Below are 56,080 nucleotides of genomic sequence, written 5' to 3' on the forward strand. Positions count from 1 at the left end.
CAGGACGAGCCCCCAGAGGCGGGGGGCGCACCCGCCTCCCGCTGACCGCGGCACCCGCTGAGCGGCGCACCGGCCGACGGACCCCCCCGGTCACTGGGTGCGCCCGTCGGCCGGAGCCCCCGCACGGCTTTCCGGCCGGCCCCTACGACCCGTGCGGTTCGGCGACGGCCGGGAGCGTGAACTCGTAGACCAGTGCGTCCTGCTGGGCGTTCACCACCAGATCGGTGATCTCCAGGGGGCGGGCGTACTGGTCGTGCACCTGCCGCGTCACCCGCACCGAGTCGGCGTCAGCGGGCCCGGTGATGGAGTCGCGGTGGTGCAGGGTCAGCCCCGCCCGGCGCATCCAGTCGTACACGCGCCGCAGCTGGGCCGACGACGTACCGCCGGCGCGGTCGCGGTAGCGGGCGAGCTCCTCGACCTCGGCGAGCGCGACCGCCGAGAACGACGTCACCGCGGTCCGCCGCCCGTGCCCGTCCGGTGCGGCGGACTCGTAGCGGTGCACCAGCGTCGGCCGCCACGGGGCCAGTCCCAGCGCCGCCGCGTGCTCCGGCGGGGGAGTCTCCCAGGTCACGGTGGCCCGGTCGACGGCGCGGGACGGGGTCGTGTCGGCGCCGAGCGGAAAGCCGAGCGACGGGAGGTGCCCGACCGGCAGGCCGGGCAGCTTCGCATGGGTGCCGCGCCGGTCGGTGGAGACCAGGCCGTCCCGGCGAAGGATGTCCAGGGCCTGCCGGACCGTCTCCCGGCTCGCTCCGAACCGTGCGGCCAACTGCCGCTCGCCCGGAAGCCGTTCGCCGGGCGGAACGGATCCGTCGCGCAGGGCCCCGAGCAACTCCGAGGCGATCCGCGAGTACAGCGGCTGAGGGTCATCGTGCGTGGTGCTGCGGGCCATGTCCGCGCTCCCCTTGTGACAAGACGTAGCCGTGCGGTCGGTGGACCCGCGCTCCCGCGGCCTTGGTCATGGGGCCGGAGGACGCGGTTCCTCGTGAGCGACCATCTCTAGCATTGGTCTAAACCATGCTGGAAGTGCGCCCCGGCGGATCGGCCGGTTTCAGCCCGTCCGGCACCGCCCTCGGAGCGCGCCGTAGAGGGCGTCGACGAGCGCGGTCTTCCGTGGGTCGTCGGCGATGTGCGGACCCATCCGGTTCATGACGTACCCCAGGGATGCACCTGCCTCCGGGTCGGCCAGACCGCAGGAACCACCGAAGCCGTCGTGCCCGACAGCCCGGGGGTTGGGGCCGTAGGACTGGTGGGGGCCGCTGAGCCAGAGGCCCAGGCCGATCTCCGTCTCGCTCTCGAAACCGGCGCCCAGCACCAGGTCACGGCAGGCGCCCTGTCCCTCACGGACCCGCTCGGCGGCCTCGGGGGACAGAATGCGGTGCGCCCCGTACGAGCCCCGGCCGGCGAAGATCCCGTACAGCGCGGCGATCGCCCGGGCTGTGCCGTGGCCGTTGGCGGCCGGGAGTTCGGCGGCCCGCCACGCCGCCGTGTTGGCCTCGGGCGCGCCCGCCACCGGGTTCGTCAGCGTGGCCAGCGCCACCGGCGCCAACTGGCTGAAGATCGCCGCCCGCTCGCTGGGCTCGGCGGTCGGCGGATGCACCAGTTCGGCCGCGCGCCCGGCCTCCTCCTCCGGCAGCCCGATGCCGAAGTCGATGCCGAGGGGGCCGGTCACCTCGCGCCGCAGGAACGCGCCCGGCAGCAACCCCGAGACACGACGCACCACTTCACCCACCAGGAAGCCGTACGTCAGCGCGTGATAGCCCGACACCGTGCCGGGTTCCCACCAGGGCTCCGTCGCCGCGAGCCGCTTCGTGGTGAGCTCCCAGTCGTAGAGCTGCTCCAGCGAGTGCGGTTCGCGCAGCCCGGCGAGCCCCGCCCGGTGGGACAGCAGATGCCGTACGAGTACGGACTCCTTGCCCGCCGCGGCGAACTCCGGCCAGTACGCGGCCACCGGGGCGTCCAGGTCGAGCAGCCCGCGGTCGGCGAGGATGTGCGCGCACAGTGCGGTCGGTCCTTTGGAGGTGGACCACACGTTGACGAGGGTGTCCCGCCCCCAGGCCCGCGTCCTGGCCGCGTCGGCCCAGCCACCCCACAGATCCACGACGAGCTCACCACCCACGGTGACGGCCACCGCCGCGCCGAGTTCACCCCGGTCACGAAAGTTCTCTTCGAACGCACGCCGCACACCCACGAAACGATCCGCGCAGTACCCCTGGACCTGAACCATGACGCCTCCGTCCTCGAAACCCCGAAACCAGAGCCCCCCAAGGGGCGCGGGGAACGGCGCGCCGAGCCACGACGAACCCGCACCTACAAGCCCACCCTCACCCCCACCCCCCAAGGGGCGCGGGGAACGGCGCGACCAGCCACAGCCGACCCGCAGACACCCGACACCGACACCCGACACCCCTACAACAACAACCCGCTCAGAAATACCCCGGCAGCCAGGCCAACTTGGCCGCCTCCTGGTACGGCCCCCCACCCTCGTGGTCGTTGAAGTCGTACACCTCGATCCCCTTGTCGACATGCCCCCACGCATTGAACGCGGCGAACACCGTCGACGGCGGACACGTCTGATCCTCCAGCGCCGCGGAGAACAACGCAGGCGCCCGCCCCCGCCCAGCGAAGTGCACCCCGTCGAAGTACGACAACGTGCGCAGCACCGACTCGGTCCGCCCCCGATGCGTCTTCAGGTAGTTCCCGATCTCCCGATACGGATCCCGATCCGTCAGCCTCGTCGCACGCGGGTAGTCGCACAGGAACGGAACATCGGGCGCGACCGCCACAAGGTCCGGCACCAGCCCGCCCACCGCGATCGAGATACCGCCCCCCTGACTCGTACCGACGACCGCGGTCCGCGAGGCATCGACCAGCGGATGCGAACGCGCGGCCTCCACGGCCCGTACCCCGTCGGTGAACACCCGCCGGTAGTAGTAGTTCTCGGGAGCGTCGATACCCCGCGTCATGAACCCGGGGTACGCGGGCACGCTGCCCACCGGGTCGGGCGTGTCACCGCCACCGCCCCACGCACCGCCCTGCCCCCGCGTGTCCATCACGAAGTGCGCGAACCCGGCCGAGGCCCACAGCAGATGCGTGTGCGAGAGACCGCGTCCGCCGCCGTACCCGATGAACTCCACGACCGCGGGCAGCGGCCCGTCCGCCCCGGCGGGAAGGACCAGCCAGCCCCGCACCGGGTGACCGCCGAACCCGGCGAACGTGACGTCGTACACCGTGACGTTCCGCAGATGCGTCTCGACCGGCTCGAAGCGGGCGTCCAGGTCGTGCTCGCGTGCCTCCTCCAGCGTCTTTCCCCAGAAGGCGTCGAAGTCCTCGGGCTCCACGGACGCGCTGCGATAGTCCCGCAGCTGATCGAGGGGAAGGTCGAACAAGGCCATGGAGGACCGCCTTTGCTACGAATGAGGGTGCGGATGATCCACACCGTACGGGTGGTGCCCGAAGGCCGCCAGGCCATGCCGGCGGGCCCCGGCACGAGTGGCCCGACTCCACGATGCCACCGCCGCGTTCACCGGTTACGGTGAGAGACCGGGGGATGGCGTCTCGTCGGCTCCCGATGTGGAGGGGCCCATGGCCGGGGGCGGATACGGAAGCGGTGGGAGCGGCCACGGTGAAGTCGACCGTGGAGAAGTGGACCGTGGAGAAGACGGTCGTGGGGAGAACTGCGGTGGAGAGGGCCGTCGTGGAGCAGACGGCCGCGGCACCCGGGAGCAGGTGCCGAAGCTGCGGCTCGACGAACTGCTCGACGAGCTCCAGGGGCGTATCGAAACCGTCCGCGGCACCCGGGACCGGCTCCAGGGACTCCTGGAAGCCGTCCTGTCGGTGGGCCGCGAACTGGACCTCGCGCAGGTGCTGCGCCGGATCGTCGAGTCCGCGATCGTGCTGGTCGACGCGGAGTACGGCGCCCTGGGCGTCATCGGTCAGCAGCGACAGCTCGACCAGTTCGTGCCGGTGGGCATCAGCGACGAGAAACGGGCGCTGATCGGCGAACTGCCCTCAGGACACGGGCTGCTCGGCGAACTCATCCGGCACCCCGAGCCGCTGCGCCTCGCCGAACTCTCCGACCACCCGGCGTCCGCCGGCTTCCCGCCCCACCACCCGCCGATGCACACCTTCCTCGGCGTTCCGATCAGCGTCCGCGACACGATCTTCGGCAATCTCTACCTCACCGAGAAGCGCGGCGGCGGGGAGTTCGACCCGGAGGACGAGGCCGTCCTGTCGACGCTGGCCGTGGCGGCCGGCGTGGCCATCGAGAACGCCCGCCTCTACGAACAGGTCAGACTGCGGGAACGCTGGCTGGCGGCCGGCGCGGAGATCACCAGCGAACTCCTCTCGAACGTGCCCCAGGAACAGGTCCTGGAAGTGATGCTGGACCGTGCCCGGGAGATCACCGCGGCCGACCTCGGCGTCGTCGACCTGATCGTGGAGGGCACCGGCGATCTGCGCGGAGCGCTGGCGCGCGGCCGGCAGGCCGAGATGCATCTGGGCCTGCTGCTGCCCCGGGAGGGGACCTTCGCGGGCGCGGCGCTCACGGCGGGCACACTCGTCACCACGACGGACGTACGCAAGGACACGAGGATCACCTACGGACCCGACCGCTGGGACGGACTCGGTCCCGCCGTGGCCGTGCCCCTGGGGACGAACGACGGGCTGCGCGGCGTCCTGATGCTGGCCCGTGGCGCGGGCCGCCCGCCGTTCAACGAGCGGGAGACCATGTCGCTCCTCAACTTCGCGGGACAGGCCGCGCTCGTCATGGAGCTGGCGGACCGGCGGCGTGACGCCGAGCAGCTGAGCCTGCTGGAGGACCGCGACCGCATCGCCCGTGACCTGCACGACCTCGCGATCCAGCGGCTGTTCGCGACGGGCATGACCCTGCAGAGCGCACAGCGCTTCGTCCAGCATCCGCAGGCCGCCGACCGGCTGGGCCGGGCCGTCGACGACCTCGACGACACCATCAAGATCATCAGGTCCACCATCTTCGGCCTGCGCGCCCACGAGACGGCGGCCGAGGGGCTGCGGGTCCGGGTCGTGCGCGCCCTGGAGGAAGCGGCGGCGGTCCTGGGCTTCACCCCGTCCCTGCGCATGGAGGGGCTGCTCGACGTCGGCGTACCCGGTGATGTCGCCGAGGACGCCGTGGCCGTGGTGGGCGAGGCACTCACCAACGTCGCCCGGCACGCGAAGGCCACCGCGGTGGACGTCGCCCTCGTCGTGCGCGACGGCCACCTCACGCTCACCGTCACCGACGACGGCACCGGAATGCCGACCGGTGGCGACGGCCGCCGCAGCGGCCTGCGCAACCTCGCGGAACGAGCCCGACGCCGGTGCGGAGAACTGCTGCTGACGAATAGTCAGGCGTGTGAGGAGCGCGTCGACGGCGGGGGCGAGAGCGACGACAGAAGGGACAGCGGAGGCAGTGGTACGAGGCTGACGTGGCGGGTGCCGCTGGAAACCCACCGAACGCCGGAAACCCCGTGAGCGCCCGAAACGCCATGAACGACCGACCCGCCGTGAACGACCGGCGAGCCGCGAGAGCCTGACCCGTCGTGAACGACCGGCGAGCCGCCGGAGCCCGACGCGTCGTGAGCGGTGGGCGCCACTCGGCGCGCACGCGCTCCGACCTCACCGTTCGCCCTTCCGGCGAGGAGGCGGCAGCCGCGCCGCGAGCACCGCTGCCTGGATGCGCCGTTCCACGCCCAGTTTGGCCAGCAGCCGGGAGATGCCGTTCTTGACGGTCTTCTCGGAGAGGTAGAGCCGTTGGCCGATCTGCCGGTTGGTGAGCCCCTCGCCGATCAGGACGAGAAATTCGCGCTCGCGCTCCGTGAGGCCCGCCGGCCGTGCGTCGTCGGGGGCCGGGGCGTCGCCCGCCGGGGCCCGCAGCGTGTTCATGAGCCGTCCGGTGGTCGCCGGATCGAGCATCGACTGCCCTGCCCCGACCGTGCGGACCGCCGAGATCAGGTCGGAGCCCTTGATCTGCTTGAGGACGTAGCCGGCCGCCCCCGCCATGATCGCGTCCAGCAACGCGTCGTCGTCATCGAAGGACGTCAGCATCAGACAGGCCAACTCGGGCAGCCGCGAGCGCAGTTCACGGCAGACGGTGATGCCGTCGCTGTCGGGGAGCCGGACGTCCAGGATCGCCACGTCGGGCCGCAGCGCCGGTCCGCGTACCAGCGCCTGTGCGCCGGTGGCGGCCTCCCCGACGACCTCCATGTCGGGCTCGGCGTCCAGCAGGTCGTGCAGTCCCCGGCGCACGACCTCGTGGTCGTCGAGAAGGAAGATCCGGACCGGTGCGCCGCCGGGCGCGTTCTGACGGTCGGCCATGACCACGACTTCCTGGGGCTGGACTGGGCTGGACTGGACTGGGTTGGGCTGAGCAGAGCTGTGCCGTCCCGATCGAGCGTCGCGCACCGGGCGGGAGACCCGACAGGGCCGAACGGCCCCCTTCGGAGGCTCAGCGGGGAGCACCGCTGCTGTTGGCGGCGTACAGGTCGAGCAGCCGTGTGCGGGCGGCGTGCAGGCGCCGGGAGAGCACCCGTCCCACCCACTGCCCGACCGCAGTGCCGAGGGCGAGGTCGGACTGGCACATCAGACGTACGGTCGACGCGTCCAGCTCGTACGCCTCGACCGCGGACACGGCCTCCGCGCCCAGCTGCCACACATAGGGCGGGAACAGCCAGGACCAGCCGACGAGTTCACCGTGGCCGAGAGTGTCGATGACGGGGGAGCTGCGGCCGGGAACGCGCAGGTCGAGGGCTACGGTTCCGGTGCGCACGATCCAGAAGTGGTCCGCCCGCCCTCCTTCCTCGAAGATGCGTGTGCCCGGTGCGAACGACACCTCCCGTGCGAGCCGCATCAGGCGGTGCGTCTGCTCGGCGGGCAAGGCCTCGGACAGTCGGGGAGTGGAGGGTGCGAGCATGCGGGTCCCCTTTCTGGAGTGCCGCGAACACCGCGTCGGGACACCTCCAGGGTCCCGGGCGCCGCCCTCCGGGGACAGGGACCAACCGGTCCCGACAGGGGCCTTTAGGTCCCGTTCCAGGGCTGGTCGGCCCGCTCGTCATGGACGGACGGACCACTTTCGTCGCCGCCCGGCTCGTCGTCCTCACCGGCGCCCGGTCAGTTGCCTCCGTCTGCCTCCGTCGCCGTTCGGCCCGTCCCGCCCCGGCCGTCAGGTCCGGTCCCGCGCCCATTCGGGCCCGAAACGGGCCCACTCCCGCTCCCACTCGGCCAGCCGCCGACGCGCGGCGACCCGGCGTACCAGGGCGTGCAGGGCCAGTACGCCGGCCGCGGCCACCCCCGCGGCACAGGCGCCCACCGCCAGCGTGTGCTGCCGGACCACCGTGTCGCTGGTCGGCGCCGGGACGATCCGGTCCTGGCGGTCCAGCCAGATGTACGTGTGGTCGCCGACCCCGGCTCCGGCGTGCACCCGGGTCTCACCCGTACGCGCCCGCTCGCCCGGCTCCGACCAGCGGACGTTCACCCGTTTGACCGGCCGCCGGTCCCCCTCGCCGGTGGGCACGGAGGCGTACGACCCCTCGACGATCTCCGCCAGGACCCGGTGACGTTCGGCCCGCTGCTCCGCCGCCGTGGACCGCGCCCCCTCGTACGCCCACCAGCCCACCGCCAGCCCGGCCAGCGGCGCACCGGCCCACAGCACGACGGAGACGACCAGTGCGGTCCACGCCTCCACCACGTCCGTACGACGGCACAGCGGATTGTGGCGCCAACGCCGCCCGATCACCCGCGCCCGCTTCTCGCTCGCCCGCTGTTCCCGCGTCCGCATGTCCCGCCTCCTCAGCACCCGCGACCGTGTCGCGCCGCCCGAGCCACTGCCGTACACCGTGCGTGTGCCCCGTGTAGGCCGAACGGACCCTCCCAGGGGCCGGTTTGCCACTCCCGCCCGCTCGCCGGTCGGTGCGAACGTCACGAGGGTGCTCGTAGCAGGGCCCACCACCGGACATGACGGCCACCGCGCGGAGCGGGGGCCACCGACACGAACGGCCGAACAACCCGTCCTTCCACGACTGATCGGCGCCCCGTGTGGAACCCGCGTCCCACCCCCTCCGAACCATCGCAACTGCCGGAACCCCAGTAGTCCCAGTAGTCCCTGTAACCCCCGTAACCCTCGGAACAGGAGTCCCTCACCATGGCCAAGGACCGCATGGCGGCGCTCGACGCGCACTGGCGTGCCGCGAACTACCTGGCCGTCGGTCAGATCTACCTCCTCGGCAACCCGCTGCTGACCGAGCCGCTCACGGCCGCACACCTCAAGCCGCGGCTGCTCGGACACTGGGGCACCTCGCCCGGCCTCAACCTGGTGCACACCCATCTCAACCGTGTCATCGCCGAGCGCGACCTCGACGCGATCTGTGTGTGGGGACCCGGCCACGGCGGCCCCGCGGTCCTCGCCAACTCCTGGCTCGAAGGCAGCTACACCCAGACGTACCCGGACGTCACCCGGGACGCCGCCGGCATGGAACGCCTCTTCCGGCAGTTCTCCTTTCCCGGCGGAGTCCCCAGCCATGTCGCCCCCGAGACCCCGGGCTCCCTGCACGAGGGCGGCGAGCTGGGCTACTCACTCACCCACGCCTACGGGGCCGCCTTCGACAACCCGGACCTCCTGGTCACGTGTGTGATCGGGGACGGTGAGGCCGAGACGGGACCGCTCGCCGGTTCCTGGCACTCCAACAAGTTCCTCGACCCGGTGCACGACGGCGCCGTCCTGCCGGTCCTGCACCTCAACGGCTACAAGATCGCCAACCCCACCGTGCTCGCCCGGCTGCCGCGCGCCGAACTCGACGACCTCATGCGGGGTTACGGACACGACCCCATCCATGTGTCCGGCGACGACCCCCGTCGCGTCCACCGGGAGCTCGCGAAGGCGATGGACCAGGCGCTGGACCGCATCGCCGAGATCCAGCAGGGGGCCCGCGGCGGGAAGAGCGGGGGGTCGGCCGGCGGGCGGCCACGCTGGCCCATGATCGTCCTGCGGACGCCCAAGGGCTGGACCGGCCCGGCCGAGGTCGACGGGGAGCCGGTCGAGGGCACCTGGCGCTCCCACCAGGTCCCGCTGGCCGGCGTCCGCGAGAACCCCGAGCACCTGCGGCAGCTGGAGGCCTGGCTGCGCTCGTACCGCCCCGAGGAACTCTTCGACGCCGAGGGACGGCCCACCCGCCTCGTCCTCGACGCCGTGCCCGAGGGCTCCCGCCGCCTCGGCGCGAACCCGCACACGAACGGCGGTCTGCTGCTGAGTTCACTGCCCCTGCCGGACCTGGACGACTTCGCCGTGCCCGTGGACAAGCCCGGCGCGAGCACCCACGAGCCCACCCGGGTCCTCGGCGGCATGCTCGCCCGCATCATGGCCGACACGTCCGAGCGGCGGAACTTCCGGGTCGTGGGCCCCGACGAGACCGAGTCGAACCGCCTGGGCGCGCTGTACGAGGCGACCGGCAAGGCCTGGCAGGCCGAGACCCTCGACACCGACGAACACCTCGCCCGCGACGGCCGCGTGGTGGAGGTCCTCTCCGAACACCTCTGCCAGGGCTGGCTGGAGGGCTATCTCCTCACCGGCCGGCACGGTCTGTTCTCGTCGTACGAGGCGTTCGTGCACATCGTCGACTCCATGGTCAACCAGCACATCAAGTGGCTCAAGACCTCGCGGGAGCTGCCGTGGCGGGCACCGCTCGCCTCCCTCAACTACCTGCTGACCTCGCACGTCTGGCGCCAGGACCACAACGGCTTCTCGCACCAGGACCCGGGCTTCGTCGACCACGTCCTCAACAAGAGCCCGGAGGTCGTACGGGTCTATCTGCCGCCGGACGCCAACACGCTGCTGTCGGTCACCGACCACGCGCTGCGCAGCCGGGACTACGTGAACGTGATCGTCGCGGGCAAGCAGCCCTGCTTCGACTGGCTGTCCATGGAGCAGGCACGCGCCCACTGCGCCCGGGGCGCGGGCATCTGGGAGTGGGCCGGCACGGAGAACGGCAACCGCGAACCGGACGTGGTGCTGGCCTGCGCCGGAGACGTACCCACCCAGGAAGTCCTCGCCGCCGCCGCGCTGTTGCGCACCTATCTGCCCGACTTGGCGGTCCGTGTCGTCAACGTCGTCGACATCGCCCGGCTGATGCCGCAGGGCGAACACCCGCACGGGATGGCCGACTCCGAGTACGACGCCCTCTTCACCGCCGACAAGCCGGTGATCTTCGCCTACCACGGCTATCCCTGGCTGATCCACCGGCTGGCCTACCGGCGCACCGGCCACGCCAACCTCCATGTGCGCGGCTACAAGGAGTCGGGCACCACCACGACCCCCTTCGACATGGTCGTCCGCAACAGCCTCGACCGGTACCGCCTCGTCATGGACGTCATCGACCGCGTCCCGGGCCTCGCCGTGCGCGCCGCCGCCGTACGCCAGCGGATGACCGACGTGCACACCCGCCACGAGGCCTGGATCCGCGAGCACGGCACGGACCTGCCGGAAGTCGCCGAGTGGACCTGGTCCGGCTGACGGCGACCAACGACGAAGAGCGACGGCGACCAACGACGAAGAGCGACGGCGATCAACGACGACGAGAAGACGCAAAGACGCGCGTGACGAACCGGGAAGGGCCCGCACCATGAGAAAGGACATCCGAACCGTCACCGTGGGCGTCGACGGCTCCCGCGCCGGTCTCGACGCCGCCGACTGGGCGGCCCGCGAGGCCGAGCGCCGCCGTCTCACCCTGCGGCTGCTGCACGCGGGCGGCGAACCCACCGCGTCCGCGTCAGGGGCCGCGCCCGGATCCGTACCCCGTCCCCGCCGCTCCCGGGTACGCGTCCGGCCGGGCCCCGAGCTGTCGGCAGCCGCCGACAGCGAGCTCCAGCGGGGCATCCTCGACCGGGCCGCCGTGCAACTCTCCTACGCGCACCCGACGTTGCAGATCGCCGCCCGCCGAACGGACACGCCTGCCCTTCCGGCGCTGCTCGAAGCCGCCACGGAGTCCGAGACGGTGGTTCTCGGCTCACACGGCTTCGGCGGGTTCAGCGGATTCCTGGTCGGCTCGGTCGCACTCGCCGTCGCCGCGGGCGCCGCGTGTCCCGTGGTGCTCGTCCGCGCGGGCGAACTCCCCGTGGACGAGCGCGTACCGGCAGACACGGGCGACGACACCACCTCGCCCACCCGGACCCCGTACCTGCTGCCGGTCGTCCTGGGACTCGACCTGGAAGAACCGGCCGACGAACTCATCGGCTACGCCTTCGGCGCGGCCGGTGTCAGGGCCGCGCCCCTGCACGTCGTGCACACCTGGACTCTGCCGCCGCTGTCGCCGCCGTCGCCCCTGCGCGATGGTTCGGGCGGTGCGGGAGCGCCCGGCGACACGGCCGCGCGGCAGGACGCCAGGGAACAGTCCCTGGCGGCGGTCCTGGGACCGTGGCGGCACAAGTTCCCGGAGACCGAGGTCTCGGAGGAGGTCGTGTACGGGCATGCCGGCCACCATCTCCTGAAGGCGTCGACCAGGGCGGGGCTGCTCGTGGTCGGCCGGTCCGTGGCGGGCGACGGCCTCGGCCGGACTGCGCACTCCATGGTCCACCACTCCGCGTGCCCGGTCGCCGTGGTGCCGCACGACTGACGGCACCGGGTTCGGGGTGGGGTCACGGGCAGGCCCGCACTCTGGGCCGGGCTCGCGCTCGGGATTCGGAGCGGTCAGCCGAAGCGTTCGATCCGGATGCGGTCCACCGGCTGGCCCGCGTCCACCAGCAGCCGCGAGGCATGCTCGGCGAACCCGTTCGAGCCGCACACATAGGCTTCCCACCCACCATCGGGCCCGTCGGCCAGGAGCCGCGCCACATGTGCGGCCGCCACACGGCCCACGGCCACACCCTCAGGGGCGCTGCGCGTGAACACCGGGGTGGTCTCGGCGCCGTACTCCGACGCGTAGATCAGTTCCTCGGGACCGCGGGCCGACACCAGCAGCCGCAGGGGCACCGTCAGGTTCCGCGCACGGTGGTGGCGGAGCATCGACATCAGCGGTACGACACCGGAGCCCGCGCCGATCAGCAGGGCGGGCCGGTCGCCGGGCCAGGCGAAGAACCCGCTGAGCGGTCCACGCAGCTCTACCTCGTCGCCGGGCTTGGCGACCGTGTGGAACCAGCCGGACACCTCACCGCCGTCGACGTGGTCGAGGGTGAGTTCGACGTGTCCGTCGTCCTCGGGGGGCGAGGCGATGGAGTAGTGCCGCTGGGCGACGTAACCGTCCTCGGCCCGCAGCCGGAGCATCAGATGCTGGCCGGGCAGATGACCCGTCCACTCGGGCACGGCGAACCGGAAGGTCGCCGCGTGCGGGGTCTCCCTGCGGATCTCGGTGAGGGTGGCGCGCTGCCAGGTGGCCGCGGCGCGGTTGCTCACGGCGATCCGGCCGGGCACCGCGAACCGCGTCGAGGGCACGGAGGCCGCCGAGGACAGAGGGGTCGTCGAGACCAGGGAGGCCAGGGAGGCCGTGGAGGACGCGGAGGATATCGAGGACATGGAGGTCGTCTCAGTCACCGGAGTAGCGCTGCTCTTCCCAGGGGTTGCCGCGGTGGTGGTAGCCGTTCTGCTCCCAGAAACCCGGCTCGTCGTGGTCCAGGAGCCGGATGCCGGCGATCCACTTGGCGCTCTTCCAGAAGTACAGGTGCGGCACGATCAGCCGTGCCGGGCCGCCGTGCTCGGCGGGCAGCGGCTGGTTCCCGTACTCCCAGACGATCCAGGCCCGTCCGCCGGTCAGATCGGCGAGCGGCAGGTTCGTGGTGTAGCCCGTGTGCGAGTAGGCGACCGCGTGGGTGGCCTCGGCGGTCGGGCGGGCGAGATCGAGGAACGCGTCGAGCGACACGCCCGCGAACCGCACCCCGAACTTCGACCAGCTCGTCACGCAGTGGATGTCGCCCTCGTAGGCGGACGGCGGCAGCGCGTGCGCCTCGTCCCAGGACCAGGTGCGTTCCTCGGCGACGAGCCCGTCGACGGTGAACGTCCACTGCGAGGTCGCCAGCTCCGGCGTGACCTCCGCGGACAGGACGGGCCAGTCGTCGCGGGCGTCGTACTGGCCGGGCGGCAGTCCGTCGTTGCGGACGCGCGGGCGCCCGGCGAAGCCCCGGGTGACGTTCATCGGGTCACGTTCATGCGAGTGGTGCCTCCAGGCCGGCCGGACGGCGGCCCTTGATCGTTGCGTACGCCCTCCACGGTACCGGGCCCGCCGGGGGCACCCCACCGGGGATCATTGCCGCCGTATGAACACTCGCCGGGTCCGGACGCTTCCGGGAATAGCCGCACCCGCGATCTTCCTTGCCGATAGTGCCCAGCCAGTAGCCGGCCGGCTTCCGGCCGGTGCCCCCATCGGCGTGAAGGAGAGTGACGGAGCAGATGCCCAAGGCGTACGTCTTCACCCAGTACGGCGGTCCGGAGACCGAGGCCCTCGTCGAACAGGACCGGCCGAGCCCCGGACCCGGCCAGTTGCTGGTCGCCGTCCGGGCGGCGGGCGTCAACCCGGTCGACTGGAAGCAGCGCACCGGCTACCAGCGGCCGGGGCAGCAGCGGCGTGAGCTGCCCGCCGTCCTCGGCAACGAGGCCGCAGGTGTCGTCGAGGAGGTCGGCGAGTCGGTCACGGGCTTCGCGGTCGGCGACGAGGTCTTCGGCAACCCCGTGGCCGGCGGCTACGCCCAGTACGCGCTGTTCCCCGTGGCCGTGACCGCGCACAAGCCCGCCGGTGTCTCCTTCACCGACGCGGCCGCCCTGCCCGTCGCGGCGGCCACCGCCTACGACGGGGTACGCCAGCTGGCCCTGCCGACGGGCGCGACCCTGCTGGTCACGGGCGTGGGCGGCGGTGTGGGTGTCGCGGTCGCGCAGATCGCCCGCGCCGACGGACTGAACGTCATCGGAGTGGCGAGCGCCGGCAAGAAGGACCTGGTCGAGTCGCTGGGCGCCGCGCACGTGCCGTCCGGCCCGGACTTCGCCGAGGGCGTGCGGGCCCTGGCGCCCGACGGCGTGGACGCGGTGTACGACCTGGTCGGCGGCGAGGTCCTGGAGGCCGCGGCCGAACTGGTGAAGGACCGCGCCAAGCTGATCACCGCGGGTGGCAAGGACATCGTGGAGGGACTGGGCGGCTCACCCGTCGTACGGGCCCGTACCGCCGCGGTGCTCGACGAGGTGGTCCGGCTCGTCGTCGACGGCAGGCTCGACCCCCTGGTGACGCGGACGTTCCCCCTCGAAGAGGCCGCCGACGCACTGCGTACCGTCGAGGAGGGCCACGCCCGCGGCAAGGTCGTGATCGAGGTCGCGGGATGAGCGGCACGCCCCACATCCTGGACAACCCCGCGCGGGCCTCGCTGACCGGTCCGCACGCCCACTTCGCCGAACGCCGCGGCCGGGTGTTGCGCTACCCCGCCGACGTGTCGCCCTGGCTGGCGCTGCCCGACGACCCCGGCGCCGACGACTGGGCCGACGTCGCGGCGCTCGCCGGGCCCGGCAACGAGATCGCGCTGCCCGGCTTCCGCGGGGAGATCCCGGAGGGCTGGGAGATCACGTTCCGCGGGGAGGGCGTCCAATTCGTCGACGACGGCCTGGCCGCCGCGCCGGACCCCGAGGCCGTACGGCTGGGCCCCGCCGACGTACCGGAGATGCTGGCCCTCGTGGAGCGGACCAGACCGGGCCCGTTCCTGCCGCGCACGGTCGAACTCGGCACCTATCTCGGCATACGCCGGGACGGGGCCCTGGTCGCCATGGCGGGGGAGCGGCTGCATCCGCCCGGCTGGACGGAGATCAGCGCGGTCTGCACCGACGCCGCCGTCCGCGGCCAGGGCCTGGCGACCCGGCTGACGCTTGCGGTCGCACACGTCATACGCGCCCGGGGCGAGACCCCGTTCCTGCACACGGGCGCGGACAACACCACTGCCGTCCGCCTCTACGAGTCACTGGGCTTCCGGCTGCGACGCAGGACGAAGTTCCTGGCGGCGCGGGTACCGGAGCGGCCGGACCGGCTGGAGGACGGGCGGGTGGTGGCGGTCGGCTGAGGGGCGGGGAGCCCACCGGGGTCGGGGGCCCTGGGCCGCGTGCTCGGGCGCCGCTCAGCCGCTCGGGGGCGGGCCGTCCGGACGCGCGGTCACACCTGGGCCCGGACCCGGACCCGGACGTGAGTCTGGGCTCGGGCCTGTGTGCGGGTCGATGCCGGGTCCCGCCGCGTTGTACCGCAGCAGATAGCCCGCGAACCGTCGCAGATCCTCCTCGGGCCAGCCCGCCAGCCGCTCACGGAAGGCCACCCGGCGGCTCGCGGTCACCTGCGCGAGGATCTCCGTCCCGGCCGCCGTGAGATGCAGTACCTGGACACGCTGGTCCTGCGGATCGGACCGCCGCTCGATCAGCCCGGCGCCTTCGAGGGCCGACACCTGGCGGCTGACCGTGGACTTGTCGAGGGCGTAGTGCGCGGCGAGATCGGTGGCACGGCAGCCGCCGCGCTCCTCCAGATGACCGAGCAGCGTGTACGAGACCAGGGACAGCTCCGGGTGCAGACGGCCGGCCGAGGCCCGAGCGCGGCGGGCGAAGGCCGTCATCTCGTGGTGGATGGTCTCGATGGCGACGTCGGCTGCGGACACGGATGCGTTCACGGGGCTGCCCTTTCACTGATGGTTGCACGCTACAACCATCAATTGCATGAGGCAATCAGAAGGCCGGCGTGTAATGTTGCCGTCCGGCTGGGAACTGCCCCTGCCATGTCGGACCAAGGAGGTGAGCCCCATTACCGCTGTGTCAGCTCGGGTGCTCCCGCCTCGTGGCCTCGTCGGCATCAGGTGACCTAGGCCCTGTCGGCCTCGGAGAGCGCCCTTCGGTTTCCCGAAAGGCTCCTCGGCTTCCATGCCACCTTCTTACGTCCATGTCGTCACCGCGCTCCGCTCCGCGGGCTGTGTCTTCGCGGAGGACGAGGCACGACTCATCCTCTCCGCCGCCCGTACTCCGGCCGAACTCACCGCCATGGTGGACCGCCGTGCGGCGGGCCGGCCTCTTGAACACGTCCTGGGGTGGGCCGAGTTCAGCGGTCTGCGGATCGCGGTGGAACCCGGCGTCTTCGTGCCGCGCCGCCGTACGGAGTTCCTGGTCGGGCAGGCCGTCCGGCTCGCCCGCGCTCTACCCTCCGAGGCACCGGTCGTGGTGGACCTGTGCTGCGGCTCGGGGGCGGTGGGCGCGGCGCTCGTGGCGTCGCTTCCCGGCGCGGAGCTGCATGCCGCCGACATCGACCCCGTGGCCGTACGCTGCGCGCGCCGCAACGTCGGCGGACGCGGCCGGGTCTACGAGGGCGACCTCTTCGGGCCGTTGCCGCGCGGTCTGCGCGGGCGGGTCGGGGTCCTGGCCGCGAACGTGCCGTACGTGCCCACGGGCGAGGTGGGGCTCCTGCCGCCGGAGGCCCGCGACCACGAACCGCTCGTCGCGCTCGACGGGGGAGGGGACGGGCTCGACGTCCTGCGCCGCGTGGCCGCGGAGGCGCCGGCGTGGCTGGCGCCCGGGGGGAGCCTGCTCGTCGAGACGAGCGAACGGCAGGTCGGGCGGGCTGTCGAGATCTTCGAGGCGGCGGGCCTGGTACCGCGAGTGAAAACCTCGGAGGAGCGAGGCGCCAACGTCATAGTCGGCCAACGCCCACACGGAGGGGTCGCGGACTGACCGCGCCGGCAAAAAACCTGGGGGCGCACCGGCGGTCTGTCGGCTGCGGTCCGGCGGGGGCTGGCAGCGCAGTTCCCCGCGTCCCTAAAAGACAACACCACCCCTGAGCCCCGCACCTCCTCAGGGGCGCGAGGAACGGCGCGTGCAACGACAACGCTCCCGCAGGTCAGATCCCACCCGGGCCCCCACCCTCCAAGGGGCGCGGGGAACGGCGCGACCAGCCCCCACGGACCCGCACCCGCAAGCAACCCCCAACACGCCCCGCCGAGAGTCCCTCGTCACAAAGACCCCCCACCCTTTTGCAACTAGTTGCATAAACCCCCGGGCGTCGTCTACAACCATGGGGACGACGCCGCGCACGGAGGGGCCAATGACCCACTACCCACACCTGCTGAACCCGCTGAACCTCGGCTTCACCACCCTGCCGAACCGCGTACTCATGGGCTCCATGCACATAGGCCTGGAAGAGGCAGAACACGGCTTCACCCGCATGGCCGAGTTCTACGCGGCCAGAGCCCGCGGCGGCGTAGGCCTCATCGTCACCGGCGGCATCGCCCCCAACGAAGCGGGCCGCCCCTACGAAGGCGGCGCCAAACTCACCACCGAGGCAGAAGCGGAACAGCACGCCGAGATCACCGCCGCGGTACACCGCGAAGGCGGAAGGATCGCGATGCAGATCCTCCACTTCGGCCGCTACGCCTACCACCAGGACCTGGTCGCCCCCAGCGCACTCCAGGCCCCCATCAGCCCCCACGCCCCCCGCGCCCTGACGGACGACGAGGTCGAGCAGACCATCGACGACTACGCCAGGACGGCCCGCCTCGCCAGGAGCGCGGGTTACGACGGCGTGGAGATCATGGGGTCCGAGGGCTACCTGATCAACGAGTTCATCGCCGCCCGGACCAACGAGCGCGACGACCGCTGGGGCGGCAGCTACGAGAACCGCACGCGGTTCCCCCTCGAAATCGTCCGCCGCGTGCGCGAAGCCGTCGGCGACGACTTCATCATCGTCTACCGTCTGTCGATGCTGGACCTGGTCACGGGCGGCTCCTCCCTCGACGAGGTGATCTCCCTCGCCAAGGCCGTGGAGGCTGCGGGCGCGACCATCATCAACACCGGCATCGGCTGGCACGAGGCACGCATCCCCACCATCGCGACCTCGGTGCCGCGAGGCGCGTACGCCTGGGTCACCAAGAAGGTCATGGGCGCCGTGTCGATCCCGCTCGTGACGACGAACCGCATCAACACCCCGGAACTGGCGGAGCAGTTGCTCGCGGACGGCCACGCGGACATGGTGTCGATGGCCCGCCCGATGCTCGCCGACCCCGACTTCGTCAGCAAGGCGAAGGCCGGCCGCCCCGAGGCCATCAACACCTGCATCGGCTGCAACCAGGCCTGCCTCGACCACACCTTCGGCGGCAAGATCACCTCCTGTCTGGTGAACCCGAGGGCCTGCCACGAGACGGAACTGGTCCTGGCCCCGACCCGTACCCGTAAGCGCATCGCCGTCGTGGGCGCGGGCCCGGCCGGACTGGCCTGCGCGGTCAGTGCCGCCGAACGCGGTCACGACGTCACCCTGTACGACGCCGCGGCCGAGATCGGCGGCCAGCTCAACGTGGCCCGCAAGGTCCCCGGCAAGCAGGAGTTCGACGAGACGATCCGCTACTTCCGTACGCAGCTCGAACTGCACGGCGTGGACGTCCGGTTGAGCACCCCGGTGTCCGACGGCGACCTCGCCGCGTACGAGGAGGTCGTCGTCGCCACGGGCGTCGGCCCGCGCACGCCCGACTTCCCCGGCGTGGACCACCCCAGCGTCGTCGGTTACCTCGACGTGCTGCGCGACGGCGCCCCCGTCGGCGACCGGGTCGCGATCCTCGGCGCGGGCGGCATCGGCTTCGACGTCGCCGAGTACCTGACCGACAGCGGCGACAAGGCGAGCGAGGACCCGGCGACGTACTTCCGGCACTGGGGCGTCGACATGGACTACCGGACACCCGGCGGCCTCGGCGCCCCCGAGCGGCCCGCCCCGCCGCGCAGCGTCCACCTCCTGCAGCGCAAGGCGTCCAAGGTCGGCGCCGGGCTCGGCAGGACCACGGGCTGGATCCACCGCGCGGAGCTCAAGCACCGCGGAGTCACCATGGTCCCCGGCGTCCGGTACGACCGTATCGACGACGCCGGACTGCATGTCACCGTCGACGGCGAGAGTTCCGTCCTGCCGGTCGACACCATCGTGCTCTGCACGGGCCAGGAACCACGCCGCGACCTGTACGAGGCACTGCGCGCCGCGGGTCGCAGCGTGCACCTCATCGGCGGCGCCGACGTGGCGGCCGAACTGGACGCCAAGCGGGCCATCAAGCAGGGCACCGAGCTGGCGGCGGCGCTGTAGGCCGCCGGACCCCGCCCGGACCCGTCCCTAGGATGACCCCATGTCACTCCCGCACGCGATCCTCACTGCCCTGCTTGAGAAGCCGTCGTCGGGGCTGGAGCTGACCCGCCGCTTCGACAAGTCGATCGGCTACTTCTGGTCGGCGACGCATCAGCAGATCTATCGCGAGCTGGGAAAGCTGGAGGCCGAGGGCTCCATCAGGGCCCTCGCCTCGCAGCAGCCGGCCCGCGGGCAGAAGAAGCGGTACGAGGTCCTGCCGGCGGGCCGCGCCGAACTGGCCCGCTGGACCGCCGCGTCCCAGGACCCCAAGCCGCTGCGCGACACACTGCTGCTGCGGCTGCGCGCGGCGGCGGTGGTCGGCACCGCGGGCATCGGGGAGGATCTGCGCCGCCATCTCGACCTGCACCGGCGGCAGTTGGCGGAGTACGAGGAGATCCAGGAGCGCGACTTCCCGCCCGGCAAGGACGCTCCCGCGGACCGGCTCCAGCACCTCGTCCTGCGGGCCGGGATCGACCTGGAGACCTTCTGGACGGGCTGGCTCACGCACGCGCTGGAGGAGTTCGACCGCATCCCGGCCGAGGGCTCCACACCCTGACCGGCCCGGTCACAGTCGGCCCGGTCACAGCCGACGAGGTCGAAGGTGCGCCCCTGTCACAGGCGGTTCGGCTTGGAGCGCCGGCGCAGGACCCAGACGGTGGCCCCGACCCCGGCGGCCACCAGGACCCCGCCCGCCGCGTAGGTGACGGTGCTGTAGTCCTGACTGGTGCTGCCCATACCGCCCATCACCCCGCGCGACGGTGACGCCGTGGCCGTTGCCGTCCTCGTCGCCGAGATCGTGGGGGTCGAGACCGGCGAGACGGTGACGGACTGCGTGCCCGCCGTCGACCCGTCGGCGCACACCACGATGACGGTGTACGTACCGGAGGTGACGCTCGACCAGGCGGCGGACTGACTCCCGCTGGTCCCGGACAGGGTCACCTGGCGCCCCTGCGCGAAGTTCGCCTGACCGCTGGAGAGCAGCGAGGCGTTCCCCATCGATCCGTTGGACCTGGTGACGCACGCGGCCGTGGTCACCTGCACCGTCCCGCCACTGGTGGTCACGTTGATCCCCGTGGCCGCCGCGGCGGCCACGCCGGGCATGCCTGCGGTGAGGGCCAGCGGCAACGCGGCGACCGCCACGGCCTGCCCGGAGCGGACGAGTGTCTGAGTGATACGCATAGGACTGCCCTCCAGCGGCACGGTGGCGGTACATCCCATGAGCCGCCGAGGGTCGGGAACGACCGTGCTGCCTTCGGACCGAGCCAATGCGACGGCCACCGTTTCCGCATGTGGGCCGGGACCGTACAGGTGAACAATTGCCGTGGTGTGCGGCTCTTCCTCACGACTTCCCGGTCGTCACCGTCCGCTCCGCAGAGAAGGCGCCCCACGTGCCGTCCGGCAGCTTCGCCCGGATCCGTACCCGCTGGGTGAGCCCGGCCTCCCGGCCCACGTAGAAGCTGTACGTCGCCCTGCCGGGCGGAGGGGCCGCGCCCCAGACGAGCGAGGTGACCGGCTTCCGGTCGAGCTGGATCTGGTACTCCGTGATCACCCCGTCCACCTTCGGCTGGGTCCATGACAGGTCGAGGTAGTACGCCCCGTCCTTGCGATGCGTGGCGGCACGGAACGCGGCGGGCGCCATGCCCGTCCCGGTGCCCGCGCCCTTCGCGTCGTCGGGGCCCGCAGCGGTGGTGATCCGGACGGCCGCGCTCGCGGGCGAGACGTTGTCCGCCGCGTCGCGCGCCCGGACCGTGAAGGAGTAGCGCGTCCCCGGCCGCAGCCCGGTGACCACGGTCGCCGTCTGGGCACCGCCCACACTGTGGATCTTCGTGTCGCCCTGATAGACGTCGTACGAGGCCACGCCCACGGCGTCCGTGGACCGGGTCCAGGACAGTTGCGCGGCCCGGCTCCCGACCGCCTTCCCGCCGGGGCGCTCCGGGCGGCTCGGCGCCCGCTCGTCGGCGGCGGTCGCGGCGGGCGTGGTGGCCCGGACCCGCTCGCTCGGCGGCCCCAGCCTGCCGTCGGCGTCCCGGGCCCGCACGGAGAAGGCGTACCGGGTCGACGGCTTGAGCATGGTGATGTCCACCATGTACTCGGAACCGGGCACTTCCTTCACCTTTGTGGTGCCGCGATACACCTCATAGCGGGTTACCGCCGGTTTCCCCGAGGCTCGGTTCCACATGACATGGACGCTGGTCGCACTGCCCGCCGCCGCCGTGACCCCGGCCGGGGCGCCCGGAGGCCGGTCGTCCTCGCCCGGGCCCTGCCCGGTCCGACCGCAGGACACCATCGTGAGCAGCGCGCCGCAGACCACGGCGGCTCGCAGGAGTACGCGTCGCACAGCCCTGCCCTCCCTCGACGTTTCCGCAACGAGATTGGTCCGGACCAATATGGCGTCCCCTGTGGGGCCACAACAAGAGGGCCGCCGTTCGCGATTTCGGCCGTACGTTACGTATGCTGATCCTCTGAACGGCTGAACTCGCCCATGTCGCAGGGAAGTTCATGCCGACGGTGCGGAACGCTGTCGTCGCTGATCCCGCGCCGGCGAGGGCGGCCGGGTGGCCGTAGTCGTCGACGAATCCGGCCACCCGGCCCCCGACGACACGTCACTCGGCACGTCCCCGGCACGTCACCCTGTGCACCCCTCTGTACGTCCCGACGTGTCACCGGACGTGCACCGTACGGCCCCCCAGCAGTGGCCGCCCGGGCGGACCCCCACCAGATTGGGCTGAGTGTTCGTCAGCGCCCGCTCAGGAGAGGGTCTCTTATCGTGCGTGTCCGGTCACTGATGCTGGCCGCGGCCGGTGCCGCCCTGATCGCCCCCACGGCGCTCGCCGGCGCCGCGCCGAGGCCCGACGCCGCGCACGAGCGCGCCGGACACGGCGGCCCGGGTGCGGAGAACGTCCCACGGGCGGGTGGCGCCGCGGACGCACGGAAGGCACCGCGTCGTAAGGCGCCGCGTCCGGGGAACGTGCGGGCCACGGAACTCCTGGCCGCCGTACGGGACTGCGCCCCCGTCTCGGACGACCGCTTCAGCAGCGACGACGGCGAGCCCGCGGACATCGAGGTCTGCGGCAGGAAGGAAGCCGTCTTCTGGAAGGCCGACCTGGACATCGACTGCGACGGCAGACCGGGCCGGCACTGCAACGAACGCACCGACCCGCTCTTCTGCGACACCACCGCCTTCCAGCAGTCCGACGGACGCCAGCTGAGCGCCGAGCGACTGCCGTACGTGGTCGTGCCCGGGCCGAGCCACCGCTGGAACCACAAGGAGCACGACGTCCGGCGCGGGACGGTCGCCGCGGTCATCCACGGCGACCGTGTCCGGTACGCGGTCGTAGGCGACATCGGCCCCGCGGACATCATCGGCGAGGCCTCGTACGCCCTGGCCCGGAACCTCGGCATCCGCCCCGACCCGAAGGGCGGCGGAGCGGCGTCCGGAGTCACCTACATCCTGTTCAAGGGCTCCGGCGCCTCTCCCATCGAGAGCCCCGGCGCAGCCGCGGCCCAGGGGGAGCGGCTGGCCCGCGAACTCGTCGGCCGCAGCTGAGCCACCCCGTCGACGTGCCGGTGTCAGACCTTCCGGTACGTGTACGCCTCCGCCGCCGCGGCCTCCACCGCCGCCAGGTCAGCTCCGGCGGAGGCCGTGACGACCGCCGCCACCGCGCCCTCGACGAACGGCGCGTCCACCAGCCGGGTGTCCGGCGGCAGCTCGTCGCCCTCGGCCAGCAGGGCCTTCACCGTGAGGACCGCACTGCCGAGATCGGTCAGTACGGCGACACCGGCACCGCGGTCCACGGTGGCCGCCGCGGCGGAGATCAGCTCGGAACTGGTGCCCAGGCCGCCGTCCCCGTCACCGCCCGCCGCCGCGACCGGAGCGAGCGTGCCGCCGCCCGCGAGCCCCGCCGCCAGTTCGGCGACCGCCGCGGCCACCGCGGCGCTGTGCGACACGAGCACGACGCCCACGAGCTTCGCGCCGTCGCCGCCGTCGCCGTCACCTTCGGCCGTCCGGCCGTCCGGCCCGCCGTTCACGAGGTCACTCACCGGCCGTCTCCGCGAGCGCCGCGATCAGGATCGCCGAGGAGGTGGCACCCGGATCCTGGTGCCCGATGCTGCGTTCGCCCAGATAGCTCGCCCTGCCCTTGTGCGCCTGCAGCGGCGTCGTCGCCTGGGCGCCCTCCTCCGCGGCGGACCGTGCCGCGGCGAAGGACTGCCCCAGCGCGTCGACCGCCGGCAGGAGCGCGTCGATCATCGTCTTGTCGCCGGGCGCCGCGCCGCCGAGCTGCATCACGGCGTCCACGCCGGTGCGCAGCGCCTGCGCGAACTCCGGCTCGTCGACCTCGGCGGCCTCACCGAGTGCCTTGCCCGTCCGCCGCAGCAGAGTCCCGTACAACGGGCCCGAGGCGCCGCCCACCGTCGAGATCAGCGTGCGTCCGGCGAGGATCAGGACAGCGCCCGGGGTGCCGGGCTCCTCCTTCTCCAGCGCGGTCGCCACGGCGCGGAAACCGCGCTGCAGATTGCTGCCGTGGTCGGCGTCGCCGATCGGTGAGTCGAGGGCGGTGAGCCGTTCCGCCTCGTGTTCCACGGACACGGCGGTCGCCGTCATCCAACGGCGGAAGAAGTCGGCGTCAAGCACTGGATCTCCTTGCGTGGTAAGGGTGTTGCCGGGTCGCACCGGGAGGGACGAGACGGGGGAGCGGCCCCTCACATGCCCCAGCGCAGACCCGCGGTACGCACCGGCGCGTCCCACAGCCGCAGCAGGTCCTCGTCGACCTGGCACAGGGTCACCGACGCGCCGGCCATGTCGAGCGAGGTGACGTAGTTCCCGACGAGGGTGCGGGCCACCGGGACCCCGCGGTCGCCCAGGATGCGCTGCACCTCCGCGTTGAAGCCGTACAGCTCCAGCAGCGGGGTGGCACCCATGCCGTTCACCAGGACCAGGACGGGGTTGCGCGGGTTCATGTCCTCCAGGATGGCGTTCACCGAGAAGTCGGCGATCTCCCGCGAGGTCATCATGGCCCGCCGCTCCCGGCCGGGCTCGCCGTGGATCCCGACGCCCAGCTCCAGTTCCCCCGGGGGCAGGTCGAAGGTGGGGCTGCCCTTGGCGGGCGTGGAGCAGGCGCTGAGCGCGACACCGAAGCTGCGCGAGTTCTCGTTGACCTGGCGGGCCAGCGCCTCGACGCGTTCCAGCGGCCGGCCCTCCTCGGCGGCGGCGCCCGCGATCTTCTCCACGAACAGGGTCGCGCCGGTGCCGCGGCGGCCGGCCGTGTAAAGACTGTCGGTGACCGCCCCGTCGTCGTCGACGAGCACCTTGGCGATCTGGATGCCCTCGTCCTCGGCCAGCTCCGCGGCCATGTCGAAGTTGAGGACGTCACCGGTGTAGTTCTTCACGATGAACAGCACTCCGGCGCCGCTGTCCACGGCCGCGGCGGCCCGTACCATCTGGTCCGGCACCGGGCTGGTGAACACCTCGCCGGGACAGGCGGCGGACAGCATCCCGGGACCCACGAACCCGCCGTGCAGCGGCTCGTGCCCGGACCCGCCGCCCGACACGAGCCCCACCTTCCCGGCCACCGGCGCGTCCCGCCGCACGATCACCCGGTTCTCGACATCCACGGTCAGCTCGGGATGCGCGGCGGCCATACCCCGCAACGCGTCCGCGACAACGGTCTCCGCGACGTTGATGAGCATTTTCATGGGTACCTCCTGGGAGCCTTGCAGGCGGGTGTACGACCTGCGTCCTTGCTGTTCAAAGGGCGTGATGCGGGTTCTGGATCTTGACGGTCCGTAGCGGCTGGAAGCGGATTGTGACGGTACTGACGCTGACCCGATACTGACTCTACTGACGGCTCGTCGGTACTTCTGTGCGGCTGGACGAGGGGCAGTGGTGGCGCTGTCATCCGCAGTATCGACCTTGCGGCAGCGAAGGTCACGGGTGTGGCTGCGTGAGGGGGGGGGCGGCTCGGCGGGGGAGTCAGGGAGGGGACGTCCTGACCTGCACGACCGTTAGCCTCGTAGGCGCAGGTCAGGAGCGGATTGATGGTCCGCACCTTGCCCGGATCTTGGTCCGGTCCGTGACTTGGCGTGCGAGGCCCAGGTTCGAATGGCGCAGGTAGCCGGGACCGCCTTGTGGCGCCCTTTGCGGCCGGGCCGCCCTCGCGCCGACATTGCCGCCGGCGCTCGCCTGGGCACACGCTCACCCGCAACTCATGTGCGATGACCGGGTTTCTGTCGCCGCGTTCAAAGCCCCCGGCGGCGAGCATGCGTACCCGTTCCCGGGCGGCCCACTGATCTGGTCGACAGTCTCCTCCTCGCAGATACCGCTTAGCTGCGGCGTTGTCGCAGGCACCGACCCGAGTCACCCTGGACAACACCTCGGAGAGGTCGGCGGAACCTCAATGACGTTGTCCTACGTGGTGCGGCGCGGAGACGGGTTTTCTGGGTTGAGGTGCAGCATGCGTTTCACTGCGGTGACCACGGATTCTCGGTGTGCCGCGATGCGGCGGGGGTCGTCCGGGTCCTGGCCGTCGGCCCGTAGCAGACCTACAGGGGTGAGGTACCAGGCCTGGGAGACCGCGTAGATGAGGACCAGCAGGTCCACGGGGGACAGCGGCGCGCTTCCGGCTGCGGAGACTGCCGTGGTCTTGCTGAGGTAGCTCTCCATCGGTTCCGATGCCGATTGAGGGCGCTCCAACTGGGCCCACATGTTGATCCGCAGGGCGGCAGGCTCTCGGCGGTGGTAGTCGAAGAGGTCGCCCGCCCATGCCGCGAGGTCGTCGGGTCGCGGAGGCACCGATGCGGCCATGGAGGTGATGGCTTTGGTGAGTGCGGCGTCGAAGAGCTGGTTCTTGCTCCCGTAGTAGGCGTAGATCATCCGGACGTTCGTCCCTGCCGCTTTCGCGATGCGGTCGATGCGGCCGCCGGCGTCAGGTGGCGCTTCTGGCGAGTCAAGTGACTTGGCTCGCTATGCGTCATACTGGTCTCATGACTACCGAGCCCACCAGTTACCACCAGCGGGTCGCCCTGGAGAAACGCGCGGCGATCATGGAAGCGGCCACCGGCCTCTTCCTGGAGTCCGGATACGACGGGACATCGCTGGCGCGTATCGCCGAGGCGGCAGGTGTCTCCAAGGCCACGCTCTTCAAGCAGTTCCCGACGAAAGCCGCCCTGTTCGGCGCCATCGTCACCGAGAGCTGGAGGGGCGGCGCGGACGGTGAGACCGCCCCGAAGCCGGGCGACCCCGCGGCGGGGCTCACCACCATCGGCAATCGGTACGTCGAACTGCTCACCCGGCCGGGCATGGACGCCCTCTTCCGGATCGTCATCGCAGAGGCTCCGCGGTTCCCGGAGCTCGCCAGAATCCAGTTCGAACACGGCAAGATGCCGTTCTTCGACACGGTCGCGAAGTATCTGGAGGAGGAGAAAGCGGCAGGCCATGTTCGCCTGGAGGACTCCACGACCGCCGCGACCCAGTTCCTCGGCATGATCTCCAACCATGTGTTCTGGCCGCGCCTGCTGCTGGTCGACTGGGACCCGGAGGGCATCGACACCCATCGCGTGGTCGCCGAAGCGGTGGCGACGACGCTGGCCAGGTATGGCGTTCCGGCCTGAGTCCCGCCCTCCTTCGCCCTCCTTTCCGTGAGCGCGAGAGGGGAATTGAGAGCGGCGGCTGTCCGGAAGACACCTGCCGTGTGGCCGTACCGTCCGTCGTGGACGGCTGGCGCGCCTCGGCGGAGACCCACATCGAGCACGACCGGACCGGCCGGTCAACGGGCGGACGGACGACCACGTTGTGGAGTGCCTGGGAAGCCGCCCTCGACCACTTCACGCTCTCCCGCGGCTACTTCATGGCGGTGAGAGCAGCCAGGACGGCCATCAAGGCTGTTCGGGACCTACTGGCGTGCCGACCCGCACGAGCCACGAGATACGGGGCGCCGTCTCGGGTGAGGCCGCGGCCCGTACCGCACGTTGTGCATGAAACCCTGTGGTGCGCGGGGCCGGACTCCGGCCGTGCCTGAGCCCTCCGGACCGGCCGGGGCGCGTCGCATCCGGACAGCGCGCGGAACTGCGGGCGCACCGCGGGGCGACAGCGACGCGGCGAGCGCGCCGACCGCGTCGGTGCAGGTGTCTTCCGAGCAGGGCTCGGGGGTGGGCGGTACCTTCGTGAACGGGGTGGTCGAGTATCTGGCGCCGGACAAGTACATCGTGGCCGCAAACATCGGTGACCAGCAGTTCTACGTGTCCGCCGACACCGAGATCCTGGGCGCGGTTGACGGCGGCGCCTGGAGCGGGTCCGATCTGGAGTACGCCGTCAAGCGCGGTGGTCTGTTCGCCGAGGTCGAGACAGCCAACGGGATCGCCGTCAGCGCGTCCACGAGGGATGAGCGTCCGCCGATTCCGCACGACCCGGCCCCACGTACACCGGCGCCGGGCGTGCCAGGCTCGTGTGCCGCGACCGGTGCCGCGCCCAGGACGGCGGGTGCGGCACGTGGAGTCATGGCGCGTCTCGGTTCCACTGTCTCGCTCGGGAGGTAAGGACACGGGCGAAGGCGAATCTCCGCCCGTCCGCCGCGGTCAGCCGGTCATGAGTACGACCTTGCCCGTGGTGGCCCGTGACTCCAGAGCCTGGTGTGCGGCGGCGTCTGCCAGGGCGAACGACTGGATCGCCGGGCGCAGCCCGTGGAGCGGTACGGTCCCGCCGCCCTCGCCGCCTCTTCGTCGGCCTGGTCCTTCAGAGGGCCTGTCGGACCGTCCGGACCTCAGCGCAGCGCGGTCTCGATGGCCGTCAGACAGTCCGCCACGGGCCCCAGGGTGATCAGGCCGCTCCCGGCGCCCGCCACCTCCGCCGCGGCCGGAGCCAGTTGAGTCCGCGCTCGCGTCAGCATGTCACGGTCTCCCACTGCCACCGCGGCGCGTGCCACCAGGCACCACAGCGCCTCGAACATCAGGTCACGTGCCGGGGAGGGGACGCGGCGCAGGGCTGAGGCGGCGGCGTCGGTCCGTCCGGCTTCCACGAGCAGTACGGGGCGTACCCACGGCTCGTACGGGCCCCAGTCGGTGCCCGGTGTCTCGTGCGGTGCCACGCCGTGCGTCAGGCGCAGACACAGTTGTGCGAGCGGCAGCAGCCCGTTCTCCAGTCCGGGCATGCCGGCACCCCGAAGGGAGCGGGCGGCCTGCTCGTACGCTTCCTCGGCGGCGGCGAGGGAACCGGTCGTGGCGGTGCGCAGTGCCCGGAACCAGTCGGTGAAGACGTACACCAGGGGCAGTTCGTGGCGGGCGGCGAGTTCGTCGACCGCGGCGGCGTGGCGGCCGGCGGCGGCCAGGTCCGCCAGGGCGCAGCGCGACTGGATGCGGATGAGGTGACCGAGCACTTCGTAGTGGACCAGGCCGTGGGCCGCGGCGAGAGAGGTGATCTCGGCGCCGATCGCGTCCCGCCGGGCGGCGAGGCCGGCGCGGCGGAAGGACTGCATGAAGACCCCGTTCAGCGCGAACGCCAGCAGGGAGGGGTCTTCAAGACGTCGTGCCATCTCCTCGGCCTGCCCGGCCGCCTGCAGCGGACGGGCCAGGGCGCCTGACGCTGCCGTGTCCGCGGGCAGGGTGCCACGTGACTCGACCGCGATGGTCGACAGCAGCCGGCAGCGTGCGGCGTCCTGGGTGTCCTCGGCCAGGGAACGCAGGGTGCGTTCCGCGGCGGCCACGAGCCAGCGTGACTGCTCGGGATCGTCGGCGCGCGGCCAGATCGCCGGAACGTCGTAGATCCCGATCACCCGGGCTGTCAGCACGGGGTCGTCGAGCTGCTCCGCTGCGGCCACCGCGCTGACCCGGTGACGGCGTGCCGCCTCCAGACCCCCGCCGCCCGTGACCGCGAGGTCCCGCATCAGACCGACGGTGGACTCCAGCCGGGTGCGGGCGCTGCTGCCCAGCGCGCCGTCGTAGGAGGCTGTCGCCTGTTCCCACACCTGGTTGACGGTGGTGTCCGCCGTGCCGGGATCGAGGTGGTCCGCCTGCCGGAGGATGTCCTCCTCCAGGCGCCGCAGCCGGGGCCCGGGGTCCATGCCCAAGTGTTCGCGCAGCATGCTGCGGGCCCGGCGCAGTACCGACAGGGCGTCGGCCTGCCGTCCCGACCGGTACAACGCCAGTGCCAGCATCCGCCAGGCGTCCTCCCGCCACGGATGGTCCGTCACGTGTGCGTCGAGAGTGGCCACGGCGTCGGCCGGGTTGCCCAGGGCGATCATGGCTTCGGCACGTCGTTCGACCGCGTGCAGCCGCAGTTCGGTCAGCCGTGACCGGGTGGAGCGCAGCCAGCGTTCGTCGCCGAAGTCGGCGAAGGCGGGACCACGCCACCAGTTCAGGGCCTCGTCCAGCACTTCCAGGACGCGGGCGGGGCGTGCGTCACCGAGGTCGTTCATGCACTTTTCGAACCGCCATGCGTCCACATCGTCCTTGGGGGCGCGCAGCGCGTACCCGGAGCCCTCGGTCACCAGCAGTTGTGAGGGCGTGCGTGGAGGCCGGTCGGGTTCCAGACTCCGCCGCAGGTCGCTGACGAAGGTGCGCACCGTGCCCACCGCGTTGGCCGGCGGCTCCGTCCACATGTCCTCCACCAGCCGGGCCACCGGGACCACCTGGCGTTGCGCCACGAGCAGTCTGGCGAGGAAGGCACGGTGGCGTGGTCCCTTCAGGGCACGTGCCCGGCCTGTCTCGTCCCAGGCCGTCACCGCTCCCAGCACTCCGAATGTCACGCGCACCGTTGCCGTCCGTTCTCGTCTCGACTGCTCCGCCAACTTACAAGCGTCGGCCTGATGGCTCGGCATACGCGCTGGTGGATCCGAGAGGCGGCGGGGCGGGGGCCGTGAGGAGACTCTCGCGGGCCCCGCCCGGTGTTGTCGTCCCCGACAGGTCGGGGATCAGTGTGGGCCGGGGATCAGTCGAAAGTGAAGTCGTACTTGTCGGCGACCGCTGCCATCGCCTTCACGTCCGCGTCGTTCAGCGGCGGACCGATCTGTCCCCGGACACCAGGTGTGCCTATCTCGTTGAACATGGCGTCCATGCCGCCGGGTGTGTACAGGAAGTAGATCCTCGCGGGCTGGGTCCGGCTGAGGTTCCTGAACGAGTGCCGCATGCCTCTGGGGACGTGGACGACACTGCCGGCCTCTGCCTTGTACTCGTCATCGCCCGCGGTGATGACCAGTTGTCCGTCCATGACGATGAAGGTCTCGGACTCCCCGTGATGGGTGTGGGGCGTCGGCCCGGCGTCGGCGGGGATCACGGCCAGGTCTCGGAGGGTGTGGACAGACATAAGCCGGACGGCGTGCGTCGGATTCAACGGGCTTTCGTGAGGGAGTGGTACCGGTGCGAAGCCGCACGGGAGCTGATACGGGTGGGCAGGGCGGGTGCCCTGTCGGCTCGTCGGGCTCGGTGTGCGGGCGTGACGCCGGTGGGTGACTGACGGCGCCGGCCTCCGGCACGCGAACCAGCAATTGATCAATGCCGGTCGAGGAAGGTGACTTCCGCCAGACGGCTGCGCAGCCAGTCCTCGACGAGGACCGGCTGGGGGAGGGTGCCCGGGTTGTGGGGCTGGTTGAGGTCGGCGACGATCTCCGTCAGGACGGCCAGCCTCTCGGCGGGGTCCGTCACCGGGCGGGCCTGTGCGCGCAGGTCGGCGCGTACCCCGTGCTTGAGGTGGAAGGTGAACTCCGGGTTGGCCACGAGATTCACGTACCAACTCGGCGGCGGCATGGTCCCGCTGCACAGGTAGGTCCTGCCGAGGGCACGGTAGAAGAAGATCTCGATACGGCGCGGAAGGCCCGTGCGGCGTCCCGTGGTGGTGATGTCGATGATCCGCTGCCGGGTGGTCGCCGCCGGCGTGATCTCGATGGCTCGTCGGATGTCCCCGTCCATGAGGGCGCCTTTCGTCCGTGCCGGCCGACGGCGTGGCTCACGCCGGTACCGGGCCTTGCATCGCAATGGGTGAGCTGAGTGACTCGTCTCGAAGGCTAGAGGGTCACAGGTGGCGAGTCAAGTGACTCGCCTTCTGGTGGAGGTGGGCAACTGTGCCGCGCCGGTGTGCGTCCTGCGCGCCCCGCCTGTGTCTTTGACCTGCGCAGTGCTCTCCTCGGCTCATTGTCGAGGACCTGGCCGCGGACGTTCATCGGCTGCTGATTCGCGGCCCCCAGTCTTGAGTCATTGCCCGGAGCGCACCTCGCACCGGCACTCACACCATGACCTGAAAGGGTGCGTCAGCCATGACTCAGACCATTCCCGGATTCGACTACCAGCGGGTGGCGGTCGCCGACGGTGTCGAGCTGAACGTCGCCGTGGGCGGCTCCGGCAGCCCCATCGTGCTGCTGCACGGCTTCCCCGAGACCCACCTGATGTGGCGGCACGTGGCCGAGGACCTGGCCGCCGACCACACCGTGATCTGTCCGGACCTGCGCGGATACGGCGACAGCGACAAGCCGGCGGAGACCGGCCCGGACGTCTACTCCAAGCGGACCATGGCGGCGGACACCGTCGCCGTCGCCCGTGCGCTGGGACACGAGCGGTTCGCGCTCGCCGGGCACGACCGCGGCGCTCTGGTGGCCTTTCGTGCCGGCATGGAGCACCCCGACGCCGTCACCCATCTGGCCTGCCTGGACGTCCTGCCGACGCTGGACATGTGGGAGGCCCTGAGCGGGGTGCGGGCGGCGGTGGGCTTCCACCTCTACCTGATGGCGCAGCCGCCCGGCCTGGCCGAGCAGATGATCCAGAACAGCTCGGACACGTTCTTCTCCTACTTCCTGGACATCTGGACCAAGGACCCCGAGGCCATCCCCTCGGCCGTCCGGCAGGTCTACCTCGACGCGTGCCGCAACGCCGTGCCGTCCATCGTCGCCGACTACCGCGCCTCCGCGGGCATCGACATCGAGCACGACCGGGACGACCGCGCCGCGGGCCGCAAGATCACGATGCCGCTCTCCGTCCTCCAGCAGGACTGGGGCGCCGCCCTCGGCTACGAGGCGGCAGCCCTGTGGGGTGCCTGGGCCGAGGACCTCGACCACTCCACGGTCTCCTGCGGCCACTTCATGGCCGAGGAAGCTCCTGAGACGATCGCCAAGGCCCTGCGTGACCTGATCGCCCGCTGATCACCACGCCGACAGCAGGGGGTCACCCGCCCGACCCGGGCGGCCCCCGCCGGGGGCACCCTTGACGCCCGGCCCGCCGTAGCCCGCCGAGACCCGGCTCGGTTTCCGGCGGGCCGGGCCCACCTGCCAGGTCGGTCGGCCCCGACGAGACCGTTGCACCTACGGCTTGATGAGGCATGGCGTCGTGGCGTGCGCGACGAGCCTGCCTTCAGCGTCGAAGACCTCTCCACGGGCGGTGGCCGCACGCTGCCAGCGCCGCAGCCCGATGCTGCAGCATCGGGTGGAGATGGCCGGCGTATTGTTCGCCGGCCGTGGCGGGGCCCGGCTCCTGCGCATCGTGAAGGCGCCGCTGTCGCGGACCGGTGTGCGGTTCCAGCTCATGCGCACGCGGTTGCCGTCGGCCGTAACCCGAACCCGCCTCACCACCGTGGGCAGAACTGTCCGAAGCCCCTGCTTCTCGTGCGCGCCGCACGCCAAGCGGTTGTTCGCGGCGGTGCACGCTGTCTCCGGCACCGGCCGTTCGCTCAGTGCGATCGCCCGCGAGCTGGGCCTGAACCGACGCACCGTGGCCAAGTACGCACACGCTGACTCCTGGCAGGAGTGCGTACGGAGCACTCCGCCCCGCCGGTTCACGAGCCTCGACCCGTATCTGGAGTACTTGCGTCGGCGCTGGGAGGAAGGCGAGCACACGGCGACGCTGCTGCACCAGGCGATCCGTCCCTCACACGCGCAACGCTGCGCAGGCGTCATGACCGGAGAACGGAACCATGCCTTCTGGCCTGTCCCAGTGCAGCCCCGTACAACCACCCGTCAGGTGCATCTGTTTGGAATTCGTATGGCGAATATTCTCCAACTGTCTTGTGATGTACGGCTGTTGAGGCTGCGGCTTTCCGCTGGAACGGAGGAGCGATGAACTCACTGGTGTTCGACAGCGATGACTTGAGTCTGACGGAGGACTTCCTGAGCCGGGCCTACGCTCGCCTGCGCATAGCTCACCGCGGCGCCAACGGCATCAGGACCCGTATGCGCCGCGACGCCATGCCGTCGGTCACCGTGGACGAACTCGACTTCAACTACGAGATGAGCTACGCGGTCGAGCCGCTCGGCAAAATCACCTTGTGCACGGTGTACGAAGGCACGATCGCGGACAACACCTTCCATGGTGTCAAGGACACCTACGGCCCGGGTGACATCGCGCTGCTCGCGCCGCCGGAACAGCCGTACTCGGGCCGCGTATGCAACACCCGCTACAACGCCATGATGATGGACACCCACCTGCTGAACCAGGTCGCCGACGTCGAACCGTCAGGCGCCCCGGTGCGGCTCACCGGCCATCGGCCCCATTCCCAGTCCGCCGCCCGCCAGTTGAAGCGCCTCATCGCCCATCTGCGCGACCAGGTGCTCTGCGACCCGGTCCTGCGCGAGGAGCCGCTGATCGTTGCGGCTGGCGCGCAGATGCTGGCCGCGAGTGTTCTGGCGGCGTTCCCGCACTCGGCCCGTACAGACGCGACCGCACAGGACCGCAACGACGCACATACCCTCACCCTGCGCCGAGCCCTCGCTTATATCGACGACCACGCCGAAGAACCCATCACCGTCGCCGACATCGCCGCCGCGGCCCATGTGACCGTTCGTGCTCTGCAGTACGCCTTCCGCCGTCACCTCGACAGCACGCCCACCGCCCACCTGCGCTGGGTTCGGCTGGCTCACGCTCACCGGGAACTGCGTGCGGCCGACCCCGGCACCGGCGTCACGGTGACCGGCATCGCCGCCCGCTGGGGGTTCCACCAGCCCAGCCGATTCGCCGCCGCCTACCGCGCCGCATACGGGGCCCTGCCCTCTCACACCCTGCACACACAACAGGTGACGTGTTGAGTCGGCAGATCAACTGAGCTGAGCAGACACGTGGTTCTTCCGACAACGAGCACCCGTGCGTACATGTTCGAGCTTCCTGGCCATGAGTGAGAACCGGTCGCGACGCGCCGTACCGCCTCACCGAGGAGGTCGCGCCAGCGACACCACGAGCCCAGAGGAATGTCGTCATGCCGTGGACGGGGGAAACCTGAACTCGACCGGCAGCAGGGTCCGGGCCGCCAGCCGAGACGGGGAACCTCAACCGGCAACTGGATCCCAGTCGCCAGCCGAAGGGTCGCCGTTGATGCCGTCGGCATGAGATCCATACTTCCTCGGGAACGGACCGCCGCGCTGCACAGTAAGCGAAGCATTGGTCGGGCCATGTCCCGTGGACGAAACGCTGGCCGCCCTGCCGGGGACGCTCAGCGCTGAGCATCGTTATGCGCCGCGCGAATGCACCTGGCGTACGCGGAACAGGAGGTTCGTCGAGCCGGACTTGCCAACGCGCCCTAGACGCCGGGGCCGGGACCGGGACGACGGAACTGGCCGGGTGAGTGACGAAGAGCAGGATATTCAGCCGACGGCCGCGAGGAATCCGCAGAACAGGTCGGTGACCACGGCGCTGACGCCCGATGGAGCGCTTTGAGGCTGAGCCGTTTTCGGAGCCAGGCAACGACGTGGTTGTCCCCCTCCACCACGTCACCCCCTTGTTGTTGGAGCCGTCCTCGCTCATGTAACTCGTCAAGTTGTGATGCCAGTTGGTTGACGAGTTCGTCCAGTGCCGGTTCGGGCATGCCGGTCAGCTCCGGGTTACGCAGACACCCGGTGCAGATTCACCGTCCGGCGCAGCGCAGACAACGGGGTGCCCCTTTCGTCGGGTTCCACCAGTGCCAGCAGCGCGGGCCGCAGACCCGGATCAAGATCTGCGGATCTCTTGCGTCCTCCACCGTGCCTGCGTACTCGGCCCAGAGGTTTCTCGCCGGCCTCCGACTCGTCCACGCTTTTACGGACCGTCGTCTCGCTGACCTGGGCAGCCCGCGCGACCGCCCGGATACCGCCGTGGCCCAGGATTCCGGGCCTCGGCCCCCTTCATCAGCCGCCGCTGCCGTTCATCGAGGTGTGGGAACAACACCTCGAACGTCACAGCGAGTTGACCGCGGACCTCGTCGGGCTTACACCACAGCAACGAGTCGCATCACGGGAAGCAACACCTTGATTCTTTGCGAGCACTTAGGGCGCGAGTCCGACGACGGCCTCCAGGTCTTCGAGGCTGGCCAAGTGCGCGGTGAGTTCGCTGCGTTCGGCTTTGGTGAGGGGGATGGCGCGGGCACGGGTGAGGGCATCGACCGCGGCGGTGGTGTCGTCGGCGCGGACGGCGAGTTCGGCGCGGTAGGCCAACGCCTCGACCAGTTCGGCGGCCGGTGCGCCATCGTGCTCCCGGGCCAGCGTGGCGTCCAGGATCTTCGCCGCCTGCTGATTGTCGCCCTTGGAGTCGCCGAGCACGACGGCGTTCTCCAGCGCCTTGGCCAGCTTGCCGACCGCGGGCGCACCGGTGCCGCCGGTACCCGGGGCCGGGAAGATCCGGATCCAGTTCCCGCCGGGGTCGATGACCGTGAACCCGGACTGGTGGTCGGCGTTCTTGCGTTTCCGCGGGCGGGTGATCCGAGGGATCCCGGAAACCAGGAGCTTGCCGTGGACCGCGCGCATGCCCGCGGCGAATGCCTCGAAGAGCTGCTGGGTGTCGGGCACGATGACCACACAACTGCCGTAGGAGTCCTCGGGCCTGAAGCCTGGCATGCCGAAGAACTGCAGCTGGAGGTCTTCTCGCTGCAGGCCCACGCACGGGTTCGGGCGGACCTGGTAGTAGGTCCGGGTGAAGCCGAGCATGGTGTAGAACTCGACGATCTCGTCGATGGATGCGCACGGAAGCAGCGGGACGGTTATCTCGTGGGCCATGGCATTGCTCCGTCTCGAAGGGAGGGTTTCGCCGATGTTCTCGGCTGCTACTCGGTCGGCTGTGCGGGGTGGCGGGTGGGGGAACCGGGCTCACCGGCCATGCTGAAATCGCCCACTTCCAGGCGGTGGATCAGCCGCCGGGTCCACTGGGCGCCGGTATCGGCGGTCGCCAGCCACAGCGAGATGACCTCGCCCACCGGGCCCCAGGCGTCCAGCTCCGTGTCCGCGGGCAGGTGTGCGGTGATGCTGGTGTGCCAGTCGCGCATCGCGTCGGCTCGGGTGCGCAGGACCTGCAGGGCCTGTGCCCGGGGCAGGTCCTCGATCAGGCCCACCGCAGCACACAGGACGTCCAGCCTCGGCTCGCGGTCGGCCAAGGCCCGGCGCAGGAGGCTGAGGTACTCCTGCTCACCCTTTTCCGTCAGCTCGTATTCGATTCTCGGCGGGCCCCCGGCGACCGAGGGATCCGCATCGAACGTCGCCTCCAGCAGGCCCTGTCCGGCCATGCTCTTGAGCGCGTGATACACCGAACCCGATGTGGCGGTGGACCACTCATGTGCGCCCCAGAACTCCAGATCCGCGCGGATCTGATAGCCGTGTGCGCGACCGCGCCTGCGCACCGCTCCCAGGACCAGAAGTCTTAGCGGCTTCATCCAATCCCCTCCGCCTGGGTAGCCAAATTTGTCTACTGCGTGAAACGTACTCCACCTCGGGCGTATTAGCCAAATTTGGCTAGCCCGAGCCGTGCGCCGCTGCCGGCGCTGCATGAGCAGGTGAGCGCCCCCGTCCCTCGCTCGGTGCGAGGGAGGGACGAAACTGGTGAAGGCTCGGTTCCGCTGGCTTCGCAGGCCTGAACCGGTGTCAGTTCCTGCCCGCCTGCACCCATAAGGTCGACGTTGTCGACGGACGAGGATCTTGTACGGCCCCGGGTGCTGACACCAATGACACCGCCGTGTGAGTGTTTGAGCGCTGCCCCGATCGCCGGACACGTCATCCCGGTCGACGGGCGGACCGCAGTGTGCCCGACACCGCGGCAGCCGGCCGCCTTTGTCCGTGAGCCGGGCGGCGCAAGTGCCGCCTTGCACCTCGTATGCCGACAACCGGCCGCAGGTAAGGCACCTTTCCACCAGTCGAAGTCGCCACCTTCCGTCGACTCACACAACTGAGGAACCCTTCCATGCAGAAAACCGCAAGCAAGCTCCGCCTCGCCGCAGCCGCGTTCAGTGCCGTCCTCCTCGCGAGCACTGCGCTCTCCGGAAATGCCCACGCCGCACCCGAGGGGAAAGCCGCCGCAGAGATGGGGGTCAAAGCCTGCGGCTACTACGAGACGCAGACAGACTCGTACTACGGACACTGCGGCAGCACCTGGGTCAAGATCCAGGTCGACATCGACTGGTGGCCGACCGACATCAAGAGGTGCGTCCCGCCGGGCGAGACCCATCTCGGCACGACCGACGAGATCGACAACGCCTGGGCCATCGAGGGCACCTGCGGCTAGGCCATTTTGTTTGGATCAGCCGGTCGTTGGTCCGGGTGTGCCGTTGACTGATGCGCGGTGGGCGCGGATCGAGCCGTTGCTCCCGGAACCGGATGCCGAAACGGGGCGGCCGTCGGCGGGATCACCGTGAGGTGATCGACGCGATCGCCTTCACGTTCCAGACCGGCACTCAGTGGGTTCATCTTCCGGAGCGGTACGGGAACTGGCGGGGCGTCTGCAACCGGCTGCGGATGTGGGCGAAGACGTCAGCTGGGCCGTGTCCGTGGACTCCACCATCGTGTGCGCTCACCAGCACGCGGCCCGGTCCTGCAAAAAAGTGGCGCCGGCCGACCACGCCATCGGCCGGTCCCACGGCGGACCGGCCGCAAGGGTCCGCCTGGCCTCCGGCGGCCTGTGCCGACCGCTCGCCTTCGTCCTCACCGCCGGACAGTCCGGTGACGCACCAGCGTTCACCGCAGTTATGGCCCGCCTGCGAGGACGGCCCAGCACTCGATCGGTCACGGTCCTGGCCGACAAGGCTTACTCCTCCCGCGGATCCGTGGCTATCTGTGCAGGAGCGGTATCCGGACGGTGATTCCGATCCCGGCGGACCAGCTCCGCACCGCACGCGCCGAGGCAGCGACGGCGGCAGATCACCCGCCTTCGGCCGCGAGTCATACAAGCAGCGCAACACCGTCGAGCGGTGCGTCAACCGGCGCAAGCCGTGGCGCGGTATCGCGACCCGTTACGAGAAGACAGCCGCCATCTACCTGGCCGGACTCCTCGTCGCAGGCATCTTCCTCTGGTCCGCACCATGATCCAAACGAGAGCCCCTGGCTCTCCGTCATGAAGCCACCACGAACAGCGTCCGGAACGTGCGAAAATCCACCGGTAGATCATCACCGTGGAGGGGCGTGCCGCCCGCCGCGCCGGGGGAGGGGAGCCTTGCATGGCCCTGCTGTCGTCGAGTCCGAAGTGGCCTACTCTGCCTGACTACTTCCATGACTGGGCGCTGGTGGATGTGGAGACCTCTGGGCTGAGACCCGGCCGGGATCGCGTCCTGTCGCTCGCGATCCTCACGCTGGACGCACACGGCAACCGGACGGGGGAGTTCTCCACGCTCCTCAACCCGGGCTGCGACCCCGGACCGGTGCACATTCACGGACTGACCTCCGACCGTCTCGTCGGCGCGCCCACGTTCGAGGAGATCGCGCCGCAGGTGGGGGCGTTGCTCAGCAGCCGTGTCCTGGTCGCCCACAACGCCCAGTTCGACTACGACTTCCTGGCCCACGAGTTCGCCCACGTCCGTTCCTGGGTCCCGGTCGGCAGGCGGCTGTGCACGCTGGCCCTCAACCGGCTGATCGGCCCCGCAGCTCCCGATCTCAAGCTGGGCACCCTGGCCGCGCACTACGGCGTGCGCCAGGAGAAGGCCCACGATGCGCAGGACGACGTACGCGTGCTCTCCGGCATCCTGCGCGGCTCGCTGGGCGCCGCCGAGCAACTGGGCCTGGCGCTGCCGCTCCTGGAGTGCCCGCCCCGCCAGGACTACAAGCCGTACGTTCCCAAGACGCCGTGCGCGTACCGCAATCCGGGCCGACTGACGCCGGACGGGACCCTGGCGCAGGGCATGAAGGTCGCCATCACCGGGGAAACCAAGGTCGCACGCGAGGAACTGGTCGCCCGTTCGGTGGCGGCCGGACTGAACATGATGACCTCGGTCAGCGCTCAGACCAGTGTCGTCGTCACGAACGACCCGCGCTCCGCATCCACGAAGCTGCGCCGCGCCGCCGACGCGGGCGTGCCGCTCGTCGACGAGCCGACGTATCTGCGCCTGCTGGAGAGCGTGCGACCCGGTCGGGCCAAGGACACCGCCAGACAGCGTCGCGCGCCGCAGACGCCCGCGAGCACGACCGCGGCGACCACTGCACCCTCTGTGGCGGCGGCGAGCATCCCGCCCCAGCGCTCCGCCACACCGGCCGCGTCCACCGTCACGGTGGACCGGTCACTCGCCGGACGCCGGGTCCTGGTCCTGGGCGGCACCCACGACGAGGCCGCCGAGGCACGCGCGCGTGCTGTCGCCCTCGGTGCCTCCGCGGCGGTCAACCTCTCGGCCCGCGTGTCCGACGTCGTCGTGCTGCCCGGCGGCGAAACGGACCGGCGCATGAGCCGTATCACCGCCCTCGGCCTGAACGTGCACCACGCCGACTGGCTCCTCGCTCCCACGCCGGCATCCAACGCGGCCGGGAACCAGCCGGACACGGCAGAGGTGCTGGTCCGAGGTGCTGTCATCGACCTGTCCGACACCGGCATGCCGTGGACCGTGGCGGCCACGTGGCGCCAGCGGACCGCCTGTGACGTGGACGTCGTCGCCTTCGCCGTCGACGAGCGGGAACAAGTCCCAGGAGACGAGGACTTCGTCTTCTACAGCGCGCCCGAGCACCCCGACGGCACCATACGGCTGGCCACGGACGGCCCGACGGAACAGGCCGTCACCGCCGACCTGGAACGCCTGCCCCTGGAGATTCACCGGGTCGTCATCGCCGCCGCCATCGACGGAGTCGCGACCTTCTCCGACGTCGGAGCAATCGAGATCACCGCCACCTGCGGGATCGGCGCGGCCCCGACCGCCCGCGCCACCCTCGACGCCGCCACCACCGAACGCACCATGATCCTCGCCGAGTTGTACCGCCGGGGAGAGGGCTGGCGGCTGCGCGCCGTCGGCCAGGGCTACGACCATGGCCTGGCCGACCTCGCTCGCAGTTACGGCGTCGACATCGCCGAATGACCAACAAGCCCCCCATCGGCTGGCTGTTGCTCCGACGCTCGTTTGACTCTCCGGGCACCCGACGTGCCATCCAAGTAGTACCGCCAACTTCCACGGCTGTGGTTCCTTGCGACTGGCGGCCGCGATCAAGCAGTGAGGAACCGAGCCGGCTCGGGATACTGGGCCGGTGAGCAACACCAGGGCTGAATACGAAGCGGACAGTGAACAGTTGCCGCGCAAGGTCTACCTCGGCCTGCGGGAGGGCAATCTCGACCCGCAGGACGTCGTCGCTCTCGCCTGCGAACTGCTCGACTGGTTCCACTGCACCGACGCGGTTCTGGAGGTCGTCGAGCGCAACCCGGGCGAGGTGTCGCCGGCGGAGATGACCGCCCTGGCCCGGCGCCTCCTGGACGACATGGGCTTCGATCCCGGGTTCGACCTCGCCCCCGAGCGTCTGGAGACGTTGCGCGCCGCGCTACGGGTCGTGGCCCGCGACCTGCCCGCACGTGGGATCGAGGGCGAACCGGAGATCGAGATCCTTGAGGACTGGTTCCCGGTGGGAGCCGGTGTCCGCCTCGCCGGCGGCGGACGGTTCAACTGGGGCGGCCCCATCCTGCCGGACATGTGCGACGACCCGACCACGGCACTGACCAGCCTGGCGGTCCTGATCCAGGAGAGCCTGCTCGAATGGACCTGGCAGGTCTGGCCGGTGTGTCCCCGGCACAACCTCGGCGCCCACGGCTCGGAGCGGGAACGCGAAGCTGTGTGGTGGTGCGCGGGCGACGGCGGACACGTACTGGCGCCGGTCGGCGAACTCGCGCACGCCGGCCGCCGTCGCCCCAAATAGGGCCAGCGTTCGGAGCGGTCCCTTCGGAGGGTTCGCTCTCAACTCCACTGAACTGAAGTGTTGTCAGCAGCAGGAGCGACTTCCACAGGACAGCGAGGCCCTCATCACCTGGGCGGTCATCAGCTTGATGACCTGCCGCCTCACCCGGCCGACGCGCCAGGTCCTACAGATCGTCACGCGGCCGGATACGAGGTTCGGTCAGGGGTCCTGACCAACTTCCAGGTCTTGAACCTCGGTCTCGCGTACACCGCCTGGCGGGCGTCCCGTGGGAGGCCGACCCCCGTGACGGTCGAACGAAACGGAGTCACGATCGTTCTTGACGACGCCGAACCGGAAACGGTTGCCCGGCTCGTCCGAGAGCTGGACAGGTGAGCCGTGCTCCCCGCCCCGTCCGCCTCGCGTGCGGTACTCATCGGGACCAGCCGTTACACGCATTCATCCCTGGAGGATCTGCCCGCCGTCGCCGCGAACCTTGAAGCGCTCGCGGAGTTGTTGTGCTCGCCGGACGTGTGGGGACTCCCCGCCCAGCACTGTGTTCTGGTGGCGAACCCCGCCACTGTCGCGGAGATGATCAGTCCGGTCGCGCAGGCCGCCGAGGAGGCGACGGACACGCTCCTGGTGTACTACGCGGGACATGGACTGGTGGCGCGGCTGGCTGCCGAACTGCACCTTGCTCTGACTGGTACGGAGAAAGCGAACGCTTCCTTCACCGCAGTCCCCTACGGTCTGGTCCGAGAGCAACTGGCCCGTACTCGCGCCGAGCGTCAGGTCGTCGTCCTCGACTGCTGCTACAGCGGGCGGGCCCTGGGGCGCATGGCGGGCGACGCCCCAGCAGACATCGTTGCCGACGAGGCCGTCATCGAAGGCACCCACCTGATCGCTGCCGCCGCGGAGACCAAAACCGCCGTGTCGGTTCCCGGAGAGCAACACACCGCCTTCACCGCCGAGATGGTGTCACTCCTGCGACGCGGGATACCCGGCACCGGGCCCTACCTCGAACTGGACACCCTCCACCGCGAGATCGCGGCCTCCCTCCGGGCCAAGCAACGTCCGCTCCCACAGAGCAGGGTCCGTAACACAGCCAGCCGCCTCGCCTTCCGTAACCGCGCTTTCAACGACCTCCATCAGCGCTGGCGGGACCTGGTCACCGAGGCCGAGCGCACCGCCCGTACCTGCGAGAGGCCCGAAGACCACTTCGGTGTGATCATTGTCGGCCTGGCCAAGCACGACCCCGCCGGGGCCGAACGGCTTGCCCGCGGCATAAAAAAGCGGAAGCACCGGGAATTCAGGCTGCAACAGTTGGCCGAGGCAGTAGCCCGGACCTACCTGGCCGAGGGAGAGCGCATCGCCCGCACCATCACCGACCTGACGGGCCGAGCCCAGGCTCTGGCGCAGATCGTGCGCGTGTCCGCGGGGAGAGCCCCCGCCGCGGCTGAGCGGGTCGCCCGCACCATCACCTTCCCCCAGCAGTGGGCAAGGGCGCTGCACAGCGTCGCCGCGACGTTCATCGAGACCTCCCCCCCGTCACGGCGTTGACTTGCTGGCCGAAGTCGAACGCCACGCCCGCACGCTCAACAATCCGCAAGAACGGGCCACCCTGCTGGCAGGCATCTCCGCAGACCTGGTCAAGCATGATCCAGGCAGGGCCATGGACCTCATGACCGAGGCCGAACGCATCCTCGCCGACGTCATCACCGACCCCTTCAGCAGGTGGCTGAAGTTGGGGGAAGCCCTCACCGCGATGGCCGTACATGCCCCCGACGCTGTCAAAGACTTCGTTGATGCGATGACTGGAGATGCTGACCCGGACCAGCGAACTTCCACGCTGACGTTCATCGCCGGGGACCTGGCCGAGAGTGCCCCTGGTGTGGCCGAGCACATCGCCTACGCCATCAACGCCCCGGACGGGGTTGCCTCCTTGAGCATGCAGGACATCAGCAAGGCGCTGGCCGCGAGCGATCCGGACGCCGCCGAACGGATCGCACGTGCGATCCCCGACCCCAAGCTGTGGGGCCCAGCGCTGTGCACCATCGCCCAAGCCCTCATGAAGAAAGCGCCCGGCCGAAGTCGCGATCTGCTTGCCGAGGCCGAACAGCTCATTCGAACCCAGCAACAGCCGACTGAACAGGTCACGAATCTGTCAGCCGTCGCCGAAGTGCTGGCCCGCTTCGATCCGGAACAGGCCAGGGGCCTGCTGGTCGAGGCCGAACATGTCGTTCGCGGCGGACTCGGCCGCGACACACTCGACGCCTGGGTCGAGAACGATGCGTTCAGGCGGGATGGGCCAACACTCGCCAAGGTTTGGACAGCGTCCGCACTCCTCGCGCTCGCTGCCGGATGGGCGGAGGTCGCTCCGGACCGTGCCGTGGAACTCCTCACCGAGGTCGACGGCTCGGGCGCCGACCTCACCATGAGCACCCCGAAGATCGAAGACACCGTCAGGACCCTGGCCAGGAGGGATTCAGCGGCCGCGGTGCACTGTGTCAGCCTCCTCTCCGACCCCTATGACCGGAAAAGGGCAATGGAGGACATCATCGGGGTCGTGGCCGGACATGATCCCCCTGAAGCCGAACGCATCGCCCGTGGCATCCCCGATCCCGCGGTGCGATGTCTGGCCCTGAAGATCGTCGTGGAGGCCCTGGCTCAGCGGGATCTCTCGGAGGCCGAACGGGTTGCCCGCAGTATCTCCGAACCCGCGGAGAGGATCCATATGTTGGGACTGCTCGCCACCATGGTGCCCTGACAGGTCGTTTGATACGCAGACAGCGCTGTGAAGAGCTGTCCGGTCTGCCGGGCGGCACCGCCCGACCGCTCAGTTGTCGCCGATCGTCAGGTGCAGGTAGTCGTAGATGGCCTCGCCGCGGTTCTCGGCGCGGAGTTTGCGCAGGATTCGCTTGACGTGCGACTTCACGGTGCCGTTGCTGATGACCAGTTGTTCGGCGATGCGGTCGTTGGTGGCTCCGGTGGCCATCAGTGACAGCACCTCCAGCTCGCGCGGCGTCAGCAGGGACTCCAGCGCCGCCGACGAGGAGTGGACGGGCGGGCGGTCGGCCCTGGAACCGGATGCCGCGACAGACGGCCGCGGTACGAGTTCGATCTCCGCGGCGGCGAGATCGCCCAGTACGTTCCCCAGTGTCTCCATGGCTGCCTGGACCTTCTCGCGCTGCTCACCGAGCCTGGCCAGCAGCACCGTGCGCTCGAAGAGCCGGCCGAAAGCGCGGGTGAACGCCCACAGGATGTCGAGGTCGAGGGACGTCACCGGCGCGGACGTGTGATCCGCGTGGAGGAACCCGATGACCCGGCCGGCGGGCATGAGCGGCGCCGCTACGTAGGAACGCAGTCCGGATGCTTCGAGGAGCGGCCGGTGGACCCGGGGGTCGTGCTCCCCGTCGGCGACCAGCGCCGGCCGGTGGCAGCGCACCATCTCGCTTTCCAGCGTCAGGTGGTCCAGCCGGATCTCGGGAATGCCGCGGATCCACTCGCGGAAGGCGCGTTCGGGCTCCCGGTCGGTCACCGCGCGGCTCTTCCAGGGACGCCAGACGGAACCCTCCACCCGGGACAGCATCACCCGGTCGAATCCGCAGCTGTCCAGGACCGTTTCACAGACCCGGTCCAGCAGTTCGTCCGGGTGGCGCAGTCTGCGCAGCGGGGACAGCCCCGCTTCCATGGCGTCCAGCCGGCGCAGCCGCTCATGGGACAGGTGGTCGTGGATCTCGTGGCGCACATCGAGAGCGTCCGCCAGGCTGATGCCGAGGCCGACCGCTTCGAGGCCGTCGGGGCGGGTGCCCTTCGAGGCCAGACGTTCCCGCAGCGCCGAGGTCAGGACCGCCAGGCGGCCGTCCAGGGCGGTCAGGTCGTGCACGGTGTCGGGAGCCGCGTCGTGCTCCGCGTCGTGCTCCGGGCCGGCGAACCGCGCGGCTGCTTCCAGTACTTTCCTGCCGCGGTCCATGAGGTCGGTGTGCCGCTCGGGCCGCGCCGGTGGGCCGGCGCCCGGACGCCCCTCGCGGAACTGCGCCCTCACGGTCTTCGCCCCTCGCGGGTGCTACGTGTCATGACAGCCCTCTCCCTCCACTGCGCCCCGTTTGGCCTCGCGCGGACTCACCTGGCGGGTGCCGGTACCGTCAGGTTCGCGAGACGTACCTGGCCGCGGGCTGTCAGGCGCCCGTCGTCGTCGACCACCTCGACCGACCAGAGCTGCTGCGTACGCCCCCGGTGGACGGGAACGGCCGAAGCGGTCAGCCGGCCGGAGCTGGCGGGCCGCAGGAAGTCGGTCTGGTTGGCGGTGCCGACGACTCTTCCCCGGTCACCCCACCACAGGGTCGCGCCGATGCTCGCGGCGGTCTCCACCAGGGCGCAGTACACGCCGCCGTGCACGATCCCGTGGCCCTGGAGGTGCTCGGGACCGATCTCGCAGGAGACCACCGCCCGGTCGCCGTCCCGCTCCAGGTACGTCATTCCGAGAGCCTGTCCCAGACCTGCGCCAGTCGGTTCGCCGTCCACGGACCGTCCCCTCGCCGTAGTGACAGCCCTGCGGGTCCAGGGCCGCGGTGCGTGTGAGTGTATCTTGCTTTAGGTCTGTTCTCGATATAGTTCTTTAGGTCTGACCTTTGATGTGATCGAGGGAGGTCGCGGTGCAAGCAGTTGTCCTGCGTACGTTCGGCGCGGCCCGGAACCTGCGCATCGAGGAGTACCCGAATCCCCGGCCCGAGCCGGGGTGGGCCGTGGTCCGTCTGCGGGCCAGCGCGCTGAACTGGCATGACGTACTGGTCCGGCAAGGCGTGTACCGGTCGCCCCTGCCGCACGTCCTCGGCGCGGACGGCGCGGGGACCCGGACCGACACGGGCGAGGACGTGCTGATCGTGCCGTCCCTGTGGTGGGGTGACGACGAGAGCGCGCCGGGACCCGACTGGCAGATCCTCGGCGACCACCGACCGGGCACGTACGCGGAACTGGTACGGGTGCCCACCGAGTGCCTGGTGCCCAGACCCGCCGGGCTGAGCTGGGCCGAAGCGGCCGCTCTGCCCCTGGTGGGCCTGACCTCCTACCGGGCGCTGTTCACCCGCGGCCGGCTCCGCGCGGGCGAGTCGCTCCTGGTGGTCGGAGCCGGTGGCGGCGTGGCCACGACGGCGGTCGCCCTCGCCACCGGGATCGGCGCCCGGGCCGTGGTGACCTCGTCCTCCGCCGAGAAGATCGAGCGCGCCCGGGACCGGGGCGCGGCCGGAGGCGTCCTCCATACGGAGACGGGCTGGGCCGAGTCGGCCAAGCGGCTGTCACCCGGCGGCAGAGGGTTCGACCTGGTGCTCGACCCGGTCGGGAGGTGGTCGGAGTCTCTGAGAGCACTGCGTCCGGGTGGGCGGCTGGTCGTCCTCGGCGCCTCCCACGCCGAGCAGGCGTCGCTGGACGTACGGAGCTTCTACTTCGGCCAGTTCGACCTGCTCGGGACCACGCTGGGCAGCCTGCGTGACTTCGGAGGGCTCACCTCGCTGCTCCGGAGCCATCGCATCGCACCGCCGGTGATCGACGCGTCCTTCCCGCTCGACCGGGCAGCGGCGGCGCACGAACACCTCGAAAGCGCACGGGGCTTCGGGAAGGTCGTACTCACCCAGGACTGACCGATCCCCCCGGCGAACCGGACCCGCGGTACGGACGGTGCGGACGGCATGGACCGTACGCATGACACACACGACACACATGACATGCGCGACACGCATCAGCGAAGTGGAAGGAAGGCGTCGTATGGGCGAGAAGTTGGTTCGTTACGCGGTGGACGAGGAAGGGGCCGCCTTTGTCACGCTGGATCATCCGCGGACGCGTAACGCCCTCGGTGACGAACTGCTCGACGACCTCATCGAGGCGCTGGAGCGGGCGCGCGACGATGGAGCCGCACGCGTCGTCGTGCTCACGTCGTCGCACGAGCGGATCTTCTCCTCCGGCGGGAATCTGAACGCGTTCGCGGACGACAGGACGGCCGTCGAGAAGTACGCCGGTCTCGACCGCTTCCCGCGCCTCTTCAAGCTGATCGGCGCTCTGGGCAAGCCCGTGGTGTGCGCGGCCAACGGAGACGTCCTCGCCGGGGCGTTCGGGCTCGCGCTCGCCTGCGATCTCGTCATCGCCAAGGAGTCGGTGCGCTTCGGGTGTCCCGAGATCAATGTCGGGGCGTTCCCCTTCATGATCTCCGCGCTCATCTATCGCAACGTCGACCGGATGAAGGCCAACGAACTGATGATGCTGGGCGACCTGATCACGGCCGGCGAGGCCCGTGGTCTGGGGTTCGTCAACAAGGTCGTCCCCGATGAGGACTTCGACGCGGAGGTCGCCGCGTGGGCGCACCGGATCGCCGCCAAGTCGCCGCTGCTGATGAAGCTGGGCAAGGACGCGATCAATGCGACCCGCGACCTGGCGCTCCACGAGGCACTCGACGCGCTGCAGGCCCAACTGGCCCTGGCGTTCACCACCGAGGACCTCGCGGAAGGCGTTCGCGCCTTCCGCGAGAAGCGCCACCCCGAGTGGCGCATGCGCTGATGCCCGGCGGTCGCGGGCCGGTGCGGCCGACGCCCGGGTGAGCCGATCAGCCCCGCACGCCGCTCACTTGCCGCTCACTTGTCGTCGGAGACCGTGATGTCGGTGCGCTCGTCGACCGCGAGCACGGCATCCGCGTAACCGTGCACATGGCGTGTCATACGGCGGGCCGCCGCCTTGGGGTCCTGGGCGCGGATGGCGTCGGTGATCGACTGGTGGGCCCGTACCGCCACGCGCCGCACCTCGGCGTCGACGAAGCGCTCGTTCTCCGTGGCGGCGTAGATCGCCCGGGACAGGGCGGCCATGAAGCCGGTGAGGAGTTCGTTGTGGCTCGCGGTCGCCACGGCCACGTGCCAGTCGACGTTGGCCTGGAGGAACGCGGCCAGGGTGCCGTGCTCGTCGGCGATCGCCTCGTTCGCGGCGTCGAGCGCCGCGAGGTCCTCCTCCGTGCGCTGCGTCGCGGCGAGCCGGGCGCAGTACGGCTCGATCGCCTCGCGGGTCTCCAACAGCGACGAGAGGCGGATCTGACGGCCGCGGATGAGGAGGCTCACGGAGCTGGCGATCGAGTCCTTGCCCGGCCGCTGCACGAAGGCGCCGCCCGCGCGGCCCGTCTTGATCCGGACCAGATCCTGCACCTCCAGGATGCGCAGCGCCTCCCGGACGGTGGTGCGGCTCATCTGTGTCTGCACCACGAGTTCGCGCTCCGGGGGCAGTGCGGTGCCCTCGTCGAACTCGCCGCTGAGGATGCGTTCACGCAGTTCGTTGGCGAGGACGTCCGACGCCTTCGGGACCTCCATGGGTGCGAGTCGAATCACGGACTGCCTGCCGCCGGACGGACGAGCGGCCGCTGTCTCGGACATGATTCTCCTGGCCTCTGGGTGGGGGGTGTGGGACTGTCGTGAGGATGGTCCAAGGGTCTGACCTAATCGCTCTTGAATCTATCACTCGGATTGTGTCACGGCTGTGCCGAACGCGTGCCGAGTACGGGCTCACAAGGAGCCGCCCCCGGCCCGCGTCCCGACGACGACCTTGCCGAGCGCGGCGCGGCGCTCGATCAGCCCGAGGGCCTCGCCGCCCCGCTCCAGTGGGAGGGACCGGCCGACGAGGGGCTTGATGCTGCCGTCGGCGGCCATCCGCTCCAGCGCGCCGTTCAGCGTCACCGCCAGGGCGGGATGCCGTTCGGCGTACGCGGCCAGGGCGACGCCGACCACGCTGAGGTCCCGCAGCAGCAGCCGGTTGACCTTGACGGTCGGGATGGAACCGCCGGCGAACCCGACCACCGCGAGCCGGCCGCCGACGTCCAGGGACCGCAGCGAATCGGTGAACCGGTCGCCGCCGACCGGGTCGACGACGACGTCCACTCCACGCCCGCCGGTGAGTTCGCGCGCCTGTGCGGCCCAGCCCGCGGTGGAGCGTACGACCTCGTCGGCGCCGGCCTCGCGGGCGACTTTCTCCTTCTCGTCGCCGGACACGACGGCGATCGACCGGCCGCCGAGCGCGCGCACCAGTTGGAGCGTCGCGGTGCCCACCCCGCCGGACGCCCCGTGCACGAGCACGTTCTCGCCCTCCGCCAGCCGTACGCGGTGGAGCGCGAACCAGGCGGTCGCGTAGTTGAGATAGAGGGCCGCACCCTCGGCCCAGCTCATCGAAGGAGGCAGTCTGACCGCGAACTGGGGCATGGCGAGGGCGCGTTCGGCCATCGCGCCCCAGAGGGTCAGCGCGGCGACCCGGTCACCGGGTACGAGGCCGGAGTCCTCCGGTGCCTCCAGCACCGTACCCGCGACCTCGCCGCCGGAGACGTACGGCGGACGGAGGCCGTGCTGGTAGGCGCCGCGGGTCTGCAGCAGGTCGGGGAAGGACACCCCGGCGGCGTGCACCTCGATCAGCAGCCGCCGGCCGTCCGCCCACGGGTGTGCCCCGGCGGGTTCGGGCACCTCGGCGACGGCGCCCCCGTCCGGCCCGGTCAGTTCTCGGATCACGAAGGCGCGCATCAGCGGCACCTCCGGACCCCGGTCGGAACGCGGTCGTTGCGGTCGCGGTTGCGGTCACCGTCGTGGGTCACGCGGTCCTTCTTCCGTCGTGGTCGGCCGCGGTCCCGTCGGGGGAGAGCAGCGCGGGATGGCCCTGGAGGCGCAGGACGAGCAGAGCCGTCTGCACACTCAGCTGGTCGCCGGCGTCCGCCAGTACGTCGAGACCGGTCAGGTCGTGCACCCGGGCGAGGCGCAGCCGGACGGTGTTCTCGTGCACGCCCAGTTCCACCGCGGACACGCGCACACTGCGCCCCGAATCGAACCAGGACCGCAGGGTCAGCAGCAGGGTGGTGTGGTGGGCGGTGGAGGTGAGGAGGGGGCCGAGGACGTCGTCGACATATCTGCGTACGGAGGCGGTGTCGCTGTTGGCCAGGAAGAGCCGGGCCGGGCCGAGGTCGTCCACGGCGAGGACCCGGGGCGAACGGCCCCCGGCGAACCGGCCGATGCACCGGGCGACCTCACGTGCCTCCCGGTAGGCCCGCGCCAGCCCCGACGGCTCGGCGACCGACGACACCCCGGCGGTCAGACCGTCACCCCCGGGATGCGCGGCGCAGACCTCGCGTACCGCCGACTTGACCCGGGCGGCCACCGCCGCGGCTCCGGCGTCCCGCGGTGACTCCACCAGCAGGACCAGTCCCTCCGAGCCGCGGGTCGTCAGCACATCGAGACCCAGCCGGCGCCGGATGCCGGTGGCCAGCCGCTCGTCGTCGGCGGGATCGTCGCACCGGGCGCCGGGCCCGGTGAGGTAGACCAGCACCCGGCGCGCGTCGATGTCGATGCCCAGGTACTCCCCGCTGCCCCGCAGGTCGGCCACGGTGGAGGTGCCGCGCACGAGCTGGCGGGCGAGGGAGGAGCGCGCGTTCCAGGCGACATCGGCCACGCGCTTCTGGACGGTGAACTCCGTCGCGGCGCACTCGGCGCCACGGCGTGCGACGAGCAGGTCGAAGGCCGTCAGCAGGGCGGGGTACTCCATGACGACGAGCCAGCCGAAGTGCCGGTCGCCGGCCAGCACCGGCGTGAGCACATGACGTCTGAGGAGGCCCGCCGCCGGCCGGGCGGGCACCACGGCCGGTTCGCACGGTTCACGCGGCGCGCAGGGTTCGTAGGGTTCGCTTTCGGGCCGTGCCCGGGCGCCGGCGAGTATCTGGTTCACCGGCTGGATCCGCACCTCGCCGCCGACAGGGCCGGCCGAGGTCACCAGCCGATGCCGTGCGTCGAACAGGGCGACGGCCTTGCCGGTCAGCTCCGCACAGGTCCGGACGAGTGCGGACAGTCCTCCCGGGCGGCCGACGAGACGGCTCAGCCGGCGTTCCGCCTCGCCGTCCCGCCGCAGGGCCTCGTGCCGGCGGGCCAGCTCCTCGTGCGCGGCGGCGAGCCGGCGGTTCGTCAGGACCCCGAGAACCGCCGCGCCCACCAGGTCGGCACAGTCGGACACCTGGTCCGGCAACGGCTCCTCGGCCCGGTGGTCCACGGGGTGATCGAGCAGGGCGAACCCGAGGAGTCCGGTGCCCGTGCCCGTGCTGGTGCCGGGGCCGCTCAAGGGGACCGCCAGCCGCGTGGTCCCGGGCCCGCCCCGCCGGTCCTCGCCCAGGACGCAGGGCCGGCCGCCGGCTCTCAGCAGTTCCACCAGCGGATCGTCCGGGCCCACGGATTGCCGGGGCCGCCGGGTCAGGCGTACGGGAGGTGAGGGATTCGGGCCGTCGAGCACGGCCTCGGCGTGGAACCGTCCGGTCGCCGCGTCGTGCAGGAACAGCCGGCCGCCCGTGAACCCCGCCGCGGCACAGAGCCGGCGGAGCGAGAGCCGCAGTACGGCCTCGTCATGGTTCTGCACCGCCTCTTCATGACCCTGCCCGTCGGACCCGGCCGCAACTGTCCCAGCCGTCACAGCTGTCCGCACACGTTCCACTGACGACGTCATGGGCCGCTCTTTTCCACAGGTGAGGTCGGAGTGCCGCGCAGCTGCCACAAACTCGGTGATTGGCCCAAAGTTAAAATGGTCGGATCGAAAAAACAATAGATCGGTAACCGGCCGACCATCGCCGAGACCACTGCGAGAGACCGTTACCGCCGGTCAGGGGCCTGGCCGATCGCATCGCACAGGGGTTCCGAGTCACCCCTCCACGGCACTTTTCGGCCTGCCTCTCCCTCCAAAGGGAGATGACAATCCCCCTTTGTGGAGACGCCCGCCGTGCGCAAGCCGCTCATCATCGGGTGGCGCAGGGTGTTCCGCCCTGATCCGCGTAGTCGAGTCCACGCAGTTGAGTAGGGGTACCGTCTGTGAACCACAGAATCATGCGGACGCTCGTGGCATGTTCGATGACCGGCACCGTCGCCGCGTGCGGCGCCTCCACCGGTGACACCGCCTCGTCGTCGGACGACAGTGTCATCAAGGTCGCCGTCATCCCGCCCAGCAGCGGCGCACTGGCCCAGTTCGGGTCCGACACGGCGAAGGGCTGGCGCTACGCCGTCGAGGAGGTCAACCGCAAGGGCGGCGTCGACGGCCACAAGATCGAACTCGTGGAGATGGACACCGACGCGACCCCGGCCACCACGCTGCGGGCGGCGCGCGAAGCCGTCCTCAAGAAGGGCGCCAAGTTCATCGGCGGAGTCATGACGTCCACCGAGCACGGTGCCCTCAACCGGCAGCTCGCCGGGATGAACGCCCTCTCGTTCAACAGCCTCGGCAAGGACGACGCGCTCACCGGCAAGGACTGCGTGGCGAACGCCTTCCGCGTCGTGCAGAGCAACACCATGGACGTCAACGCCCTCGCCGGCACGCTCAAGAACCTCCCGGGCGACAAGTGGGCGATCCAGGCCGTCGACTACTCCACCGGGCACACGGCGGCGAAGGTGTTCAAGGAGGCGGCGACCAAGGCCGGCAAGAAGGTCGTCCTGGAGCAGTTCGCGCCGCTGAACACCACCGAGTTCGGCTCCTACATCACCAAACTCAAGAGCAGCGGCGCGGACGCCCTGTTCGCCGTCGAGTACGGCGCCGACGGCGTCGCGTTCGTCAACCAGGCCGTCCAGTTCGACCTGCCCGCCGAGTTCAAGGCGGTACTGGGCTTCAACATGGTCTCCGAGCCGCTCTTCAAAGCCATGGGCGACAAGATCGTCGGCTTCTACAACAACGTCGGGTACGACGTGAAGGCCGACAACGCGCTGAACAAGAGCTTCGTCGACGGCTTCAAGAAGAAGTACAAGGAGACGCCCTACTACGTCGAGGCCGACGCCTACCTCGCCGCCCAGACGCTCTTCGCCGGGATCGAGAAGGCCGGCAGCGGCGACCCCGCCAAGGTGCGTACGGCCCTGGAGGACCTGAGCTTCGACAGCATCGTCGGCAAGGTCACCCTGCGCGGCGCCGACCACCAGCTGGTGCGCCCGTCGCACCTGGGCCAGGTCGAGAAGACCGGCAGCGGCCTCGCCTTCAAGACGATCGCCACGGCCCAGGGAGCCGACACCTCCCCGCAAGCGGACCCCGCCTGCAAGCTCTGACCCACCTTCACACGACGGGGTTGCACCATGGACTTCGCCCAACTGCTCAACGCGGTGGCCTTCGGGTCCCTGCTGATGATCCTCAGCTCCGGCCTCGCCATGATCTACGGCCTGCGAGGCGTGACCAACTTCGCGCACGGCGCCCTGTACATGGCGGGCGCCTACCTGGCCTACAGCGTCACCCAGCACCTCTCCTTCTGGTGGGCGCTGGTGATCGTGCCGCTCGCGCTGGCCGTCCTCGGGGCCGCGCTGGAACTGGTGTTCTTCCGCCGGCTCCAGGGACGCTCACCCATCGAGACCGGTCTGGTGACGTTCGGCCTCGCCATGGTCCTGGAACGCGTGATCGTCCTGATCTGGGGTGAGCGGACGCTCTCGGTGAACGCCCCCGCCGGGCTGGACGGCACCACCTCCCTGTTCGGCACGCACTACCCGACGTACCGGCTGCTGGTCATCGGGATCGCGCTGGTGATGGCGGTGGCCCTGGTGTGGTGGCTGCGGACGAGCCGGACGGGTCTGCACATCCGGGCCGCCAGCCACGACGTCGAGACCTCGTCCGTCATGGGCATCAACGTCGACCGGGTCAGCCTGGTCGTGGTGTGCCTCGGAGCGGCGCTCGCCGGACTGGCGGGCACGCTGGCCGCCCCGTACGTGTCGGTCGACCCGGGTATGGGCGTGGGCATCCTGATCAACGTCCTGATCGTCGTGGTCATCGGGGGAGTGGGCAGCATCGGCGGGGCGATGGTCGCGGGGATGGCCCTCGGCCTCGTCCAGACCATGGGGAGTGTCCTGCTGCCGAGCTACTCGGTGCTCGTCCCGTACGCGGCCCTCGTCGCCGTGCTGCTGTGGCGGCCCGCCGGGCTGGCCGGAAAGAGGCTGTCATGACCGACCGGAGAGAGGCTGTCATGACCGATACGACCCTCCGGCAGCCGCCGGCCGTGTCCGAGCCGGCCGCGGGCGACGGGGGCGCGGGCAGGAGGCGGTGGATCCGCGGCGCGGTGGTCGCCGTGGCGGTGCTGCTCGTCGGTCTCGCGGTGCCGCACCTCGGCCTGGACTCCTACTACATGGGCCTCGTCCTCAGCGGGGTGATCCTCGCCCTGCTGTCCCTGTCGATCGGCTTCCTGGCCAGGCGTCTCGGCCTGATCAGCCTGGGGCACACCGCCTTCTTCGGCGGCTCCGCGTACGCCCTGGGCATCGCGGTCACCCACTGGGGGTGGAGCCCGATGCCCGCCGCGCTCTTCGCCTTCGCGGCCGGCACCCTGCTGGCCCTGCTGATGGGCGTCCTGGTCGTACGGTCGTCGGGCATGGGCTTCCTGATGCTGACCCTGGCACTGGGACAGGCCCTCTACCAGTTCTCGACACAGTCGGTGGCCCGGCCCTACACCGGCGCGTACGACGGCCTGCAGCTCCAGTTCGGCGCCGATGACACCTTCCTCGGCATGACGGCACCGCAGCTCATGGACGCGGGACTGTTCTGGCCCGTCGCCTGGGTCGCGCTGGTCGTCTCGGCGGTCGCGCTGTGGGCCGCCGGACGGTCCCGGTTCGGGACGGTGCTGGAAGGCATCCGCGAGAACGAGGAGCGGATGCGGTTCTCGGGCTACGACACCTTCGTCCCGCGCCTTGCGGCCTTCGTCCTCTCCGGGGCCGTGGCATCCCTGGGCGGAGTGCTCTTCGCCCTCAACGCCGCCTATGTCTCTCCCGAGGTGCTGAGCTTCGTCAAGGCGGGTGACTCGCTGATCGCCACCATCGTGGGCGGCATGGGCACCTTGCTGGGGCCGGTCGTCGGAGCGCTGCTCTACACCTACGCCCAGGCCCGGTTCAACGTCTCGGGGAACCTGCCCCTCTACACCGGCGGCGCACTCGTCCTGGTGCTGCTGTTCCTCCCCGGCGGGGTCCTGGGAGGCCTGGAAGCGCTGCGCAGGCGCCTGCCGTTCCTGCCGGCCAGGAAGAAGGACCGCACATGACACTGTTCGAAGGATCGGCGGTGACCGTCCGGTACGGGGCGGTCAAGGCGCTGGAGAACATCGACATCCGGCTCGATCCCGGTGTCGTCCACGGGGTGATCGGTCCCAACGGCGCCGGCAAGTCCACCTTCATCGACGCCCTCTCGGGCCGTAAGCGGCCGTCCGCGGGCAAGGTCCTGCTGGACGGTGAGGACATCACGGCCCGGCCGGTCGGGTGGCGCCGGCTGCACGGAGTCTCCCGCTCCTTCCAGCGGACGAGCGTGTTCGCGTCGATGAAGGTCCGCGACCAGCTGGAGATGGTCGCCCGCCGGACCGGGGGGAAGGACCTCGACGACATCGTCGGCGCCCTCGGGCTGGGGCCGTTCCTCGGCCGGGTCTGCAGCGAGATCGCGTACGGGACCCAGCGCTCGGTCGACCTGGCGCTGGCGCTGATCGGCGAGCCCCGGGTGGTCCTGCTCGACGAGCCGTGCGCGGGGCTGGTGGCCGACGAGGCGGCGAGCATGCTCGACCACATCCGCTCGATCTGCAAGGACCGCGACGTCGCCGTGCTCCTGGTCGAACACGACGTGGACGGCGTCTTCCGCACCTGCGACGCGATCACCGTACTGAACCTCGGCAAGGTGCTGACCTCCGGCGCCCCCGCCGACGTACGCAAGGACGAAGAGGTCGTCCGGGCCTATCTGGGAAGTGCCGCATGAGCGTGGTGTTGGAGTTCAGGGATGTGCACGCGTCCTACAGCGGCGCGGTCGTGCTGCAGGGCATCGACTTCGAGATCGCCGAAGGGGAGTCGGTCGGGCTGGTCGGGCGCAACGGCGCGGGCAAGAGCACGGCCCTCACGTCGGTGTACGGCATCCCCACCGTGACCGGACACATCCTCGTCGGCGGCAAGGTCATGGGGAGGAAGCGGTACGAGCCCACCGCGCGGGGCGTCAGCCTGGTCCCGCAGGGCAAGCGCATCTTCCCCAACCTCACGG

51 protein-coding genes and 3 pseudogenes (1 of these 54 cut by a window edge) are annotated in these 56,080 nt (G+C 70.7%); 28 read left to right on the top strand and 26 right to left on the bottom strand.

What is annotated here, in order from left to right; genetic code table 11:
• Positions 1–142: 142 nt before the first annotated feature.
• The 3 genes from ACFVH5_RS14640 to ACFVH5_RS14650 all read right to left on the bottom strand — a co-directional run bounded on the left by ACFVH5_RS14640 (position 143) and on the right by ACFVH5_RS14650 (position 3,392).
• Positions 143–889 (bottom strand): GntR family transcriptional regulator, encoded by a 747-nt coding sequence (locus ACFVH5_RS14640; protein WP_385833991.1) that lies wholly within the window; start codon positions 887–889, stop codon positions 143–145.
• A 159-nt stretch (positions 890–1,048) separates the two neighbouring features.
• Positions 1,049–2,224, bottom strand: a complete 1,176-nt coding sequence (locus ACFVH5_RS14645) for a serine hydrolase domain-containing protein (RefSeq protein WP_385833993.1) — start codon at positions 2,222–2,224, stop codon at positions 1,049–1,051.
• A gap of 199 nt (positions 2,225–2,423) precedes the next feature.
• A complete protein-coding gene (locus ACFVH5_RS14650) occupies positions 2,424–3,392 on the bottom strand; it encodes an acetylxylan esterase (protein WP_385833995.1) in 969 nt (322 codons plus the stop codon).
• A gap of 190 nt (positions 3,393–3,582) precedes the next feature.
• Here ACFVH5_RS14650 and ACFVH5_RS14655 point away from each other — a divergent pair, with 190 nt between their 5' ends.
• Positions 3,583–5,487: a GAF domain-containing protein gene (locus ACFVH5_RS14655; RefSeq protein WP_385833997.1), complete on the top strand. Its 1,905-nt coding sequence runs from the start codon at positions 3,583–3,585 to the stop codon at positions 5,485–5,487.
• Between the two features lie 144 nt (positions 5,488–5,631).
• On the opposite strand, the gene ACFVH5_RS14660 is transcribed toward ACFVH5_RS14655, so the two are convergent.
• From ACFVH5_RS14660 to ACFVH5_RS14670, 3 genes are all read right to left on the bottom strand, one after another.
• Positions 5,632–6,330, bottom strand: coding sequence for a response regulator (locus ACFVH5_RS14660; RefSeq protein WP_385833999.1), 699 nt, complete (start codon positions 6,328–6,330; stop codon positions 5,632–5,634).
• Positions 6,331–6,460: 130 nt separating this feature from the next.
• Positions 6,461–6,925 carry a cyclic nucleotide-binding domain-containing protein gene (locus ACFVH5_RS14665; RefSeq protein ID WP_385834001.1) on the bottom strand — a complete coding sequence of 155 codons (465 nt, stop codon included), beginning with the start codon at positions 6,923–6,925 and terminating at the stop codon, positions 6,461–6,463.
• Between the two features lie 249 nt (positions 6,926–7,174).
• Positions 7,175–7,789 (bottom strand): hypothetical protein, encoded by a 615-nt coding sequence (locus tag ACFVH5_RS14670; protein ID WP_385834003.1) that lies wholly within the window; start codon positions 7,787–7,789, stop codon positions 7,175–7,177.
• Between the two features lie 360 nt (positions 7,790–8,149).
• On the opposite strand from ACFVH5_RS14670, the pseudogene ACFVH5_RS14675 reads away from it, so the two are divergent.
• A pseudogene (locus ACFVH5_RS14675) lies at positions 8,150–10,516 on the top strand (phosphoketolase); the annotation flags it as partial.
• 109 nt (positions 10,517–10,625) lie between these two features.
• On the top strand, positions 10,626–11,615 hold the full coding sequence (locus tag ACFVH5_RS14680; protein ID WP_385834005.1) for a universal stress protein: 990 nt from the start codon (positions 10,626–10,628) through the stop codon (positions 11,613–11,615).
• A gap of 74 nt (positions 11,616–11,689) precedes the next feature.
• Here ACFVH5_RS14680 and ACFVH5_RS14685 read toward each other — a convergent pair whose 3' ends face one another.
• Positions 11,690–12,409 (bottom strand): ferredoxin reductase, encoded by a 720-nt coding sequence (locus ACFVH5_RS14685; protein WP_385834106.1) that lies wholly within the window; start codon positions 12,407–12,409, stop codon positions 11,690–11,692.
• Positions 12,410–12,521: 112 nt separating this feature from the next.
• Positions 12,522–13,127 (bottom strand): sulfite oxidase-like oxidoreductase, encoded by a 606-nt coding sequence (locus ACFVH5_RS14690; protein ID WP_385834007.1) that lies wholly within the window; start codon positions 13,125–13,127, stop codon positions 12,522–12,524.
• 254 nt (positions 13,128–13,381) lie between these two features.
• On the opposite strand from ACFVH5_RS14690, the gene ACFVH5_RS14695 reads away from it, so the two are divergent.
• The gene (locus ACFVH5_RS14695) at positions 13,382–14,302 is read left to right on the top strand and encodes a zinc-binding alcohol dehydrogenase family protein (protein WP_385834107.1); all 921 of its coding nucleotides are present in this window, start codon (positions 13,382–13,384) and stop codon (positions 14,300–14,302) included.
• Positions 14,299–15,027: a GNAT family N-acetyltransferase gene (locus ACFVH5_RS14700; protein ID WP_385834009.1), complete on the top strand. Its 729-nt coding sequence runs from the start codon at positions 14,299–14,301 to the stop codon at positions 15,025–15,027. The genes ACFVH5_RS14695 and ACFVH5_RS14700 overlap by 4 nt, the downstream gene beginning before the upstream one ends.
• 54 nt (positions 15,028–15,081) lie before the next feature.
• Here ACFVH5_RS14700 and ACFVH5_RS14705 read toward each other — a convergent pair whose 3' ends face one another.
• The gene (locus ACFVH5_RS14705; protein ID WP_385834108.1) at positions 15,082–15,606 is read right to left on the bottom strand and encodes a MarR family winged helix-turn-helix transcriptional regulator; all 525 of its coding nucleotides are present in this window, start codon (positions 15,604–15,606) and stop codon (positions 15,082–15,084) included.
• 259 nt (positions 15,607–15,865) lie between these two features.
• Here ACFVH5_RS14705 and ACFVH5_RS14710 point away from each other — a divergent pair, with 259 nt between their 5' ends.
• From ACFVH5_RS14710 to ACFVH5_RS14720, 3 genes are all read left to right on the top strand, one after another.
• A complete protein-coding gene (locus ACFVH5_RS14710; protein WP_385834011.1) occupies positions 15,866–16,666 on the top strand; it encodes a putative protein N(5)-glutamine methyltransferase in 801 nt (266 codons plus the stop codon).
• 370 nt (positions 16,667–17,036) lie between these two features.
• Positions 17,037–19,052, top strand: coding sequence for an FAD-dependent oxidoreductase (locus ACFVH5_RS14715; protein ID WP_385834013.1), 2,016 nt, complete (start codon positions 17,037–17,039; stop codon positions 19,050–19,052).
• 40 nt (positions 19,053–19,092) lie between these two features.
• Positions 19,093–19,647: a PadR family transcriptional regulator gene (locus tag ACFVH5_RS14720; protein ID WP_384809716.1), complete on the top strand. Its 555-nt coding sequence runs from the start codon at positions 19,093–19,095 to the stop codon at positions 19,645–19,647.
• 56 nt (positions 19,648–19,703) lie between these two features.
• Here the strand turns inward: ACFVH5_RS14720 and ACFVH5_RS14725 are convergent, their stop codons facing one another.
• On the bottom strand, positions 19,704–20,270 hold the full coding sequence (locus ACFVH5_RS14725) for a hypothetical protein (protein WP_384809714.1): 567 nt from the start codon (positions 20,268–20,270) through the stop codon (positions 19,704–19,706).
• Between the two features lie 160 nt (positions 20,271–20,430).
• Positions 20,431–21,429 (bottom strand): fibronectin type III domain-containing protein, encoded by a 999-nt coding sequence (locus ACFVH5_RS14730; protein ID WP_385834016.1) that lies wholly within the window; start codon positions 21,427–21,429, stop codon positions 20,431–20,433.
• 429 nt (positions 21,430–21,858) lie between these two features.
• Between ACFVH5_RS14730 and ACFVH5_RS14735 the strand changes: the two genes are divergently transcribed.
• Positions 21,859–22,638, top strand: a complete 780-nt coding sequence (locus ACFVH5_RS14735) for a glycoside hydrolase family 75 protein (protein ID WP_385834018.1) — start codon at positions 21,859–21,861, stop codon at positions 22,636–22,638.
• 23 nt (positions 22,639–22,661) lie between these two features.
• Here the strand turns inward: ACFVH5_RS14735 and ACFVH5_RS14740 are convergent, their stop codons facing one another.
• The 4 genes from ACFVH5_RS14740 to ACFVH5_RS14755 form a co-directional block, all read right to left on the bottom strand.
• On the bottom strand, positions 22,662–23,120 hold the full coding sequence (locus ACFVH5_RS14740) for a PTS fructose transporter subunit IIA (RefSeq protein ID WP_385834109.1): 459 nt from the start codon (positions 23,118–23,120) through the stop codon (positions 22,662–22,664).
• Positions 23,121–23,124: 4 nt separating this feature from the next.
• A complete protein-coding gene (gene dhaL, locus ACFVH5_RS14745) occupies positions 23,125–23,724 on the bottom strand; it encodes a dihydroxyacetone kinase subunit DhaL (protein ID WP_384809708.1) in 600 nt (199 codons plus the stop codon).
• A gap of 68 nt (positions 23,725–23,792) precedes the next feature.
• Entirely contained in the window at positions 23,793–24,785 is a 993-nt protein-coding gene (gene dhaK / locus ACFVH5_RS14750; protein WP_385834020.1) for a dihydroxyacetone kinase subunit DhaK, read from the bottom strand.
• Between the two features lie 712 nt (positions 24,786–25,497).
• A complete protein-coding gene (locus ACFVH5_RS14755; protein WP_385834110.1) occupies positions 25,498–26,001 on the bottom strand; it encodes a TetR family transcriptional regulator in 504 nt (167 codons plus the stop codon).
• Positions 26,002–26,072: 71 nt separating this feature from the next.
• Between ACFVH5_RS14755 and ACFVH5_RS14760 the strand changes: the two genes are divergently transcribed.
• Positions 26,073–26,699: a TetR/AcrR family transcriptional regulator gene (locus tag ACFVH5_RS14760; protein WP_385834022.1), complete on the top strand. Its 627-nt coding sequence runs from the start codon at positions 26,073–26,075 to the stop codon at positions 26,697–26,699.
• Positions 26,700–27,098: 399 nt separating this feature from the next.
• Positions 27,099–27,623: a hypothetical protein gene (locus ACFVH5_RS14765; protein WP_385834024.1), complete on the top strand. Its 525-nt coding sequence runs from the start codon at positions 27,099–27,101 to the stop codon at positions 27,621–27,623.
• Between the two features lie 224 nt (positions 27,624–27,847).
• Here the strand turns inward: ACFVH5_RS14765 and ACFVH5_RS14770 are convergent, their stop codons facing one another.
• The 3 genes from ACFVH5_RS14770 to ACFVH5_RS14780 all read right to left on the bottom strand — a co-directional run bounded on the left by ACFVH5_RS14770 (position 27,848) and on the right by ACFVH5_RS14780 (position 30,986).
• Positions 27,848–29,833: a BTAD domain-containing putative transcriptional regulator gene (locus ACFVH5_RS14770; RefSeq protein ID WP_385834026.1), complete on the bottom strand. Its 1,986-nt coding sequence runs from the start codon at positions 29,831–29,833 to the stop codon at positions 27,848–27,850.
• A 176-nt stretch (positions 29,834–30,009) separates the two neighbouring features.
• Positions 30,010–30,384, bottom strand: a complete 375-nt coding sequence (locus ACFVH5_RS14775; RefSeq protein WP_385834028.1) for a cupin domain-containing protein — start codon at positions 30,382–30,384, stop codon at positions 30,010–30,012.
• Between the two features lie 185 nt (positions 30,385–30,569).
• Entirely contained in the window at positions 30,570–30,986 is a 417-nt protein-coding gene (locus ACFVH5_RS14780) for a nitroreductase/quinone reductase family protein (protein WP_385834030.1), read from the bottom strand.
• Between the two features lie 344 nt (positions 30,987–31,330).
• Here ACFVH5_RS14780 and ACFVH5_RS14785 point away from each other — a divergent pair, with 344 nt between their 5' ends.
• The 3 genes from ACFVH5_RS14785 to ACFVH5_RS14795 all read left to right on the top strand — a co-directional run bounded on the left by ACFVH5_RS14785 (position 31,331) and on the right by ACFVH5_RS14795 (position 34,084).
• Positions 31,331–32,209, top strand: a complete 879-nt coding sequence (locus ACFVH5_RS14785) for an alpha/beta fold hydrolase (protein WP_385834032.1) — start codon at positions 31,331–31,333, stop codon at positions 32,207–32,209.
• Positions 32,210–32,378: 169 nt separating this feature from the next.
• Positions 32,379–33,122, top strand: a complete 744-nt coding sequence (locus ACFVH5_RS14790) for a hypothetical protein (protein ID WP_385834034.1) — start codon at positions 32,379–32,381, stop codon at positions 33,120–33,122.
• Positions 33,119–34,084 carry a helix-turn-helix transcriptional regulator gene (locus tag ACFVH5_RS14795; protein WP_385834036.1) on the top strand — a complete coding sequence of 322 codons (966 nt, stop codon included), beginning with the start codon at positions 33,119–33,121 and terminating at the stop codon, positions 34,082–34,084. The genes ACFVH5_RS14790 and ACFVH5_RS14795 overlap by 4 nt, the downstream gene beginning before the upstream one ends.
• 801 nt (positions 34,085–34,885) lie before the next feature.
• Here the strand turns inward: ACFVH5_RS14795 and ACFVH5_RS14800 are convergent.
• The 3 genes and pseudogenes from ACFVH5_RS14800 to ACFVH5_RS14810 form a co-directional block, all read right to left on the bottom strand.
• Positions 34,886–35,156 (bottom strand): annotated as a pseudogene (locus tag ACFVH5_RS14800) (ISAzo13 family transposase); the annotation flags it as partial.
• Between the two features lie 137 nt (positions 35,157–35,293).
• Positions 35,294–36,019, bottom strand: coding sequence for a VOC family protein (locus ACFVH5_RS14805; RefSeq protein WP_385834038.1), 726 nt, complete (start codon positions 36,017–36,019; stop codon positions 35,294–35,296).
• A gap of 47 nt (positions 36,020–36,066) precedes the next feature.
• Positions 36,067–36,669 carry a PadR family transcriptional regulator gene (locus ACFVH5_RS14810; RefSeq protein WP_385834040.1) on the bottom strand — a complete coding sequence of 201 codons (603 nt, stop codon included), beginning with the start codon at positions 36,667–36,669 and terminating at the stop codon, positions 36,067–36,069.
• 524 nt (positions 36,670–37,193) lie between these two features.
• Between ACFVH5_RS14810 and ACFVH5_RS14815 the strand changes: the two genes are divergently transcribed.
• From ACFVH5_RS14815 to ACFVH5_RS14845, 7 genes and pseudogenes are all read left to right on the top strand, one after another.
• The gene (locus tag ACFVH5_RS14815; protein WP_385834042.1) at positions 37,194–37,514 is read left to right on the top strand and encodes a DUF6355 family natural product biosynthesis protein; all 321 of its coding nucleotides are present in this window, start codon (positions 37,194–37,196) and stop codon (positions 37,512–37,514) included.
• Positions 37,515–37,524: 10 nt separating this feature from the next.
• Positions 37,525–38,311 (top strand): annotated as a pseudogene (locus ACFVH5_RS14820) (IS5 family transposase).
• A gap of 131 nt (positions 38,312–38,442) precedes the next feature.
• Complete coding sequence (locus tag ACFVH5_RS14825; protein ID WP_385834045.1) at positions 38,443–40,278, top strand: TerD family protein; 1,836 nt, start codon at positions 38,443–38,445, stop codon at positions 40,276–40,278.
• A gap of 166 nt (positions 40,279–40,444) precedes the next feature.
• Positions 40,445–41,104, top strand: coding sequence for a hypothetical protein (locus ACFVH5_RS14830; protein ID WP_385834047.1), 660 nt, complete (start codon positions 40,445–40,447; stop codon positions 41,102–41,104).
• A gap of 57 nt (positions 41,105–41,161) precedes the next feature.
• Positions 41,162–41,476, top strand: a complete 315-nt coding sequence (locus ACFVH5_RS14835) for a hypothetical protein (protein WP_385834049.1) — start codon at positions 41,162–41,164, stop codon at positions 41,474–41,476.
• Between the two features lie 3 nt (positions 41,477–41,479).
• Positions 41,480–42,640: a caspase domain-containing protein gene (locus tag ACFVH5_RS14840; protein WP_385834051.1), complete on the top strand. Its 1,161-nt coding sequence runs from the start codon at positions 41,480–41,482 to the stop codon at positions 42,638–42,640.
• Between the two features lies 1 nt (position 42,641).
• Positions 42,642–43,847, top strand: a complete 1,206-nt coding sequence (locus ACFVH5_RS14845; RefSeq protein ID WP_385834053.1) for a hypothetical protein — start codon at positions 42,642–42,644, stop codon at positions 43,845–43,847.
• 69 nt (positions 43,848–43,916) lie between these two features.
• On the opposite strand, the gene ACFVH5_RS14850 is transcribed toward ACFVH5_RS14845, so the two are convergent.
• On the bottom strand, positions 43,917–45,125 hold the full coding sequence (locus ACFVH5_RS14850; protein ID WP_385834055.1) for a LuxR C-terminal-related transcriptional regulator: 1,209 nt from the start codon (positions 45,123–45,125) through the stop codon (positions 43,917–43,919).
• Between the two features lie 77 nt (positions 45,126–45,202).
• The gene (locus ACFVH5_RS14855; protein ID WP_385834057.1) at positions 45,203–45,559 is read right to left on the bottom strand and encodes a PaaI family thioesterase; all 357 of its coding nucleotides are present in this window, start codon (positions 45,557–45,559) and stop codon (positions 45,203–45,205) included.
• Positions 45,560–45,735: 176 nt separating this feature from the next.
• Here ACFVH5_RS14855 and ACFVH5_RS14860 point away from each other — a divergent pair, with 176 nt between their 5' ends.
• Positions 45,736–46,716 (top strand): zinc-binding dehydrogenase, encoded by a 981-nt coding sequence (locus ACFVH5_RS14860; protein ID WP_385834059.1) that lies wholly within the window; start codon positions 45,736–45,738, stop codon positions 46,714–46,716.
• 124 nt (positions 46,717–46,840) lie between these two features.
• Positions 46,841–47,626 (top strand): enoyl-CoA hydratase/isomerase family protein, encoded by a 786-nt coding sequence (locus ACFVH5_RS14865; protein WP_385834061.1) that lies wholly within the window; start codon positions 46,841–46,843, stop codon positions 47,624–47,626.
• Between the two features lie 74 nt (positions 47,627–47,700).
• Here ACFVH5_RS14865 and ACFVH5_RS14870 read toward each other — a convergent pair whose 3' ends face one another.
• The 3 genes from ACFVH5_RS14870 to ACFVH5_RS14880 all read right to left on the bottom strand — a co-directional run bounded on the left by ACFVH5_RS14870 (position 47,701) and on the right by ACFVH5_RS14880 (position 51,484).
• Positions 47,701–48,483 carry a FadR/GntR family transcriptional regulator gene (locus ACFVH5_RS14870; protein ID WP_384815918.1) on the bottom strand — a complete coding sequence of 261 codons (783 nt, stop codon included), beginning with the start codon at positions 48,481–48,483 and terminating at the stop codon, positions 47,701–47,703.
• 129 nt (positions 48,484–48,612) lie between these two features.
• Positions 48,613–49,614 carry an NADPH:quinone oxidoreductase family protein gene (locus tag ACFVH5_RS14875; protein ID WP_385834063.1) on the bottom strand — a complete coding sequence of 334 codons (1,002 nt, stop codon included), beginning with the start codon at positions 49,612–49,614 and terminating at the stop codon, positions 48,613–48,615.
• Positions 49,615–49,681: 67 nt separating this feature from the next.
• Positions 49,682–51,484 carry a PucR family transcriptional regulator gene (locus ACFVH5_RS14880; protein WP_385834064.1) on the bottom strand — a complete coding sequence of 601 codons (1,803 nt, stop codon included), beginning with the start codon at positions 51,482–51,484 and terminating at the stop codon, positions 49,682–49,684.
• A gap of 485 nt (positions 51,485–51,969) precedes the next feature.
• On the opposite strand from ACFVH5_RS14880, the gene ACFVH5_RS14885 reads away from it, so the two are divergent.
• The 5 genes in view from ACFVH5_RS14885 to ACFVH5_RS14905 are tightly spaced (at most 27 nt apart) and all read left to right on the top strand, a layout consistent with a single transcriptional unit that may run on beyond the window.
• On the top strand, positions 51,970–53,145 hold the full coding sequence (locus tag ACFVH5_RS14885; protein WP_385834066.1) for an ABC transporter substrate-binding protein: 1,176 nt from the start codon (positions 51,970–51,972) through the stop codon (positions 53,143–53,145).
• A 27-nt stretch (positions 53,146–53,172) separates the two neighbouring features.
• Positions 53,173–54,027, top strand: a complete 855-nt coding sequence (locus tag ACFVH5_RS14890; protein ID WP_384815907.1) for a branched-chain amino acid ABC transporter permease — start codon at positions 53,173–53,175, stop codon at positions 54,025–54,027.
• Between the two features lie 20 nt (positions 54,028–54,047).
• Positions 54,048–55,106, top strand: a complete 1,059-nt coding sequence (locus ACFVH5_RS14895; RefSeq protein ID WP_385834067.1) for a branched-chain amino acid ABC transporter permease — start codon at positions 54,048–54,050, stop codon at positions 55,104–55,106.
• On the top strand, positions 55,103–55,804 hold the full coding sequence (locus tag ACFVH5_RS14900) for an ABC transporter ATP-binding protein (RefSeq protein ID WP_385834069.1): 702 nt from the start codon (positions 55,103–55,105) through the stop codon (positions 55,802–55,804). Before ACFVH5_RS14895 ends, ACFVH5_RS14900 begins: the two co-directional genes overlap by 4 nt.
• A protein-coding gene (locus ACFVH5_RS14905) for an ABC transporter ATP-binding protein (protein WP_385834070.1) crosses the window boundary here: on the top strand, positions 55,801–56,080 show its 5' end (the start). Its footprint extends 413 nt past the window's final position; only the first 280 of its 693 coding nucleotides appear in the window; the start codon lies at positions 55,801–55,803; the stop codon falls past the right edge of the window. The genes ACFVH5_RS14900 and ACFVH5_RS14905 overlap by 4 nt, the downstream gene beginning before the upstream one ends.

Source organism: Streptomyces sp. NPDC127119 (genome assembly GCF_042677425.1).
Classification (GTDB): domain Bacteria; phylum Actinomycetota; class Actinomycetes; order Streptomycetales; family Streptomycetaceae; genus Streptomyces.

What these genes read in the sequence shown, in the direction of transcription:
- ACFVH5_RS14795 (WP_385834036.1), top strand. Translation starts at nt 33,119, where the DNA reads ATGAACTCACTGGTGTTCGACAGCGATGACTTGAGTCTGACGGAGGAC.
- ACFVH5_RS14805 (WP_385834038.1), bottom strand. Translation starts at nt 36,019, where the DNA reads ATGGCCCACGAGATAACCGTCCCGCTGCTTCCGTGCGCATCCATCGAC.
- ACFVH5_RS14790 (WP_385834034.1), top strand. Translation starts at nt 32,379, where the DNA reads ATGAGGCATGGCGTCGTGGCGTGCGCGACGAGCCTGCCTTCAGCGTCG.
- ACFVH5_RS14780 (WP_385834030.1), bottom strand. Translation starts at nt 30,986, where the DNA reads ATGGACGGGGACATCCGACGAGCCATCGAGATCACGCCGGCGGCGACC.
- ACFVH5_RS14890 (WP_384815907.1), top strand. Translation starts at nt 53,173, where the DNA reads ATGGACTTCGCCCAACTGCTCAACGCGGTGGCCTTCGGGTCCCTGCTG.
- ACFVH5_RS14885 (WP_385834066.1), top strand. Translation starts at nt 51,970, where the DNA reads ATGACCGGCACCGTCGCCGCGTGCGGCGCCTCCACCGGTGACACCGCC.
- ACFVH5_RS14650 (WP_385833995.1), bottom strand. Translation starts at nt 3,392, where the DNA reads ATGGCCTTGTTCGACCTTCCCCTCGATCAGCTGCGGGACTATCGCAGC.
- ACFVH5_RS14645 (WP_385833993.1), bottom strand. Translation starts at nt 2,224, where the DNA reads ATGGTTCAGGTCCAGGGGTACTGCGCGGATCGTTTCGTGGGTGTGCGG.
- ACFVH5_RS14700 (WP_385834009.1), top strand. Translation starts at nt 14,299, where the DNA reads ATGAGCGGCACGCCCCACATCCTGGACAACCCCGCGCGGGCCTCGCTG.
- ACFVH5_RS14875 (WP_385834063.1), bottom strand. Translation starts at nt 49,614, where the DNA reads ATGCGCGCCTTCGTGATCCGAGAACTGACCGGGCCGGACGGGGGCGCC.
- ACFVH5_RS14810 (WP_385834040.1), bottom strand. Translation starts at nt 36,669, where the DNA reads ATGAAGCCGCTAAGACTTCTGGTCCTGGGAGCGGTGCGCAGGCGCGGT.
- ACFVH5_RS14660 (WP_385833999.1), bottom strand. Translation starts at nt 6,330, where the DNA reads ATGGCCGACCGTCAGAACGCGCCCGGCGGCGCACCGGTCCGGATCTTC.
- ACFVH5_RS14690 (WP_385834007.1), bottom strand. Translation starts at nt 13,127, where the DNA reads ATGAACGTCACCCGGGGCTTCGCCGGGCGCCCGCGCGTCCGCAACGAC.
- ACFVH5_RS14710 (WP_385834011.1), top strand. Translation starts at nt 15,866, where the DNA reads ATGCCACCTTCTTACGTCCATGTCGTCACCGCGCTCCGCTCCGCGGGC.
- ACFVH5_RS14900 (WP_385834069.1), top strand. Translation starts at nt 55,103, where the DNA reads ATGACACTGTTCGAAGGATCGGCGGTGACCGTCCGGTACGGGGCGGTC.
- ACFVH5_RS14725 (WP_384809714.1), bottom strand. Translation starts at nt 20,270, where the DNA reads ATGCGTATCACTCAGACACTCGTCCGCTCCGGGCAGGCCGTGGCGGTC.
- ACFVH5_RS14715 (WP_385834013.1), top strand. Translation starts at nt 17,037, where the DNA reads ATGACCCACTACCCACACCTGCTGAACCCGCTGAACCTCGGCTTCACC.
- ACFVH5_RS14775 (WP_385834028.1), bottom strand. Translation starts at nt 30,384, where the DNA reads ATGTCTGTCCACACCCTCCGAGACCTGGCCGTGATCCCCGCCGACGCC.
- ACFVH5_RS14720 (WP_384809716.1), top strand. Translation starts at nt 19,093, where the DNA reads ATGTCACTCCCGCACGCGATCCTCACTGCCCTGCTTGAGAAGCCGTCG.
- ACFVH5_RS14670 (WP_385834003.1), bottom strand. Translation starts at nt 7,789, where the DNA reads ATGCGGACGCGGGAACAGCGGGCGAGCGAGAAGCGGGCGCGGGTGATC.
- ACFVH5_RS14785 (WP_385834032.1), top strand. Translation starts at nt 31,331, where the DNA reads ATGACTCAGACCATTCCCGGATTCGACTACCAGCGGGTGGCGGTCGCC.
- ACFVH5_RS14695 (WP_385834107.1), top strand. Translation starts at nt 13,382, where the DNA reads ATGCCCAAGGCGTACGTCTTCACCCAGTACGGCGGTCCGGAGACCGAG.
- ACFVH5_RS14825 (WP_385834045.1), top strand. Translation starts at nt 38,443, where the DNA reads ATGGCCCTGCTGTCGTCGAGTCCGAAGTGGCCTACTCTGCCTGACTAC.
- ACFVH5_RS14665 (WP_385834001.1), bottom strand. Translation starts at nt 6,925, where the DNA reads ATGCTCGCACCCTCCACTCCCCGACTGTCCGAGGCCTTGCCCGCCGAG.
- ACFVH5_RS14655 (WP_385833997.1), top strand. Translation starts at nt 3,583, where the DNA reads ATGGCCGGGGGCGGATACGGAAGCGGTGGGAGCGGCCACGGTGAAGTC.
- ACFVH5_RS14870 (WP_384815918.1), bottom strand. Translation starts at nt 48,483, where the DNA reads ATGTCCGAGACAGCGGCCGCTCGTCCGTCCGGCGGCAGGCAGTCCGTG.
- ACFVH5_RS14815 (WP_385834042.1), top strand. Translation starts at nt 37,194, where the DNA reads ATGCAGAAAACCGCAAGCAAGCTCCGCCTCGCCGCAGCCGCGTTCAGT.
- ACFVH5_RS14855 (WP_385834057.1), bottom strand. Translation starts at nt 45,559, where the DNA reads ATGACGTACCTGGAGCGGGACGGCGACCGGGCGGTGGTCTCCTGCGAG.
- ACFVH5_RS14760 (WP_385834022.1), top strand. Translation starts at nt 26,073, where the DNA reads ATGACTACCGAGCCCACCAGTTACCACCAGCGGGTCGCCCTGGAGAAA.
- dhaK (WP_385834020.1), bottom strand. Translation starts at nt 24,785, where the DNA reads ATGAAAATGCTCATCAACGTCGCGGAGACCGTTGTCGCGGACGCGTTG.
- ACFVH5_RS14640 (WP_385833991.1), bottom strand. Translation starts at nt 889, where the DNA reads ATGGCCCGCAGCACCACGCACGATGACCCTCAGCCGCTGTACTCGCGG.
- ACFVH5_RS14865 (WP_385834061.1), top strand. Translation starts at nt 46,841, where the DNA reads ATGGGCGAGAAGTTGGTTCGTTACGCGGTGGACGAGGAAGGGGCCGCC.
- ACFVH5_RS14680 (WP_385834005.1), top strand. Translation starts at nt 10,626, where the DNA reads ATGAGAAAGGACATCCGAACCGTCACCGTGGGCGTCGACGGCTCCCGC.
- ACFVH5_RS14895 (WP_385834067.1), top strand. Translation starts at nt 54,048, where the DNA reads ATGACCGATACGACCCTCCGGCAGCCGCCGGCCGTGTCCGAGCCGGCC.